Raw genomic sequence first — 43,161 nt, forward strand, 5'->3', positions numbered from 1 at the left:
AAGGCCTATCTGGACAAACACCTCAAAGAGGCTCACTAACAGCAAGGCCGGGCAACCAGGCCCGGCATTCACCCATCTACTAGACAAGCCTCAAACAAAGCCGTCAACACCCGCCCTTAACCGCAGCCCTAAATTACGACGGCAGACAACAGCTCTTAGCAACAGGTGTGGGTGTTAAATTTCTGCCGATAGGCTCTGGGAGAGAGGCTGGTCAACTGAATGAACAGCTTGCGAAAGGAGCTGACATCTTCATAACCGACCCGCTCGACAATCTGCTCCAGGGCCAACTCTGTAGTCTCCAGCAGCCGCTTGGCTTCATCGACCCGTAGGCGTTGCATGTAGCTGGCGGGCGTCTCGTTAAGGGCCTTCTTGAAGCGACGGATCAGGGTGCGTTTACCCAGGGCAAACTTCTGCGCTATCTCATCGAGCAGCCAGTTTTTATCGAGATTGGACTGCATCCACTGCTGAATCTTGCCCACCAGCTCATCTTGATGCTGCTGGGGCGTGATCGCCATGGTCATAAAGGGCTGTTGAGAGCTTCGGTTAGGATCTATGAGCAATATCTTGGCCATCTGCTGCGCCAACGCCTCACCCGCCAGCAAGCCAACCAGATGCAGGGCCAGACTCAAATTGGAGGTGGTCGCCCCGGCGGTGTGAAACTGACCATCGGATACCACCAGGGTATCCATACAAAGGTTGACCCGGGCAAAGTTACGCTCGAACATCTGCGACAGCCACCAGACAGTGGTGGCCCGCCTGTTTTCCAGCAACCCGGAGGCCGCCAGCATCAGGGTACCCGAGCAATAGGCGGCGATGGGCTTGCCCGTCTCGGCATAAACCTTAAGCGGTTCAAGCAGGGGCGCAAAGTCCTGGGAGTATTCCTTAAACTCCGCCTTGTTGGTCACCAAGGAAGAGGCCAGCACCACGGCATCGGCCGCTTGTAGCTGGGCCGCATCGGTGAGTCCCATGGCCGCGAGCTGAAAGCCCTGATTAGTGGTGATCGCCTCACCGTCACTTGAGACGATATGGCAGTGAAACAGATCTTGGGTCGCCTCGGGATGCAACCTGCGATAGAGAGTATTGGTAAAGCTGAACACATCCATCAGCCCCACTATGCCGCCGGCCACCACATTGCCCGCCGCCAGTATCATGATTGTCTTCATCCTTACCCCTTTACCAAAGCTGTCATTTGTCACCCTTATTTTGTCAATAATGACACTTTTTGACCGTTTGTCGAGTTTTTATACTGGCCACACTACAGATTTAAGCTGAAAGATAAGGAGTAAGCAGATGAACGCACGGACACTGCACCTGATGTTGAGCCTGGGTTACTTAGGCGTGAGCTGGACCCTGCTACTGTGGCTGCACTTTACCACCCAGCCCAATCTCTTCGCCCATTTCATTGCCATTCCCAGCCTGTTGCTGTTCAGCGCCTACAGCGCCCATCAGATCATTCGTAAGGGCGTGTGATACTAAGCGCAGACCACGGGCATAAAAAAAGCCCGGCAGAAGCCGGGCTCAGTTACGAAAATACAAATACGTATTGGACTATTTCGCCTTGGGTCTGAAGGGCTTGATCACCGACTCATCACACTCCAGGTAAGGTCCTTCCATCAGATCGATACAGTAAGGGATCGCCGGGAACACGGCATCGAGACACTCGCGGATAGATTTTGGCTTGCCCGGCAGGTTGACGATTAGGCTATCACCACGCAGACCCGCGGTTTGGCGGGACAAGATGGCGGTTGGCACAAACTTGAGCGACTCGGCGCGCATCAGCTCACCAAAGCCCGGCATCATGCGATCGCACACCGCCTCGGTCGCCTCAGGGGTCACGTCGCGCTTGGCCGGCCCTGTGCCACCCGTGGTAACGATGAGGCAGCAATCTTGCTGATCGGCCATCTTAATCAGAGTCTGCTCTATGATTGGCTGCTCATCGGGAATGACTTCATAGACAGGCTCCCACTCCGAGGTGAGGTATTCACCCAAGACCTCGATGATCGCCTTACCGGAAATATCTTCGTACACGCCGGCACTGGCGCGATCACTGACGGTGACTATGCCTATCTTTGCTTTTGCCATTCCATTCTATCCTTTAGGTTTTGGGGTCATGCGCGGCGCCAAGCGCCCCGCCAGGGTTGCGCCCTAAAATAACATATTTTGCCAACGGCTAAAGTGGCCCAAAAGAGATAAAAGTGGGACAGAGATCGAACATTAGCAACTTAAGATGCACCTAGAGCGAAACGGCCACCTGGCTCAATGACAACAGGCCAACGTATCCTCGAGCAGTTCGAGAAAGGCCTCACGACCGGCAAGCACAGCCTGCAGATCGCCTCGGCGAGCATCGGCCTCCACCTGACGGGCGAGCTCCACCAGCGCAATCATGCTGAGATTGCTGGCGGCCCCCTTTATGGCGTGAACGCTGGTGCGTATCGCGTCACAATCTGCCGCCGCTATGCCCTCGATAAAGCCTTGTCTGTGCCTTTGCATCTCCTCGGCGAACACCTGAAGCACCTCGCCGAGCAACGCCTCGTCTCCCGACATGAGCGCCAGGGCGCTATCGCGATCGAATAATGGGTTAGCGGTCTCGGCCGCCGCAGGCGCCTCAATGGGGTCTGGGTCATGTCCCAAGGTCACCTCATAATTTTGCTGGCTCAGTGAGAGCCAACGATAGAGACACTCTTTCAAGTCTCCCAGCACCAAGGGCTTGGTCAGATAATCGTCCATCCCCGCCCGCATGCAGTGTTCTCGGTCGCCCTTCATGGCGTTGGCCGTCAGGGCGATGATTGGCACGGCGCAGAATTGACGCCCCCCCACCCCTTCACGAATGGCCGCCGTCGCATGAAAGCCGTCCATTTCTGGCATCAGACAATCCATCAAGATCAGTTGGTAGGGGTTGCCCTGCTGCGCCGACAATACCTCCAGCGCCTCACGACCATTACCCGCAACATCGGCCTCCACCCCGAGTTGCTGCAACATGCCTAAGGCCACCATCTGATTAACCTTGTTATCTTCTACCACCAGCACCTTGGGCTTATCCGGCAGACCCGTTTTAACTATCGGCTCAATCGCCGACTCGCTCACATCGTCATAGGGCTGATCCGACAGGGCGCGGATCAACTGACGAATGTTCAGTGGCTTCCCCAGATGGGCCACCCTGGCATCGCGCTTCTCAAACTCAATCTGTTGCCAATAGGAGAGCAGGGGCAGGACTTTGGCTTTATGGTGATCGGCGAGCTGGCGCCAGACACTCAGCTCCTCATCGAACGCCTCGTGCTGGGGGGCGAAGCTGTAGATAGTCACATCTGTCTCTGGGATCGCCGCCTCCTCCTTCAGGTAATTCACCCTGGCTCCCCAGCTGCTCAGCAGATCCCCCAGCATACGTTCGAAGGCGCCTTGCTGACCCATGATAGTCACCCGAGCAGGCGACAATCCCTCACGCCAATCGACAAATCTATCCCCGTCGGGCAACTGCTGAGTCAGGGTAAAGCTGAAGATACTGCCCACCTCCTGCTGACTCTTAACCTTAATATCCCCGCGCATCAACTCGCACAGGCGCTTGGCGATGGAGAGCCCCAGCCCGGTACCGCCAAACATACGAGTGGTGGAGCTGTCGACCTGAATGAAGGGATTGAATAGCATGGCGAGCTTCTCTTCGGCTATGCCTATGCCGGTATCTTCCACCTCACAGGAGAGCAGCACCTCACCCGAGGCTGTCAGGCAATTGGAGAGCCTCAGGGTGATCCAACCCTCTTCGGTAAACTTGATGGCATTGCCCACCAGATTGACCAATATCTGACGCAAGCGACTGGGATCGCCGACAACAAAACGAAAGTCCAGCTGAGTTACATCCACGAACAGGGGCAGGTTACGCTCCTCCAGCTTGAGCGACACAGACTGCACGAAGAGATCCAACAGCTCCACCAGGTCAAACTCGATCGCCTCGATCTCAAACTTGCCCGACTCAATCTTTGAGAAGTCCAGAATATCGTTGAGCAGAGACAGTAGGGAGTCGGCGCTTCCCGAGGCCACATCCACATAGCGTTTCTGCATCGGCGACAGCTGGGTCTCACTCAGCAGATCTAAAATCCCTATCACCCCGTTCATGGGGGTGCGGATCTCATGACTCATGCAGGCGAGAAAATCTTCCTTGGTCTTGGCAGCCACCTCGGCCTTCTCCCGCGCTTCCGACAGGGCTAAGTTACTGAACTCCATCTCCTGGGCATAGGATTCTATCTTGCGCTCGTTGATCTTCATTCGGGTCAGATCTTCAACACAGATAAAATAACCCTCAACCATGCCATCGTCACCCACGTCCGGCACATAGGTAACATGGAAAAATCGGGGCGCGCGATCCGAGTCTAAGGTTTCCACCTCAAACACCTGCTTATTACCCGCCAGCACCTCTAACTGATAGGGCTTTATCAGCTGGTAGACATCCCGGGGCAATACCGCCTCGACCTTCTGCTCCAACACCTCTTCTTCCGTCTTGCCTAGCCACTGCAGATAATGTTTGTTGATGAAACGATACCGGCCTTGAGCATCCACATAAGCCAGCTGAATGGGAATCACATTGGTGATGTTGTCGATATAGCGCCGCGACTTCTGTAGCTCAAACTGCTTCTGATTTCTGGCAATAACCGCCTCGTTGTAACTGTTCACCAGCACGCCGAATTCATCTTCGCTGTCTAGGTTGATGGTCTTCTGGCCGCCAAAGGTCTCTATTTGACGCCGGATGCGGCCTATGGGCTCTAGCAACACCCTATGCTGTACATAAAGATTGACCGTAAGCAAGATAGCAAACCCCAACAAGAGAATGCCGACATAGTGGATCAACTCCTCGAAACTATAGGCCTCGATCTCACTGGCATCGTATCTTACATAGAGCACGTATGCCCTGAGCCGCTGTAACTCGGGGGCGATCAGATACACTTGCTGCACCTGATGCACCATACTGCCCTCGCGCCAAACCTCCTTGGAGCTCTGTTTGTCGCTCACATGATTGACCATCTCCGCCAGTTCAGGCTCCAGGCTGCCCATCAGAGGGCTCCCCAGATATTGCCCCAGGTTATCGGCCACTATCTGCTTTTCTCGGGGGTCGAACAGCACCAGGCGCTTGATGCTCCCCTGAGCAGCTAGGCCGTTGATCACCCGGCGCATGTTACTAAAATCTGTGCTCGCCTCCAAGGCGAGCCTTAGCGAGACCGACACCTGGGCGATCTCATAATTCACCTGATGCTCGGTCCGCTCCGTCATCTCCTCATAGTAATAGAGGGCGATAAAAGAGGAGATGATCAGGGCGCACACTAAGGTGGCCAGATTCAGCTTATAGACAATGCCCTGGGCAATCTTATCCCTGTAGTCACGCCACATTGGTTAATTCGCCCGATAGAAAAGTTCATCAACATGACCGCAATCGGATTCGATCGCCTCTATCTTGACCAAGGTTTCACAGACGCTGTAACCCAACTGGGTCAGCTTATCCCCTTGAGCAAACAACTTATTCTGCTCCTCTCGGCTCAGCAGCTTGAGATCCGCCAGGGCTGCCTTAAAGTCTGCCGCCAGCAGGCCCTCGCGCTTAGCCATGATCCCTATTGCATCGTCCGGATGCTGCTGCAGATAATCCATCGCCATCTGCCAGGCCTGATGGATCTGCGCCACCAATTGAGGATGCTCTGCCAGGACACTCGAGGAGATAGACAGGGTATCCAACACCTCCTCGGGGATCTCCTTGGTGGAGAACAGCTCACGATATTCGCCACTCGATTGTATCTCTACCGAATAGGGGGGATAGGTCACTATGGCATCGATCTTACCTATCCCCAGGGCACTTGCCGCCGCCCCCTGTTCGACATTGATCACCCTGACGTCATCAAGCTGCATATCGTGCAGCCTTAGCGCCCGCTCCAGCACGAAGATCCCCAGGGAGCTGACCTCGCAGCCGATAGTCTCGCCCTTGAGCGCCTGCATGCTCTCTATCGAACCGGGCGCTATGATCACGTCGCCACCATCTGAGTAGTCGGCCAGCAAGACAATTTTTATCGGCTTACCTCCCAGAGGCGCCACCTGTATCGCCTCTATCATGGTGCTGGCAAAGCCATCCACATAACCGGTTAAATAGGCGCGCTGGGCATCGGATAGGGTCGACACCTGTACCAGCTCTATGTTGGCCCCTGCCGCCTCAAAGAAACCTTTCTGTTTCGCCAGATAGAGGAGTTCATAGCCGGGCCAAGGGTTTATGGCGATGGTGACAGGCTCTTCGACCTTCTTTTGACCGCAGCCTGCAAATAGCAGAGCCACAAGCAAGCAGATGATTCCCTTAATCATTGACTGTTCTTCCTTAATCATTTTCTACCGTTAGATAGGCACCATCCTGATAACAGACTACGCGATTGCGCCCATCGGCCTTGGCCTTATACACAGCCTCATCGGCCAAGACCAACAGGTGTGACAGATCGGCATTATGATGGTTGGCGGTGACCACACCGAAGCTGCCGGTTACCTCCAACCCCATGGGTTTAAGCCGCGCCAGCTTCATGCGCACGTCTTCGGTTTTTTCTCTGGCGATGGCTAAGCCACACTCCATTAGGATCACAAACTCCTCGCCCCCCATGCGTGCCACCAGATCTTCCTTACGAAAACTCTCCTGTAACAACTTGGCCACAGCTTGCAATACGAGATCGCCGATATGATGGCCGTTGAAGTCGTTAATCTTCTTGAAGTGGTCCAGATCCAGCATCACGATAGAGAGCTCTTTCTGGTGTCGTACCATGGCCGAGAGACTCTGGGCCGCGCGCTCGGCGAGGAAGTGACGATTGTAGAGGCCGGTGAGCTGATCATGCAGGGCCATAAACTTAAGCTTATCACTATGTTGTTTGAGTTGAATATGGGTACTGACCCGAGCGCGCACAATCGCCGGGCGGATTGGCTTGGTAATATAATCCACCGCACCTATCTCCAGCCCCTTCTGCTCATCCTCGTCCGAATCTTTGGCGGTCACGAAGATAATGGGGATCTCGGCCGTCTCTGGGTTGGCCTTTAACTGGCGACACACCTGGTACCCATCCATGCCGGGCATCAGGACATCGAGCAAGATGATGTCTGGTTTCTGCTTGGCCACCTTGAGACACTCTTCCCCGCTTTCGGCAGTCCACACCTGAAACATCTCCTTCAGGCACTGCCGCATGATCAGGACATTTGTCTTAACGTCATCAACCACCAACACTACAGATTGTTCTTCCATGCAATCCCCTAATCAGCAACCAGCAATTAGCCACAATGTTTCAAATGGATAGCGATCTTTTTAAGTGTAGCAGAAAGGATTTTTTCATCCGCAAATCCCACAATTAACATCACAGAAGTTCACGCAGCTGACAACCAAAATATGCAGGCAAGAAAAGCAAAAGGGCCCGTAGGCCCTTTTTGAGATGGTAATAAATTAGAAGCGATAGGTTAAACCGATAACAGACTTGGTTTCCCAATCAGTTGCACCATTGGCATAAGGCACAGCCTGATCCGCCTCTTCACGGCCTAACTTGATGTAGCCTGTCAGGTTATCGATGAAATCATAACCGGCAACGGCAAATACGTTGCGGGTATCAGAATTAATACCTTCGAAACGATCACGTATGTATGAAGCCTCGACACCGGCAAATAAGCCGCTATCAAACTGGTAACCTGTACCCACCTCGGCGCGATACTCTTTAACGGTTGAATCTACAATCACTTCGGCACCATTACCTGTGATGTCCATAGGCGCTGCACCATAGACCTTGATGCGATCTTTACGCATCGCGCGGCCTTCGGCATAGGCATAGAAGTTATCGAAGTTTGTCTCTACACGCAGACCACCACCGAAAGAACCATCGTTGAAACGCTTATCTTCATATTGGGTCTCAACTGACGCAAACGGGATCACAGACACGACTCCGAAGTTGAAATCATAGCCAATTCTGGCTTCCAGGTTAGTCGACTTGTCTTGAGTGGTGTGCTCAGCCTCTACCTTACCGGTAAAGCCGTTTAGCACGTCGGCGTTAGCCGCACCGGCAGATAACGCAAGTAATGTAGCAACAACAATAGCTGACTTTTTCATGTATATTCCCCATATCTATATTTGATGAATGTCTCTCACGAGCATCAAACCTTGGCTCGTCAGATGAAGCTATTATCTTTAAGACTTTCGCAAACATTGAATTAGTAACTATTCGATATTCCAATACATCAATATCTACCAGCTGTTCCACCACACAAGCCACACCAAACAAAAAATAACAGTTTCAAAGCCTTACGATGCAGCACCAATCTTCGATGCAATTTTGAGCAGAGTTCTAGAACGGGTGGGAAAAAATCTTAGGGGGGCGCTCTGTCAGCTTAGGTTCAGGAAACTCACGCCATCAAAGTTCAAATTCGCCCCTATGAGCCTGAAAAACCCCCGCCTTCAACCCACGAATTACCATTAATCAGTGACTCAATGACACCAAAGCTGCTCGCCATCTGACGCTCAGCCTAATTTTTATGGCTAGAAATGAAGGACTTGAGATGTGAAAAGGCCACATAAATAAGCCAAGCAACGGCTAAGCGGAGCGAACTACAAAGATGAGCAGCCTGAGACGGCTAAACAAAGATAACGGCGCGGCAAGCACACGGCAAACAAGGAAGTAAACGGAGAAACAAAGACAGCCGGGGTAAGCACCTAGAGACTTGAGGCGCTCACCCTGCCGCCAGGGGTTATCTTTCACACTCGTCGACACGAGAATGGTAAGGGTCGTCGTCGGCAAGACAGAGCCTATCGGCCTGAAGTTGACCCTGCTTCTGCTCCGCCTGCTTCTGCTCCGCCTGCTCGGCCTTCTTCTGCGCCTCGAACTTAGCCAGGCGCTCGTCGAGCGCACGCTCGATAACATCGTGATTGAGCTCGATGCAGTCATAGTCGCCGGCGGCACATTCCCACTCGGCGCGCACGGGTTGGCTGGCAATAATCGACAGCATAAGCGCAACCATCAGGCTGCCCAACACGCCCACCAGCTTTGAGCGACGCTGCTTGAGTAGCGGCAACTCGGGCAATAGGAATTGCTCTACGCCGCCGACCGGTTCACACACTTTATTTAAATTGGCCATAGGAATTACCTCTTGTGCTAATCAAAAATGACTTACCAGGCCCCACCAACCTGTAAATACAGGGTCCACTCCTCTGGCCCCTTGGCGATATCCATCCCTGTGCGCAGCCCAAGCTGGCGCGCCATCAGGTAACGAAAGCCCACCCCCTGGGTCTTGAGCCAGGGGCTATCGGCAAAACGCTCGTCTGCCATCACCGCCTTACCGGCGCCGGCAAAGCCCAGCAGGGTCCAGCGATCGTCGAGGTCATAACTCACCTCGACCTCTCCCAGGGCGGTGTCATCCCCCTGATAGCGCATCGCCGGCATGCCGCGCATGTCCAGGTAAGGCAAGGCGTAGAAGGGGGCATCGCCCGAGAGAGACTTGGCATCCAGACGCATGTTGACGCCCCACTTGGCATTCAGCCTGTGATAGGCATGCAGGAAGGCGCTGTCGGTGCGATAGTCGAAGTCGCCGCCGAGTCGTTTGTCGTGCTGGGTACTCTTCAGCCTCGCCTTGATACCGCTGCGGGGCGAGAAATGGTTGTCTGTGCTGTCGTAGGTGAGCTTGACCCCCAGGGCGCCATCGCTATCGGCCATGGCACTCTCCTGGTTGAGCGGATGCTCACCGCCTAGGTCGAACTCAGCCTCGGAGCGGGTATAGCTATATTCACCGCCGAGGAAGAAGTTGCTCTCTCCCAGGCGTACATCGATATCTTGAAACAGATGCCAGCCTTGCAGCGAGAAACCCATGGCCGGGGCGTCGATACCCGTGTAGGCCTTGAGCCTGAGATCGGCGGCGAAGATGCCGCCCAGATATCGCACCCTGTCTTCCAGCCAGTTCCCCGAATGAAACAGGCCACCCAGCTTGGTTCCGTTATTGGTGCCGGCGGCCACCACGCCCGTAACGCTCGGCGGGATCTCGGCCACGGCCAAGGGGTCTTCGAGCCGCTTCTGCCGTTGCGACTCGGACTCATGGAAGAACAGCAGGGCGGCGCCGCCGCCCACCCCTACCGCAGGCTCGGTGATCAGAATCGGTACAGGCATGAAGCCGTGGGCGTTGTTAAGGATCCACTGACTGGCATCGACACGGCCATCGGTGGGATCCTTAAACTGATCGGTGAAGCCTGCCTGACTGGCACCGGCTAGCAGGCTCAGGCTGAGTACTAAAAGGCTGGGGTAGCTGGGGGTTGCCATAATCTTCTGCCTCGGGAGTTGGGATGACCTTAGCGAGAAACCCTTTCGTCGCTAAGGTCTATGCGGGAAGCGCATTCTGTTAATAACCGTTGATGATGGCGTCATCTATGATCGCATCTTCGATGTAAGCGTCTTCGATCTCTTGCTCTATGATGGCGTCTTCAATGTCTTCGAGGTCACGCTTGCAGCGCTCGCGTTTCACCTCGCCTTCCACCAGGCCGTCGATCGCGCCAATGGCACCACCGATGGCCGCACCACGCTTAGCGCCTTCACCACCGTCGGCGATGGCACCCGCGGCGGTACCTATGAGGCCACCTTCGATGGCACCGGCCACCACATCGCCCAGGGTGTCGTCACAGTAATCGGCCATGGCGAAACCAGAAGCCACACTCAGGGATAAAGCGAGTAACAAGGGTTTGAATTTCATCTTATGCTCCGAATCATGCTGTTAATGTCGAGGTCATGATAAGAGCAAAAAGCGAATAGCTTTAGTTAGCTATCATTCGATTTTATAATAGGTTGGTAGGGAGGCGCCGAGCGCGAGGCCTTAGCCCCGCGACGCATAGAAAAATTTCTCGTAGAGGTAGGTGTAGCAGTAGTTGAAGACCAGATAGAAGACCACGAAGCCGATATCCAGCCAGAAGGCCTGCCACAGCGAGATGGACAGATAGGCCGCCATGATGGGCACAGAGATAAACAGCAGCCCCAGCTCAAACAACAGGCTGTGCCAGACTCTGTCTGCCATGGATTTCACCATGGTCTACTTGAAGTAGAGCATGGCTCTGTCGAACAGCAGGTTATAGCCATAGTTCCAGGCCGCGGCAATCAGCGACATGCCTATGGCCAGGGCCAACAAGGCACGAGAATCGACCGAGGTCAGCCAGGCACCCAGGGGCACGGCTAACACCATGGCCCCCAGCTCGAACCCTACTAGATACCTGATGCGATCGAATCTCGTCTTATGTTGCATGATAACCCCCTGCGCCAACTTGGCAGCAGAATAAAGTGTTCTCCAACCGGCAACGCCGTCAGCCAAAACATTGATACGCCGGCGGAGAACATAAACCTTAAGCCGTCACTTCAGTCGCCTTGGGTGAGCGTCTTAGCTCACGCAGGCGTTGCAGTGCGATGAAACAGATTGGCACCAGGAGACAGCCGATCACTGTGGCAATCAACATGCCGCCAAAGCTGGCAATACCCAGGGCGTTACGGCTGGCTGAGCCCGCCCCCGAGGCGATAACCAGAGGCAATACCCCAAGGATGAAGGAGAAGGCCGTCATCAATACCGCTCGCAGACGCAGGGCAATCGCCTGCTTTGCCGCCTCCATGATGGAGAGCCCCTTCTCTTCACGCAGCACCTTGGCAAACTCGACAATCAGAATCGCGTTGCGACTCGCCATACCTATGAGCAGTACCAGGCCCACCTGGGTGTAGAGGTTGATACTGCCACCGGCCAGGGCGGTGAAGCCCAGGGCACCAAACAGCGCCGTCGGTACACAGAGGATAATCGCCAGTGGGATCATCCAGCTCTCGTACTGCGCCACCAGGAATAGATAGGTGAACAGCAGCGCCAGGGCGAACAGGATAGGCGCCGAATCGCCCGCCTGTAGCTCCTGATAGGTCATGCCGGTCCACTCGTAGGCGTAGCCCTGTGGCAGGCTGGTGTCGGCAATCTGCTCCATGGCGGCGATGGCCTCACCCGAGCTATAACCGTCGGCCGGAATCGCAATCACCTGCGCCGTGTTGTACAGGTTGTAGCGGGCGGTGTTGTCCGACCCCACCAGCGGCTTGTAGGCGGCGAAGCTAGACAGCTTGACCATCTCACCAGACACGGCGCGTACATAGATCTGCTCCAGGTCTTTCTCTTGCGAGCGGTAAGATTGCTCCGCCTGCAGGTTCACCTGATAGTTCTTACCGAACTTAGTGAAATCATTGACATACATATTGCCCATCATGGCAGACAGCGTGCTGTTCACCTCGTTAAGATCAACCCCCAGCGCCATCGCCTTGGCTCTGTCCACATCCAGATAGAGCTGTGGCACGTTGGCACTATAGGTGGTGAAGGCCATGGCGATCTCGTCGGCATCGTTGAGCGCCGCCAGATAACCATCCAGCGCGGGCGCCATCTGTTCGACGCTGCGACCACTGAGATCTTCAACCTGCAGGGTCAGACCGCCGGCATTACCCAGGCCGGGAATGGCTGGCATAGAAAACGCCATGCCGGTGACATCTTTGTTCTGATCGATAATCGCCTGTACCTGGGCCACCAGCGCAAACTCTGAGGTTTCAGCCGTCTGGCGCTCGCTCCAGTCGTCCAGCACCACGATCATCATGCCAGAGTTAGACGATGAGGCGCCCTTGAGCAGGCTATAACCCTTGGCGGCCACCACATGCTTGACCCCTTCGAGGGCACTGACCTCGCTGATCATCTCATCGACCATCTTGTCGGTTCTGTCCAGCGCCGAGGCTTCCGGTAGGTTCATGTCCACCATGAATGAGCCCTGATCTTCCGCCGGGATGAAGCCCTTAGGCATGTTGTCGCCCAGCAGCATGATGGCGCCCATCAGCAGGGCCAGCAACGCACCCGATAGCATCAGACGCTTACCGAAGAAGCCTACCGACGAGACATAACCATTAGTCAGTCTGTTGATGAATTGATTGAACCAGGCCAGCGGGCCACGTGTCTTAGGCGCCTCATGACGCATCAAGGCGGCGCACAGGGCAGGCGTAAGGGTGAGAGCCACCACGGTCGAGATCACTGTCGATACCGAGATAGTTACCCCGAATTGCTGATACATCTGACCCACAAGACCAGGGGCGAAGGAGACGGGGCCGAATACCGCCAAGAGCACCAATGCTGAGGCAATCAAAGGGGCTGTCACCTCTTTCATCGCCTTGGAGGTCGCGGTCTTGGCGTCGAGATGCTCCTCACTCATCAGGCGTTCGACGTTTTCGATCACCACGATGGCCGCATCCACCACCACACCGATAGCCAAGATCAGGCCGAACATGGAGATGGTGTTGATATCTATCCCCATGGCCGCCATCACCACGAAGGTGCCAATGAGTGACACGGGAATGGCGATCGAGGGGATCAGGGTCGCGCGCCAGCTCTGCAGGAAGAGGAAGGTCACGACAACCACCAGGCCGATGGCGATATAGAGGGTTTCGAACACCTCATCCATAGACACCTCGATAAAGGTGGTGGAGTCGTAGCTGATCACATGCTCCATATCGGCAGGGAAACGCTGACTGAGACGCTCCATCTCGGCGCGTACCCCTTCGGCAACCTCGAGGGCGTTGGCACCCGGTGCCTGATAGATGGCCAGAATAGGGCTCTCATTCTTGCCGTAGGTAGCCATGGCAGAGTACTGCTCCGCCGCCAGCTCGACACGGGCCACATCTTTTAGTGTGATGAAACCGGCCTGGTTGTCGGCGCGCAGTATGATGTTTTCAAACTCCTCGACATCCACCAGACGACCCTGAGTCTGAATCGTGTATTGGAACACCTGGTTACCGGATGAAGGGCGCTCGCCCAGCTTACCGGCGGCAACCGTGGTATTTTGTGCGCTGATGGCAGCGGCCACATCGTTAGCGGTGATCGCCTTGGCGGCCATCTTCTCTGGGTTAAGCCAGACGCGCATCGAGTAGTTCTGCTCACCGATCACCTGCACTTTACCCACACCTTTCACCCTCAGCAGGGCGTCTTTGATGTTGAGCGAGGCATAGTTAGACAGGTAGAGATTGTCGTGGCTGCCGTTGGGCGAGTAAGTGTTGACCGTCATCAAGATGGAGTTAGCCACCTTCTCGACCGTCACCCCCTGACGCTTAACCTCTTCGGGTAACTTGGCCATCGCCTTGTTTACCCGGTTCTGCACCAGCACCTGGGCCTTATCGGGATCTGTGCCGATGGCAAAGGTTACATAGGCCAGGTAGGTGTTATCGTTGTTCGACTTGGACTCGATATAGATCATGTCCTCGACGCCGTTGATCTCCTGTTCGATCACCGAGGCGACCGTGTTACGTATGGTGTTATGGTCGGCACCAGGAAACACGGCAAACACCTCGATAGAGGGCGGCACTATGCTGGGAAATTGCGATACTGGCATTTTTGCCAGACTGAGTAAGCCTGCCAAGGTCAGCACAATCGAGAGTACGATGGCGAACTTGGGGCGATTAATGAAGAAATCGGCCATGAGTTGTTACCCCTTCTTGGCTAGGGCAACAGGCTGTTGCACGTCGACTTCGACGCCGGCACGCACCGACTGAAGGCCACTGAGGATCACGCGCTCACCGGCTTGCAGACCATCCTGCACTATCCAGGAATCCGCCTGACGCAAGCCCAGCTTGACGTAACGGGCCTCGACCACATTGTCTTGGTTAACGGTAAACACATAGCGACCGCCCTGATCTTCCTGCACCACGGCCTGAGGCACCACCAGCTGTTGCTGGGCTACCTGTTGACGCGACGACACAGAGACGAATTGGCCAGGTACCAGCAGGCCTTCTGGGTTAGGGAAGGTGACGCGAAAACGGATAGAACCGCTGCGACTGTCCACATGGTTGTCGATGAAGTCGACCTCACCCTTGTGGTGATACAGGGTGCCGTTGGCCAGGGTCAGCGCCATCTCGGGCGACGCTATCTCCTCGCCCGCCTGCACACGTTGCTGCAGGTCATTGAGATACTGCTTCTCGTCCAGCTTGATATCCACATGCATGGCGCTGCTGCTCACTAGAGTGGTCAGCGGCTCGACATCAGGCCCCACCAAGGCACCGACACTCACTCGGCTGTCGCTCATCACACCGTCAAAGGGGGCAAAGATGCGGGTATTTTCCAGATCCAGCTGGGCATAGTTGAGCGCCGCCTTGGCGCTTTGCACCTCGGCCTTCATGCCGAGAAGCTCGGCTTCGATCTGCTCGACCTCCAGGCTGCTCAGAGCATCTTGCGTCAGCAGGGCCTGGGCCTTCTCATGTTTCTTCGCCTGTAGCATCATCTGCGCCGTTTTCTGCGCCAGGTTGGCCTCCAGGCGGGCGACCTCGGCCTGAAACGGCTTAGGGTCTATCTCAAACAGCAGATCACCCTTCTTAACCTGAGCGCCATCGGTATAAACCTGGCTGATCAGGTAACCGGAGATCTTTGGCAAGATCTCCACCTGGTCGACCGCCAGGGTCTTACCCATGAACTGTTCGGTGAGTTGGATCAGCTGAGGTTGCATAACCTGCACTGTGACCTTGGGTTGTTCGGTGAACTCCCCGTCGACTTCGGCTTGCTGCGAACAGGCAGCGAGTAGAAGTGGGAGGGAAATCGCAATAAGTTTGGCTGACGTACCCATAATGACCTCTTCTCAAGCATCGACACTCATGTGCCACAAACGATTAAATTACGACCACTATACAGAGGAGTTTTTAATACTTTTAACTAGGTATTATTAGGTTATCGAATGGGTTTGGGGCGGGGGTGAGCGGGGATAGATGACACCACATCTATTCGAAATACAGATGGTTATTAATTAACCTAAGCAGGATTGTTAATAGATAATGGCCTCACCAACAGCAAGGTACAATATCGAGGTCATCATGTTTAACAAAAACGCTAACCTGGGCAAAATGGATCAATTCATGTCAGTGATCACCGCCGGCGCCATCATTAGCCTATTTGTGGTTTACGAGTCGTTATTCGGCCAGGATCTGGCCATTCAGCAAGTGGTTATCGAGCTGCTGAGACACTAATAGGCTGTCTCAGCTACCAAGCCTCAGCCGCTCGCGTGAAAAATTAACGCTTGAGTAGGTCGATAAAGAAGCTCTTTGCCGGGCCCTGTTGCGCGGTCGACTTCCACAGCAAATCGACTGTCGTCAAGCCGGCCTCTTTCTCGATGACAGGCTTGAAGGTAGAGAGTGTGCCTATGGCCGCCTTCTCTTCATACATGCTCAAGGGAATGATCCCCCAGCCGATGCCCTGCTCCACCAGACGTATCATGTCATCCAGATCCGACGCCTCCCAGGTTTCCTGAGACACGCGCCCAAGCTTCGCCAGATACTCATTTTGCAACATACTTGAACAGACGATCTGCCGCTCGATGATCAACATCTCGCTGTCTACCGCCTCCAGGTCCGCAAACTTATAGTCGGGGCTACAGATACACACCCACTCGATACGTGCAATACCGACAAAATCGAGATTCTCAGGTACCGCCTCGGACATGATATTAAAGCCGACATCGACCTCATCGGCTTCGATCGCCCGATTAAGGCGGTTGCCGATAAGCTTGACCAGCTTGACCCGGGTGAAGGGAAACTTCTCCGCCATCTTCTCCAACGCCGAATCAAATACAGACATGGGCACCAGAGGATCGGCACCGATAACCAGCTGATCTTCGACCTCTTCGATCACTCCCTTGGCATAACTCTCCATACGAGTCGCCTGGCGCATGAGCACCTTGGCCTGATGATAGAGTCGTTCACCCTGCTCGGTAAGCTGTGGATACTTAGTGCTGCGGTCAAACAGCTCGACCCCGAGATCCAGCTCGAGGTTATTCACCCCTATGCTGACCGAGCTCTGGCTCTTGCCTATGTGTCGGGCGGCGGCCGAAAAGGATCCTTTCTCTACGGCGGCAATAAATGCGTTGAGTTGTTCTAGATTTAACATTTGCGACCTATTCGATTACAAGATACTTACTAACTCTAGTTATTAAAGCTCATCGGAGATACTAACGCCAGTACATTTTACAACCAAGACTAGAGATCAAGACTATGAGCAAATTAATCGCAAAAACCTCAATCATAGCAGTCGCCACCTGTGCCCTGCTGTCACTAAACGCCATGGCCGCCGAGGCGCCAGCCGAAGAGAAAGTCAACTATGGTGATCCAACCGCCAGCTTCAGCACAGTGGGCGTGTCCACCAGCAAAGATGTTGACCAGATCTCCGGCATGATGGGTATTGGCAACAACATGTATCAGTTGGATCTGAACCGCGACAAGAATACCGGCGACTTCAGCGGCCGCGGCCGTTACTTCCATATCACAGACGGCCTGGGTTACTCGGTGGATGTGATTGGCGATGCCGACACTCAGACGCTACTTGGTGGCCTGATGTATAAGTTCCAACTGAGCGACAACGTCTCCATCTTCCCCATGCTGAGCCTGGGTGGTACCCAGACCAAGCGTCCGCTGGAGAACGACAAGTATGACCGCAGTAGCCTGGTGCAGGCCGGTGTCTATGCCATGTATGGTTTCGACGCGGGTCACTGGCTCTACGCCAACCCTAAGAGCACCTACCATGTGAAGAACGAGTCCTTCATCAACCAAGTTGAAGTGGGTGGTGGCTTTATGGTGACCGACAACATCTCTGTCGGTGCCAAGGTGGAATACACCGCCGCCTTCGATACCCCTCAGGGCCGCATGAAGGAAGATACTGTGACCTGGTTACAGGCCAACTACTACTTCTAAGCAGAAGCATGACAGCCACCTAATGAGGTGGCTGTTTTTTTATGCCATGGAAACCCTGCCAACTATGGCTGCTTGAGCCGACTATTGTTGTAGATGGCAGGCATGATCAGCAGCAGAGTGATCAGCAGGAAGATCACCAGCTCGAACAGCACCCACTCCTTGAGCAGCACAGCCGGGGCCAGCGCGGCACCGATAGACTGGGCCGCCACCGCCAGACGAATCGCATGCCCCTCTGGATCAGCCTCGGATATCACCCCCATGAAGAAGGGCAATAGGAAGTTCCACATAAACATGAAACAGCTCACCGCCACAAAATAGACCAGTGGATCCCGGGTCGAAAACAGCAAAACGATGGCGATGCTTTGCCCCAACACCCCAAAGGTGATCACCCGCTGCCGATTGCCATATTTCGCCAACAGCGAGGCGCTCACCGCGCCGAGCAGGCTAAACAGGGTACCGATCGCCAGTATCACCCCCTGATCTATCTCGCTGATGCCGATGCGGGTCGCCACCACGCTCAGCATGGACCAGGCACCGGAATTGGCCAACATGATCATCAAAATGGCAAACAGCGCGGTATAGAGAAACACCTTACCCGTCTTCACCCCTTGAATCACCGGCATCTGCTGCGCCCGGGTATCCACCGGCAGCAACACCATCAACAGGCAGAAGCCAGCCAACAGCACCAGGAGACCATCGAATCCCCCCTGCAGCCTCAGCTGAGGATAGAGGAGAAACAGCAGGCCACTGTAGAGCATCTGCATGGCGATCGCCCGGCCGAAGGCGGCATCGGGCAGCTTGTCACGGGACAGGGTATCGAAGCAGCGGACGATCAAGATGCCGGCGAGGAAACCGGCGGCAAAACGCAAGACAACAAACCACTCCACAGTCGCACAAAGGGCGCTACCCAGATGTGCGAGCGCCAGAGCCAGGAAAACCCCTCGCTCACTGACAAGGTTAATTCGCTGCCAGAAGAAACAGCAGATAGAAGCCAGCGAGAAGCCGATAAGCTCTATGGTGGCCACGTAAGTGAGGGCCAACACAGGTTCGGCAAACTGACGGGAGACCACCTCAAAATAGATGGGCAATAACAGAAAGACGCTAGACGCCACCGACATCTTAATGCCGGCATAAAAGCTATAGCCCCCTCTGGATGTAGACAATACCCACTCTCCTCGATCATCAAAACCAGCGTAACACCTACTTAAGTTTATTCATGAATTCACAAAAAACTTAATAATCAGGTAAGTTAACCCCTGTGAGCCCAAAAGCCCAGCCGATATTTGCGCCAGAGGAGGAGAATGTGAGGGCGCGCGCCGACTTGTGTAGTACCAATAAACTTTGCCCACAAGAAAAAAATGGGACATTAATGTTCGCCCATATACAGACAAAATAAGGTCGAACAAAAATCTTTACAAAGCCTTTGACTTTCCAATCCTTGTGCCCCCCCAAATTTAACACCGTGACATTGAAGTCTTATCAATAGCTATAAGGCACTTAAGCCTGTGACCAAGGGAACGCTAATTGGCTTCATTTAACGCTTTTTTAATCAAAAGAAATCATGAATTCATATTTTCATGAAAACATGAGATAATAAGTCATTATACGAGTTTTATGGCACTAGAAAGAAATGATCGTCAAAGATAAGAGCAACATATCAACAAAAGGCGAAACAGAGATGAAAAAGCCACTCCAGTTTATGGTGGATGAATCATTTCACCGAGAATTCAAAGCGTATGCTGCAAATCAAGGGATCAAAATGTCAGATCTCTTCAAAGAAATGTATGGACTTTATCGGAGCGCCAAGGACTAAACATGGAAATAGTAGAAATGTCTGATGATAAAAGTCTGATGCAAGTCCAAGCTACAAGAGCATATGTAAAAAGTGTCCTTGAGAACTATTGGACTTTAGCAACAATTGGTTACAAGCCAATCCATCCTCTGAGCAATTTTCTCAAAAATACAAACTTGAGACTAGACGAACAAGAAGAAAAAGAAGCACTTAGGCTGGCATCTTCTATTTCTGAGCTATCCATACTTGAAGCTAGCTATAGAGTAGGCGAAATATACACGCAGAGATTACCGAAACAATTAAGAGCTCAACATGGAGTCTACTTCACGCCTCCGGCTTTGAGTAATCGACTTCTCGATAACATTGAGCAAGCAGGTTTTAATTGGACAGAAGGTCGCATTGTAGATCCCGCTTGTGGCGGAGGTGCATTTCTGGCTCCTATAGCCCTTCGAATGAAACAAAATTTAAAAAAGAAAGGTTTTTCCGATCTAGCAATTGTTAAACATATTTCAACAAACCTCCATGGCAAGGAATTAGACCCCTTTTCCGCTTGGATGTCCCAAGTTTTTCTAGAAATAGCGTTATCAAAAGAGTTAGCAGAATCTGATTATGAACTACCAATCGTCATTGAAGTTGGAGATACATTAATTTGCGAGTCAACAGAACGCTATGACTTAGTAGTAGGCAATCCTCCATACTCAAAAATTAAACTAAACAGCGTAACACGTAAGAAATTCTCACGGTCACTATACGGCCACGCAAATCTCTACGGTCTATTCACGGATAAAGCTTTATCTATGTTGAGTGAAACAGGCATACTCGCGTATGTAACACCAACCTCCTTCCTCTCAGGGCAATATTTCAAAGCACTAAGAAGATTACTGTCTATCGAAAGCTCACCTGTCAGTGTTGACTTCATTGACTCCAGAAAAGGGGTCTTTTCGGGTGTACTACAAGAGACGGTTTTAGCAACGTTTTCAAAACGGAAACAACATAATAAAGGTGTATCCTCTACTCTGCGAGTCCTCAATGACTCAGAGGTTCAGGTGGAGCACAATGGTGACTTTACTATCAATGTAGACTGCGACGCTCCCTGGCTCATACCAAGAAGCCCAAGTCACGCACAGTTGCTAGCAGATGCTCAAGAAAATCATTCAACACTATCCCAGTACGGATACAAGGTTAGTACAGGACCTCTTGTGTGGAATAGGCATAAAGAGCAAATAGTTTCGAAGAAAACTAAAACAACATTGCCTCTACTGTGGGGAGAATGTGTCTCTACATGTGGTAAGTTCGAGCACAAATCAGATAAGCGAAATCATGAACCGTGGTTCAGAATTGAAGGTGATATAGACAACTGGTTGGTAGTAAGAGAATCATGCTTGCTATTGCAACGCACGACTGCAAAAGAGCAATCTTCAAGATTAATTGGTGCCATAGTTCCCGACGAATTCATTAAGGCATATGGCGGCGTTGTTATTGAGAATCACCTTAACATGGTAAAACCTATCTCTGGTGCTGACACTATAGTTAGTGTAAATACACTGCAATTCATATTGAAAAGCAAAGTGGTTGATACTCTATTTAGAATGATGAATGGCTCCGTTGCGGTCTCAGCCTATGAACTTGAGGCGTTATTATTACCCCCGTTAGATAAAGCGATTGAAATTCACAGAGCTTTAGTAGATGGTGTAGGGAATGAAATTATCCAAACTATGATAAGGGATTCCTATAGTGGAAGAATTACCAAGGCTGCCTAAATTACACATCGTAGAAGAACGCCTTCCTCTAATATTTCCTGAAGGCACTAAAAACCGACAAAATCACATAAATATTACAGCAGCTAGGACTATTTTTGTATTGCTATATCTTGGTGCTGTAGAAGGAACTGAGGTTTGGCTTAGACCAGATCAAGTTACTAGAATGACCGACTCTCAAGCTGCGATGATTGATAACGACAGTCGATTAGCTTGGCGAAAGACCTCCATGAAGGTAATTCCCAAAGATCAACCAATTTTAGGTCGTTGGTATGAGGTGAATTCAAGGGAGGGTATCCGAGATGACTGTTTAAGATACGCTTTATGTGAAACAGGTGCAGTAATTGTTCGACTAGGTTTAGCTACAACTTCAAGTGCAGGACGCTATGCCCTTGAGAAGGATTTTTCAATGCTATTTGATCCGGCATTATCTGATTTAGAATTCGAAATCGCCGTTGATAGCTGGGCCTCAAAGCATCTCTCTACAAGTGCTATAATGCGAAAACAGCTTGCTCAGCGAGCGGCTTCTCAGAACGAAGGTACTGTAAAAGTTGTTTTCCCTAATAACGAAGTGAGGATGTTAGCTCCTGGACCTAGCTCAGGCATAACCAAGGCGGTCATTGAAGACTTCAGCAAGCACTTTTTAATTCAGCCTGCGGTTGTTTGGATTAGTGAAAGCGCTAATAAAGAAGAACGTAGCGACCGAGAGCTTGCCAATGCAATTGGATTAAATATTGAAGTTGATAAACACTTGCCAGATGTAATCCTAGCGGATATAGGAACACAAGAGCCACTAATTGTTTTTATTGAGGTGGTGGCCAGTGATGGCCCGATCAATGACACCAAAAAAGATGGTTTGATGCTACTTATAAAGAAAAGCACCAAACTTAAAGAATCACAAGCTGTATTTGTAACAGCATACGCAGATAGGGAAGATAGGGCATTTAAGAAGACTTTCTCTGTCTTAGCTTGGCAATCATTTGCCTGGTGCATGTCTGAGCCAGATAAAATAATCGGCCTATATGAGCAAACTGGCACTCGCAAACTAACTGATTTATTAACCGATTAAGGGAAACAAAATAAAAAACCAACATTCAGTTATTTGTAATTTATCGTACTTACTTTATAAACTGCCAGGGGAGAAAATTTTTCAACTGGCTGTTTTCTACCTCATACTTACTCCAACCAACTCTTCTTAAAATACCTAACTCAAACAGTTTTTTCAGCCAAAAACCAACCATTTTTCTGCGATGCTCATAAGCTCGGTCGTCTACAGAAAATCCCAACAAAGACTCCAGCCAAGGATCATCTGCAATTGATCTTGAATCAATTGTGTAACCTTCGTTACCATGGATCTTATAAGTCCAAACAACAGTTCTCCAAACATCCTGTGAGGCATTCCAGCAAAAAATATGCTTTGAAGCTTGCTTCGGGAGTGGCAATCCGAGTTTTTGACAAAGAATTTCCATTTTTTTCTTATCGTCAGCTTCTTTAAAATGACACACAAAAGACGAAACTTTCTGTACTTTTTGCTTCGCTTCTACTTCCTTTTGCATTAACTCGTTATCTGCAATTAATTCTAATTTCCGTTTCCAAGATTCTATATTCAACCAACCTAGATGAAATCGAGAAAAATCTGTATCAGCTCGCTCGTCAAAACTAATTAATAGCGTTGGATTTTCACTGTAAGCTATCCTGTCATGATTACTTACGACAAACAATATTACGTCTACATTCACTTTGCCTTCAACGATACCCCTCCCTTTATAACCATAGGCAAAAGGAAACCACTCGTCATGGAAATGTGTAATCTTAGGAGTCCTAAAAACAGTAAAGGAATTAGAGTTAGATAGTGTCCGAGTAGCTTTCAATGAAGGCCAAGTAAAACTTGGCATATCATGATTATTGCTTAAATACTTTGCCATATCGTATACACTTGTTAAATAACCTTGATCTATCGATTTGACAGCATCATCAACCTGAATCTTTAACTCTCGCTCTAGCTCGTACCTCCTCGAACACTGAAGCCACCTACGATTAGAGTTCTGTAATACCGATCTTTTCAATTCATCACGGCTAACATTCCAAGACAACATACTCAAATCAATTTCAATTGCATCCATTCCAATAGACTTATATTTGTTTTCTCCCAGCTCCCCCTTCGCATTAGTAACAAATATCTCGACTGCTAGCTTTTCATTTTTATCTGATTGACATACAACATCCGCAATTAACTCAATGCTCAACCTTACTTCTTGCTTCGCTTCTACTATCTGAAAACAAGGTGTTTCTGTCCTACATTGCTCTATAATCTCACCAGACATATCCGCACAGGAATAATACCCATGAATTTCAGGTAAAACTAAAGTTGATTGGTCAAGAGCCGATTCTTCTAAGATTTGCTTGGCAGCGAGGTGTAATGCAGACTCTCCTCCACAACCAGTATTGGCTTGATGTGAAAAATAATGAGCTTTTATATCTCCTTTATTAGCAATAAGTGGACTAGAGCAATTTATAGAAGGGCAAATACACCCACATGCCTTCCCTTTCTCTACCTCAGATATATGACGCATAACTCCATCATAACCTAGACCCCAAGCTATTTTCACTCCCGACATATCCATCCTCAACTGCCCATAAGTAAAAAATATTAATTAAAAACAATTTTTGGAACTACGTTACCGAACAGTTTGAAACAAAAACATGACCATAATTGAGTGAAAACAAAATTAAACACACAAAAACTATTCTAACAAATGTTTCCTGTCACAAGTTGTACTTCATCGCTAAATCAATAATACTATACACATTTAAACGCTTATTACCGACAACCTTACTAGCTTTCACATCCAATAGATTAACGTTATGAACTGAACATTTACAAGAGTTATACCACTCGACTTTAAAATAACTCACTCCATAATGGAAAATCTGTTCCCTAAAGCACTCATAACAAAATCTAACTTTACAAGGAAAACCAATACAATTATTAAGAACTACCTCATCATAAAAAAAGGATTCTTCATTAAAAATATTATTGTATATTAAATCAAGATCCAGTTCATTTAGTTTGTAAAAACAACCTATTGCAGGACACCTGTCTGAAATAAATTCTAAAACATCCTCTTTTGAGTAACCAGATAACAAACCATTCCCTTTAATCTTAGGAAAAGTTTTCCAATACCCATCGTAAGAAACGATACCTTTTAGTTCGCTAGACCTCGCTAGCCCTACGCTTAACATCGCATTTCTTATAACTAGACTATGAAGTGTTTCATCGGGAAAAGGGGGAACCATAGTCAAATAAAATTTCTATTATAAACTAGCAGCATACGAGATGGTTAATTACAAAATCACGATTCTATTGAATTTGCATAATTTACATGGCCTAACAATCTTTTTAAATCACCTTCAGACACCTTTCCACTATTTAGCAAATGTTTATAAGCACGCACCTTATTCCTATAACCTTTGGGTAATCTTGGTTTATCACTATTAACCAAAAGACCATGAACTTTTAATCGCTGTCCTTTGCGGGAGTCGGCAAAATACTCTTTTTCTTCATTAAGCTCTAATCCGGCATCTTGAAATATATTACTAATCTGCCCACCCAACCCCTCTGGAAACTCATTTTTACCTGAGAAAACAATATCATCTGCATATCTGGTCACTGATATGTTCAATTCTTCACTTAGCTTTCTCAAATCATCATCAACTTTTATCATTATTAAATTTGAGAGGGTTGGACTTGCTGGGGAACCTTGAGCTAGCACACCATTAAAGCAACACAGAGATGTAATTAATTTACTCCCCATTTCAGAGTACCCTAGCTCTTGAAGTGCTGATTCAACTAGTTCATCTGAAATCGAAGGAAAAAAATCTTTAATATCTATAGAATACACCCAGAGAGCATTGCAATGTTGCTCAGCTGCCATTTTTGCCGAACATCCAGGAATAAAGCCAAATACATGTTCAGGCCGCTGTATCGCTTGACACAGGTGATAGCCTATCCATTTTTGAATCACTTTCAATGCAACTTTTGGTGCTTGGATAGTCCTACGCTTCCTACCTTTATGAATAGTAAAAGTACGGTAAAATTTATGCTGCTGTTTACTCATGGCATGAATAAATTCACGAGAGTAACCAAACAAAATTGCTAAGCAATAGGGTGATACTACAGGAGGTAATTTCGCTTCCGCTAATTTTGATATTTCGTCAGCATAACGGCGCTTTTGAGACTCTGGCAAAGCCTCTATATAGCTTCCTAGCTCGTGAAAAGAAATTAGGAGCGGCGCGGCTTTCATGACACAAATCTCTTTAACATTATTTCTTTCTCAACGATGGACTCACGTCCTGATGAGCGAAGCGAAGATGGACGTGAGTCCATCGATGCTTCTGTGCCTAGCCTTCGCCAGCGGGTATGATTCATACCCTCGCGATAATTCACCGCCGCTCCTAATCCATATTTCACCACTTTCTAACCCCCAAAGCAAGAGCTCTAGAAATATCTGAACTGTATCTATTTTTTGGGTTTGGAACAACCTCTAATCCTTTAGCCGTTAATGAGTAGGATTTAAAATCATGTTCACGTAAGACTAAGCCCTTCTTCAATAATTTATCATACTGCCGATTTAGCCATCTATCAGATATTTCCGGAAACTCCTCTTCAAAATATTTTTGGGCCATTTCTAGTGAAACTGGTTGCAAGCTTTTGGTCGCAACCAAAATATTAAATATTGTAGGTAAACTTGTTTGCGCATCTAGCCACTGAATACTACCAAGCGTAAATGAAGATTCCGAAATCAACTTTTTAAAGACTTTTTCTACATCACTTCTAGACGCATGAGTAAGGTTGTTTGCAAAAATCCACGCAGTAATTTCAAACGCGGAATCACACTTCAAAAATAATTGTTCAACAACATTATCAAACCTAGAATTTAGTAACTCAAATACCCCACGCTCTAAATTTTCTACTTTTCTTGACTTAAGGTATACGATATGAACTTGGGATTGGTACCTTCTCTTAAGATGTCCGACTAACCTCTGAAGTTGTCGATGAGAAACATATCCACTCTTAGATGTATTAGACACCTTGTCTTTAGGAACATACAGTACAATAGAGCCGTCACTAGTACGAACTTGAACGTCTGAAACAAAATATTTTTCAAGCCCAGTTAGGCTCTTTTTAATATCATTTATATCCAACAAGCCCTAACTCCTTCCATGTCCTCAAAATTAACGCACAGTAACGATTAGCCTGATCAGGCCAATTTCTAGCAGACGAAAGTTTATGATGCCCTAATTTTATAACCTTATCTTCCATGACAATCTTTTCTTCAGGCTGATAGTCCGCTATTAACCTAGCGTCATATGCTTCTGTTAATAACTGTGCTAAAGCTGAACCGTTAGTTTTTATCGAGGTTAAAATTCTACTTCTATCACCCAAATCAAGCATCCCAGCCTTAATCATCTTTTGTATTTCACGTTCTGCAGGCTTGCGTAGTGCTTGTCGTAGCAAATTTGGAATCTCGGCATGTGGAGTACCTCTCCAACTGTGCTGTAATGTCCCAAGCATTTCTCTAGTCGACAGGAAAGCTGCGTAGTAGTATCTGTTAAAAGCACTTCTTCCCAATAAGTTAGAATGGCTAAAATTTCCATTACTTATTGCCAATTCCTCAAGTCTTTCTCCAACATACTTCACAAATCATTCATCCTTTATATGTCCATTGTGCTCATCACACATAAACACTAGAAACTGCCGATGCTTAAGATTTCTCAACGAACTAAGCGCCTGATTTGGCTTTTAGCAGCTTACAGGTACTCTGTCACAACAAGGTTGTAATCTCAATAGCCATATGACTTCCACCCAACACTATCGAAGATCGGATTTTTAAGTTAATTTGAAACATTAATCTCAGGCTAAAAGTAGAATTAGACCTATTACACTGCACTAAAAAAACTTTTATTTTTTTGCACTTAAGGCTCTGTAAACCATCATTGTTTTTGGAATTTTAGACTTATACTTTGTCAACCAACCATGCCCTCCAAGCAATAAATCAACTTGCGTTCTTGACAGCTTATTTTGGTACTTTTTCATAATTGAGCAAACTTTCGGAATCAACAGCTTATCTCGCTGCCGCCAATCCACCCTAGGCTTAACAATCGGCTTTTGAGCTATTGGTAGGTGCGCTTCCAACCATTGTTTTTCATGAGCATACAGCCAATAAAACTCCGCACTACATGATGCTTTTACTTGCTGCCTAATAACCGTTGTCCCTTGACTAATAAACTTCATTACTCGGAGTTTGTATTTTCTCCTCCTCGATTCATACTTACATTGCTTTCGCCATTGAACCAAGCTTGGCGATGACGAAATTTGTTGCTCTACACTCCCAACCGATATTCCAACTCGTTTAGCAATTACACTGCGATGAAACCCTTTCCCAGCGAGAAACATAATCCTTTTCTTTACGCTTTCCGTTATCTTCTTAGGTTTGAGGTTCACTGCTATATCAAGCCTTAATGCTAGTGACTTAATGAAGCATCGACTTTTACCTGTAAGGCGACTAATGCTAGCCATTGACTCTCCTTGCTGTAACAACTCAATACACAGTTCTTCGACCGTCCGATTATAAGTATGATCATTTAAGACTGGTTTGCTCTGCTTGAAGTGTACAGCTTGCCTTGATATCCAAAACCCCAGCACTAAATACTTTAGTGGATGTTGAGTTACCTTTCCTGATAGAAGGGAGGAGATATAACGATAATCTTTCCTTGACCGTGGAACCCAATCTAGCGATTCATAACCTAGTTCTTCAGTAAACAAATACAATTCCCTAAGTAAGAGCCTCCTTCGGTAGTAGCCTTTTTCAGTAACATAGCCAAGTTTACTAAGTTTTTTCTTAAAATCATTTAACACAAACGGTTTATTGGTCACGCTTACTTTTTGTAATAGATCATATGAATATCGAGCAAAGTCGCGACTAAGAGCACTACTCTGAATCGGGTGTTCCAACAACGGCGGAAGCAAACTAAGGCGCAATCTGGCATGTCCCTTTAATGGAAAATGAACCAGCTTAACTCGATGACTTGAACATGATTCTATGCCAGGAATTTGATGGCTCCGATGCCAATAGGGCACCCCAAAATTTTCAGCGTCTGCTTTTGCACACGTTGGGCAGTACTTGATTGAAAGCGGTTCCTTTTCACGCGCACAAACTAGCTGGCAAGCCCTTATGGCTTCTGCCGCATTGGTGGATATTAAACCTAGTGAAATAGATGTAGCATGAGACGGCAAAAAATGAATAAATAAAGGAGCCAACGTCTGCTGATTTAGCAGCTCAACTGGCATTTCTTGACTTAACCTACTAATTCTCTCTAGACCCGCCGTTAAATAGGGGTGAATACTCAATTTAGGACTGCCAAGCGTCATGAGCAGGTAGTTGGCAGAAGTAATACCATTTAGAGTAAAGTGCCGAATAATGCGGCTAAACAATATTTCATCAGGAAAAGCAGAAGGGAGTTGCATCCTTTCTCCCCCGACAAACCTAGTTAATCATTGAGTAGATTTTAGACTAATTCTGATATGCTGCAGTTTTTGAAGAGATTATAAAAGCCATTAAGATAACTCTATTCGAGGCTCATAGAACTGTACTTTAGGTGAAATATCCTGATTGGTTAATAGTGATTAGTTAACTATAAGATAATTCTGAGAGTGGATCGTCAAGAACGATATTTTGTACTCTTAGGTAAGTCATTGGCTCCTCTAATCCAGCAACTTGTTGAAATAAATCAGGATCATCAATTCGTCCATTTAGATCAACCGCTTCAACCAACTCGATAAGTCTAGATGTAAACTCAGGATGCTGAGGTTTCGTGATGTCACCAGTTTTATCGACCTTTTTTACCACCGCTTTATCAGTCAATCGAGTGTTACGTTGCTTCCCTTTGGGTAAAGAAACTCGGATGCTTTTAAGCTCATTCACTTCTTCTGTTTGTATTGAAAGTCCACACGCAATCACATTTCCACTTCTTAAAGTAGCAGGAGTAATACGCTCATCATCAGTTCCAATAACTAACCTTTGCGCCTCTCGGTATGTACGGCTCGCCATATCAATATTTCCAACCGAAAGAGTATGGAGAACATCATTAAGTTCTTCGGTAAGCTCGGTATAAACTTTCGTCCATTGGTATTGCCAAAGCTGCTCAACAAAGGCATTCCATGAAACACTGTCTCTCGCTAATACAGACATAGTATGGTGATAACCGCTTTCAGCTCTTCGTGCGGCCTTAAGCTCTTTGACCAAAGATTCTTCAAAAGGAGGATTTGCGACAAAGAAAAGAGGTACCCCCAACTTATTCATCAACCTGTGCAAAAACCTCAATAGGTTGTTTTCCCCGCCCGTTCGCTTGAACTTTAGATTCTGCATTTCATCAATAACAAGCATTCCTAAGAAGCTTGATTTAATGTACTGTTCTAACTGTCTAATTAAAGCCCCTATCGTACCTGCTGGCTTCGTTTTTTCTCTATCAAGAGTTAGATCTAATGTTGAAAGTATCTCTTCACACAGATCTCTTACGCTTGAATTACTAGGGCAATCAACTTTGATCCAAACAACTTGCTTTTTGAGATCCAATACTTGTCCTTGATAGGAATTGTGTTCTATAACATTTGGAAAGTAGCTCAGAACTTGCTCAACCATTGATGTTTTGCCAACCCCACTATCTCCAATGAGAGTCAGTCCATCTCCTTTTGGTTGAAAGAACCCTGTACGAGGCTCTACATCTGGCCGCTCATCAACCAGATAATGTAAATATTGCACTGTTGTTGGGCTAAGTGGGTTCTTCGCAGAGTATCCCTTTTTAATAGCTCTCTCTACGGCTCTAAAACACGCCTGATAATCGGTAAGAGGCTGCCTTATTTCTTCAATACGATTCAGATATTCATCACGAACCAATGGACTTGGATGATCAGCAATTTCCTCTGAATAATCAGGGTAATTACTAAACACTCCCATGACACTTTCCCATGACTTCTTCGCAGGGAGGGCTTCTATAAGCGGATTCCCTTGATGCTCGGGCAAAATTGCATCCTGATAAACAGCAGATTCAACTCTCATATCCCACCTCCATTAGTTTTTCTTTTTCTACCTTTTGGCAACGGAATAACTTTATCACCCGAGGGGAATGAGTCTGAAGCATCATTAGTAATTGAGGCCGCAGACTCAGGTGTAATAATATTTGTTGTAGCTTCCAACTCTTCCTTTCGGCGTAGGCGGGTATTACGTGTCTTATCTTTAAATGAGAGACTTTCAGCATTTTGGCTTCTGCATTTGGCTTGTCGAGTCACATCCTTTCGATGTTTATGATCACCAATTGAAGCTGTTGATATTGGTCTTAGCTCTTTCTTGGAATCGAGCCAGTCTTGAACAAAGCTCGATTCAAACATCGATTTATCACGCAACATTCGGCTTCGAGGTAGAAGATCACACCTAATAAACCGTCCGTTTTTATCCAAGCGAACATAAATGTAATTCGTTGTATTTTCATCAATTCGCGCTTCAAGTCTCCAACGTCCTGATGATCTAGCGACTGATGCTAAATTAAGCGTTTCAACTTCTGAACATGAGTAGTACATACCGTTAAAATATATTCCACTTCGAGTCATGCTTACTTCTGCTGAAGGTAGCAATCGAGCTATAACGTCATCACTATTAGCTGATTGAAGTTCATGCCTATGTTTTGCAAGATGTATCTGCCAATAGTTAAGAGGAGTAGGAGACAAGTCATTTTCAATGAGCAAGGAACTTGTAAAGGCTAGATCATCAAAAATTGAACGATTATGTTCCAGTACCGCTTTTATTATTTCAGCCGTAACTTCTTTGAGCGTATAAACTGCATCTTTTCTAGAGTCTCGGTTACCTCGAACAATCTGCCCCCCTCTAGTAGTACCCAATAATTCATGAATTGCTTCTTTATTGATAATATCAAAGCGTTTCTCTACCACTCCTTTGCAATCAGGCCTATATGGTGGAGTAAATGATAATTGCGTCATTGGCGCCAGTACTTTTTCAGGTTGTAGCCCTATCATTTCACCATTATCACAAACCAACTCTTTAGGTATGTGGGCACAAGGCCACTCTGAATCCTCAATTTCAATGCCAAAGCTTTTACAAAATATAGATTTAGGTAAAAAACTATTAGTTAATGCCTGACGCGCTGCACGCCACGACGCATGATAAAGTGATACATGAACACCAACAATCATTCGGCTTGCTCTGTCTACTACGATATAAATTGTCGGTCGACCTAAAACATACTGAGATACAAGCTCAGATACGATATGCACATCAGCAACTGTCGCATCTATTTCAAAATGAACACCAGGCAAATGGCTTCGATCACTTATGCTGCCTAGTGCCCCCCTTTTATTTCTGAGGTAATCATTTTCAGACGTTCGTTGTTTGATTATCTGTTCTTTACTGAATAACTTTGCACACCAATAACTAAACTGCTTTTTAGTAGGAACGAAAGGCGGTCTGCCACATGCCTCCGCTAAGATAATCTCTTTTGAATAACTATCCTTAAGCAAGTTATTGTAGGTTTTTACAAGCGTCAGCCCAGACTCTTTAAGATAGTACTTCTTTAACGCTTTTTTGAATTTCTTCTTATCGTCAACACTCACAATAAACTTAGCCGCTCTATCAACAGCTATAGTTCTTGGTTGTTTTGGCGCTCCTAGCGGTTTTGTTGTTGGAGTTCGGTCTCTCCCAGAACCTCCACTTTTCGAAAATGCAGGTAACAAAGCCATTTTGTCCTGTCCATTTCGCCAATATAGGGTAAGCAATCTAGCAAGAGACTTACGATCTATACCTGTTTTTCTTGCATACTCAGCAAGTTGTGTGGAACGTTTCTTGGTCGCAAAATCAAAAATAAAGGCTCTGTCGAATACTATACCTTTGATTAAGTCATAGTTTTTATCTCGACGACCAATATGTTCATCTGGAATCTTATCTTCATCAACCAGGAGATAAGTTGGCAATTCATAATGTGTTTTTATTGCTTTTCGGCTAGAAACCAATTCAATAAAACTTTCTAACGTAACGGCTATAGGTCTTACCGTTGTGGAAGTTTCTTCTAGTGAGAACAGAATAACAGATTCAACACCCTGTATGATATCCAACAAACGGTAGAGCCCATCTTCAAACAAACCCGAATTACTCACTCTCCAAACGCTGTTTCTAGGAAGTTCCATACAAAACACCTCCTTGGTGGCCAGCTACATATTTAACATCAATGACCCCTGATTCAGGAATGTTAGTTGATAGATCAACATCAATGAATTTTTCTGCGATAAGGAAGCGAACTAACAATAGAACGTCATCATGAGATGCAATGTTCATTGAAACTAGTTGATTGCAAAGGTCTTCGATAGAATATTGCCTGACAACTAAGACTGATAGAGCACAATTAACTTGGTCATTCGAAAAGCTTGTCGGATTCTCACGAAAAGGGGAAGTGGCCCAGTGAAGATTACTGCTTTGAACTCTTGTTAACTCATTCCCCGTAAAGTAACTGAACTTAACTCCAAGCAACTCCCAGCAGACTCGCTCAATATCTATTTTCTGGAGTACACGTAAATCACCTAAATCATCTTCAGGTTTTATAGAAATTGCATGATATATAACACCTTGAGGGGAATCTATCGTGAGCAACTGATCCGTTGTCATAATAATTGGTTCTTTTGTCTTGGGATGTTTAGGGTGCTCAACACCAAGGATTTTAGAAACTTTCTGAGTGAAATTAAGAGGGAAAAGGGGAAATTGTTCTCTGATATCAATCACACTATTCAAAAACTCAGCGAGGTAAAAATGCTCGCTTTCTATAGAGGACATCATATGGTGATGTCTTTGTGACTTCCGACCATAAATTAGTGAACGCGTACCTTTAGATTTTACATCCTGAACCCTAAGCCAAGGCTTATACTCTGAGCCTTGACCAATTCCATATTTATTCTTTAATGCTCTTTCAAAGTCATCTAAAGATTCTAATTTTCGCCCACGTCCCATACTCAATCCAATAAAGCCGGTCTAAACTCATCATAGTTGCCAGAGCAACTATGGGCAAACTTTATTGTCTCAAAATACTCTTACGGGCAATCTTTACCGCTTGCGGGCAAACTTTATTATCTCTACACACGACTACACCGCCTGACCGACGGCAACGCCGGATGCCCAGGCCCACTGGAAATTGAAGCCGCCGAGCCAGCCGCTGACATCCATCACCTCACCGGCAAAATAGAGTCCGGGCACCTTCTTGCTCTGCATATCCTTGGAAGAGAGCTCGTTGGTATCCACGCCCCCCAGGGTCACCTCTGCAGTGCGATAGCCTTCGGTGCCATTCATCAACAGCTGCCAATTGTGGAGGTTATCCACTATTTGATCACGCTGGGCATGCACCAGCTGATTGAGGGCCATATTGAGTAGCGCCTCGTCGAACAGTACCTCGACCAGACGTTTCGGCAGCCATTGCGACAGGGTGTTGCGCAGGCTCTGCTTAGGATGCGTCTCCTGCGCCTCACTTAATGCCTGAGCGGCGTCGAACTGAGGTAACAGGTTGACTGAGATACTCTCGCCCGGCTGCCAGTAATTGGAGATCTGCAAGATAGCAGGCCCCGAAAGACCTCTGTGGGTAAACAGCAGCGCCTCGCTAAATTGGGTGCCGTCTTTAGCAGTAATGGTGCTGGGCACGGCGATCCCCGAAAGGGGCTCGAACTTCTGTTTCTGCTCGCTATGCCAGGTAAAAGGCACCAAGCCGGCGTGCGTGGGCAACACCTTGAGACCAAACTGCTCGGCGATCTGATAGCCGAAAGGTGAGGCCCCCAGCTTGGGCATGGATAGCCCGCCGGTTGCCACCACCAGCGACTCACAGCTGTATTCGCCCTTGCTGGTATCCAGCCTGAACAGGCCATCATCCTGCTTGATGATGGAGAGAATATCGGTTCTGAGCTGCACCTGGGCGCCCGCCCATTCACATTCAGTCAACAGCATGGTGACTATCTCTTTGGCCGAATCGTTACAGAACAGCTGGCCATGATCTCGCTGGTGATACTCGATACCGTGGCGCTCGACCAACTCGATAAAATCTTGCGACGAGTAGCGTGCCAAAGCAGATTTGACGAAATGAGGGTTGCCGCAAATGAAGTTCCCCGGCTCCACTTTTTGATTGGTGAAGTTACAGCGGCCACCGCCACTGATTAAGATCTTGCGTCCCGCCTGTTTGCCGTTATCTAACACCAGAACGTCTCGGCCACGATAGCCAGCCGTTGCCGCGCACATAAGGCCCGCCGCGCCCGCACCGATAATGATCACGTCATGATGTTTCACTTAAATACCGCCTCAAACAAATTAATAACGACCAAACGCAGTCCTCTTTGTCCGCTGACCTTCACGGATGAAGGAAATGCCATTTGATATCGGGAACATCAAAGGCCTGGACACCGGGGATAAATACTCAAATTTACAAGTACAAATCCCCTCTTTCACCATCCCAGGTGATCGGGGATAAATATGTCCATATACAAAAAGGGCGCTATTTTAGCACCCTTTGTTGTTTTTAGCATGAGTCGCCGATGGCCACTATTCGTTGTCAGTCGTCTCCGACTTTTTATCTCTCGCCAACAGTGCCTTAGCCGCCTCGTGTGGCGTGCCGCCCTGGTAAAGCACCTTATACACCTGTTCGGTGATCGGCATCTCGACACCCAGACGCTTAGCCAAGGTATAGACTTCCTTGGTGTTGCGATAACCCTCGACCACCTGACCAATCTCGGCCTGCGCGGTATCGACATCCTTACCCTGACCCAGTGCCAAACCGAAACGACGGTTACGAGACTGGTTATCGGTACAGGTCAACACCAGGTCACCTAAGCCCGCCATGCCCATAAAGGTAGAAGCTTGTGCGCCAATAGCTTCACCCAGACGTGACAGCTCCACCAAGCCTCGGGTGATCAGTGCGGTGCGGGCGTTGGCACCAAAGCCAATGCCGTCTGACATGCCCGCGCTGATGGCGATAACGTTCTTTACCGCGCCGCCAAGTTGCAGACCGATAAAGTCATCATTGGCGTAGACACGCAGGCGTTTAGGACTATGCAGCAACTCCACCAAATCATTGGTGAAGGTCTCATCGGTACCGGCTACCGAAATAGCTGTGGGTAAGCCTGCCGCCAGCTCTTTAGCGAAGGTCGGGCCCGACAATACCGCCAGCGGGTACTCGTCACCTACAATCTCGCGAGCCACTTCCTGCAGCAGACGACCGGTTTCCGGCTCCAGACCTTTAGTCGCCCAGACGATACGGGCATCCTTACGCAGCAGCGGCTTCGCCTGCTTAAGCACCAGACCAAACACATGGCTAGGCACGACCACCAACACATTGTTGGAGGCGGCCAATGCGGTTGCAAGGTCGGCTTCGGGGATTAAGAGATCCGGCAGCGGGATACCGGGCAAAAACGCCTCATTGGATCGATCCCTTTTCAGGTTCTCGATATGCTCAGGCTCGTGGCCCCAAATCAGGGTTTTGTGTCCGTTACTGGCTAAAGAAATAGCAAGGGCGGTGCCATAAGAGCCCGCCCCCAGTACCGTTATATCGGCAGTGTTGTTCATGCGTAATTAAGCGTTCGCTTCTGCTGCTTCACCGGCAGCTTCTGCCTGCGCCTGACGCTGTTGCACGTATTGCGCGAACAGGGCGTCGAAGTTAACTGGCGCTAGGTTCAGTTGTGGGAAAGTGCCACGAGAAACTAGGCTACCAACCGCTTCACGAGCGTATGGGAAGAGTACGTTAGGGCAGTATGCACCTAGCGAGTGAGCTAGCTGCTGCTCAGTCAGACCAGAGATAGCAAAGATACCCGCTTGCTGAACTTCACATAGGAAAGCAGTTTCTTCACCGTTTTTCGCTGTCACAGTAAGAGACAGGACAACTTCAAATACGTCGTCGGCCAGCTTAGCGCTGCGAGTGTCCAGGTCTAGCTTAACTTCCGGATTCCACTCTTTCTGGAAAACAGCTGGGCTGTTTGGTGTTTCGAAAGAGATATCTTTAGTGTAAACACGTTGAATGTTGAACTGTGGACCCTGTTGTTCGTTATTTACTGCTTCAGCCATAATTTCCTACCTAATCAATTTTGTTCGATTCATCCAGTGAGGAGAATCATCTTCAGGGCCTTTGTTACTCGAGTCCTAATCTAGACCTCAGCCACCATCCCGATTTTAGTATTTCCTTAAATCTCACCAGATGGGCGATTTAAGCCATTTTTTATAAGAGATGACACTCTAATCAAAGATGCTTAATAAAAGCAAACTTTGTATGGGTTATCTTTTGGTTTTGGCAACGGGTAAGTTATTTTGTTGCCATTCGCTCATCCCACCCTTGAGGTTATAGACAGACTCAAAGCCTTCCTTAACCATCAACTGAGCCGCTTGCGACGAGGTCATCCCTGCATTGCATACCAATATAATGGGACTGGCTTTAAACTTTTCAAGGGCAGATGTCTTATTATTTTTAATTTCTGCCAAAGGCACGTTGATTGCGTCAACGATATGGCCTTTCTTAAACTCGTCCTTAGAACGTACATCGACCACCTTGGCGTCTTGCTTGTTAATTAACAAGGTCGCCTGCTGATGATCTACTGTTTTCACTTTTGAGATACTAGACTTAAAAACGCTCACAATAAGCGCTGCAAACAAGCCCACCCAGGCGAGACTCAACATAGGGTTGGCTTTAAAAAATTCGATATATTCTTGCATAGTTTTCGGCCTACTTCTGTGGCTTGAGAGACTGTTTGGGCAGAGAGTATAACCGATTGTTCCGGCAGATTGCAGCATGTTGTTCACCCCTTACAGAGGGCCGATATTGAGAGATCCCTTAAATTGTGACGGGCTCGATGGGGGCTATCGGTGTAAATCACTTTTTGATCGTCCCTGTACGTAGTAATATTTATCCAATTTCAGAATTCTAGTTTTCTTTTTAACGTTAATAGGTACCACCATGACGACACGCAAACGCCCCTTGGCACTGCTGATCCTCGATGGCTGGGGTTACCGTGAAAATACCCACATGAACGCGGTATATCACGCCAACACTCCAGTGCTCGATCGCCTCAACAAAGAATACCCCAACAGCCTGATCTCTGGCTCGGGCCTGGATGTCGGCCTACCCGACGGTCAGATGGGTAACTCGGAAGTTGGCCACATCAACATAGGTTCTGGCCGCGTGGTCTACCAGGAGCTGACCCGTATCGGTAAATCGATTGAAGATGGCGAGTTCGACACCAACCCCGCCTTTGTCGAAGCCGTCGATAAGGCGATCGCCGCTGACGGTGCAGTACACATCATGGGTCTGCTATCACCCGGTGGTGTACACAGCCATGAAAGCCATATCCAGGCCATGTGTAAGATGGCGGTTAAGCGCGGCGCCAAGCAAGTTTACCTGCACGCCTTCCTCGATGGCCGTGACACGCCACCAAGAAGCGCCAAGGGCAGCCTGCAAGCCTTCAACGAGCTGTTCGCCGAGCTTGGCACAGGCCGTATCGCATCCTTAATTGGTCGCTACTACGCCATGGACAGAGACAACCGCTGGGATCGCGTCTCACAAGCCTATGAGCTAATCACCCAGGGCAAGGCGCAGCACCAGTATCGAGATGCAGTAGAGGCGCTCGAAGCCGCCTATGGCCGTGATGAGAACGATGAGTTCGTGGCCAGCTCGGCCATCACAGACGCCGACGGTCAGGTCGCTACCCTCAATAACGACGACGCACTGATCTTCATGAACTTCCGCGCCGACCGTGCCCGCCAGATCACCCGCAGCTTCGTCGACCCTGCATTCGACGGCTTCGAGCGTGCGGTAACGCCTAAGATCAACTTCGTCATGCTGACCGAGTATGCCGCCGACATTAAGGCGCCGATTGCCTATCCATCGGTAGATCTGGTCAACACTCTAGGCGAAGTGCTGCAAAACAGCGGCAAGACACAGCTGCGTATCTCGGAAACCGAGAAATACGCTCACGTCACCTTCTTCTTCAACGGCGGCAAAGAGGAGCCGTTCGAAGGCGAAGACAGAATCCTCATTCAATCGCCAAAGGTCGCCACCTACGACCTACAGCCAGAGATGAGCTCGGCAGAGCTGACCGACAAGCTGGTAGAAGCGATCGAGTCGACTCAATATGACGTGATCATCTGTAACTACCCTAACGGTGACATGGTGGGACATACCGGCAACTTCGATGCTGCCGTCAAGGCCTGTGAGGCGGTCGATGCCAGTATCGGTCGTGTCGTCGAGGCGCTAGCCAAGGTAGACGGCGAGTGTTTGATAACCGCCGACCATGGTAACGCCGAGCAGATGACCGACGAGCAAACTGGCCAGGCCCATACCGCCCACACCAGCGAACTCGTCCCCCTCATCTATGTAGGACGCAAGGGTGAGATCGCACCTAACGGAAGATTAAGTGATTTAGCGCCAACCATGTTAACCTTGATGGGACAAACTGTGCCGTCAGAGATGAGTGGGCACTCAATCATTACCCTAAGCGAGTAACGACTCTTTGCTTAAACGTTCCGGTTTCTATAAAGCCAGCATACTTGCTGGCTTTATCATGCTCTCTTGCACTGCACAGGCGTCTGGCCTGAAGCAGCGTCAATCCGAGCTCGAAGCCATTCAGAAACAGATAAGCAACCAGCAGTCGGCACTGAAAGACACCAACCGCCAACACGAGAAACTGATTAACCTGCTGAAAAAAGATGAGCAGGCGATCGCCGCGGCGGCAAAGAAAGTGACCAATACCAAGGCGTCACTGGCAAAAACCGACAAGAAACTGGCCGAACTAGACGGCCGCAAGGCAGAGCTTGATTCTCTAAAGCAGAAACAACAGAAGACACTGTCTAACCAGCTAGCCAGCGCCTACCTGGCAGGCAACCACGATTACACTAAGATGCTGCTTAATCAGCAGAGTCCAGCCACTATAGAGCGCCTGCTCGCCTATTATCAGTTCCTCAACAAGGCGAGAACGGACGCCATCAAACAACTGCAGCAGACCATGACCGAACTGACGGCCATCGAGTCAGAGCAGAAGGCTCAGCAAACCAAGCTCAACGAGTTGATCCTCAACCAGGAAAAGCAGGCCAAGGCCCTCACTCAAGAACAGCACCAACGCCAACTAACCCTGAAGCAGATAAAGCGCACCCTCAGCTCACATGGCGCCAAGTTAGAACAACTACAGATTGAGGAAGCCAGCTTGAAGCGGGTGGTCGAACAGGCGCTAAGGGCCATGAAAGACAACCCCAGTATGGAAGGCCTCTCCAGCCGCCAGAAACTTAGCTGGCCGACCAAGGGGCGCATTCGAGTCGGTTTCGGAAGTCGCCGCTCGGGCGAGGTAAAATGGAAAGGCGTGATGATGGCCGCCCCGGAGGGACAATCCATCAATGCCATCGCCTCAGGTAAGGTGATCTATGCCGACTGGCTCAGGGGCTTTGGTATGGTGATGGTGGTCGATCACGGCAAGGGCTACATGAGCCTGTATGGCCATGCCCAGACCCTACTCAAGGATGCTGGCGACAGCGTCAATAAGGGCGAAACCATAGCTCTGGTCGGACGCTCGGGTGGACAGACAGAACCTGGCCTATACTTTGAGGTAAGGCATAAGGGGCAAGCGGTCGATCCTGCGAGATACTGTAGACGATAACGCGACAACGACCCCGAGTAATGGGGAGGTTGTCCATGTCTCAATTGATCCGCTATTTCACCTGTGTCGCCTTTGGCCTGACCCTAGGCCTCTCAATTACACTCTTTGGTCATGAGAATGCCAAGGAATACCAACCCAAGGTCAGCTATCCACTCCTTATCGACATCATCAGCACGGTAGAAACCTACTATGTAGATAAGATTTCCCAGGAAGAGTTGATCCAGGCCGCCATAGAAGGGGTATTCAGCAAGCTGGATCCTTACTCAAACTTCCTCGACAGCCAAGCCTTCTCCGATATCAAGGATGCCAACAAGGGGGAATATTTTGGCTTCGGCATAGAGATAGCCACAGAGCAAAACCAGGTCACTATCATCAGCCCCTTCCCTCATTCACCGGCCGCCAATGCGGGCATCCAGCCGGGAGATCGCATCGTCAAAGTCAACAATGAGACGGTAACCGCCAAACAACTCGACAATGTGCTGGAAGAGATTAAGTTTCACAGCAAACACAATCTGGCCATCAATCTGTCATTGAGCCGCGCCAACTCGGAGGCACTTTTTGACGTAACACTCACCCCGAGTCTTATCGATGTAAATTCGGTCGAGGCAGAGCTTCTCGCCAACGGCATAGGCTACATCAAGCTCTCCAGTTTTCAGGATGACACCACTGAAGATCTCATCAAACAGCTCACCCAGTGGCAAAATGAGCCCATGACAGGCCTGATCCTGGATCTGCGCAACAACCCTGGCGGCCTGTTGGATCAGGCGATCAAGATAGCCGATATCTTCCTCGCCAAGGGGCGCATCGTCTCCACCCGAGGACGTTTCTTCGATGCCAACTCAGACTACTTCGCCTCGCCGCAAACCATCTTCTCTAAGCTGCCGCTAACCGTACTGATCAACAAGGGGTCCGCCTCGGCCTCAGAGGTGCTGGCGGCGGCGCTACAGGAGAACCAACGCGCAACACTGATCGGCGAAAAGAGCTTTGGCAAAGGTACGGTACAGAGCCTGATCCCCACCCTTATCGAGGGTAATGCCATCAAGCTGACCATAGCCCACTACACCACACCGAAAGGCAGGGACATACACGCCATCGGCATTAAGCCGGACATAAATATCACCGGGGAGACTATGACTGCCGAACAAAGTATGCCTATAATCGATGAGCAACCGCCCCATGATGGTGCCGCCCACGATAGGGCTATCGAATCGGCAATCTCATGGATAAAAACAAATAGTTAATGAATAACAAATACAGTGCGCTTATTACTCCTATTAGCTGTCTTATTTACCACACAAAATAGTCTCGCCGCCCAGGTCTCCATCATCATAGACGATATAGGTTATCGTCAGACCGACGAGGCGGTGTTGGCACTACCCAGTGACATCACCCTCTCTGTACTGCCCCATACGCCACTAGGTGAAAAGCTCGCCGCCATCGCCCATGACAAGGGGCACGAGATCATGCTGCATCTGCCCATGCAGGCGCTCAACGGTAAAGAGATGGGTCCAGGTGGGCTCACCAACCAGATGAGCGAACAGGCGCTCAAACAGGCGGTCAATGATGCTTTTAAGAGCGTGCCCTACGCCAGGGGGGTGAATAATCATATGGGCAGCCTGCTCACTCAGCTAGAAGGCCCCATGATCTGGCTAATGGAGAGTCTGAAACAGCAGGATAACTACTTTGTCGATAGTATGACCACCCGGTACAGCAAGGCCAGCGCCGCGGCGAATAAGTTAGGCATTCCGCTATTGAGAAGACAGCTGTTCTTAGATAACGATGTGTCCCCCCAGGCGCTGGAGAGACAATTCAATCAACTGATCCAACTCGCGAATAGAGAGGGACAACTCATAGTGATCGCCCATCCCTATCCAGAGACCATCAGCTTCTTAAAGGCGAACCTGCCTAGGCTTTCTGAAGAAGGAATCACCTTAGTCAACGCTTCCAGGCTATTGACCTATCGCATCGCGCAGAAGGAACCAGCGGCCAGCGACAAGGCCCACCTAAGATAGGCACACTTAATATAAGAGAAGTTAAAGCTCTAGGACTGGGATGCTGAGGTCCGGTAGCAAGGCCTTCAACTCATCACGATTACTGACGACATCGGCCAATGAGTATTTATCTAGCACAGCCAGATAGGCGTCAACCGCTTCGGCGAGCACGCCCTTAAGCTGACAGGCTGGAGAGAAACGACAATAAGGTTTGCTGCAATCTATAGGGGCCAGCGAATTTTCCAGCGTGCGTACCAATACCCCGATATTGATCTGATCAGCCGGTTTTCCTAACTTAAATCCACCCGACTTACCACGTACCGTCTGCAGATAACCTTCCTTACCAAGATGGTGTACTATCTTCGACACGTGGTTTGCCGACAGGTCAAATACCTCGGTTATCTCGGCGATTCGAAATAACGTCTCTCTCTCTGGCGACAGGGCCAGGTACATTAACGTACGAATACCAAAATCTGTATAACGAGTTAACTGCATAACCAACCTTCTAAGACTGCGTCGCCGCTTCTAAAGATGTAATCAACCAAAGTGCCTCTTCCGCCGTCGAGCCGCAGACTTCCGGCTCGGCGATGAAACGATCACACAGCGCAGGGCGCTCTGGGTGACCGAAGATCTTACAAAGATTCTTCTCATCTAGCTGGATGCAACGCACCCCGGCAGGTTTACCTTGCGGCATACCAGGAATAGGGCTGGTGATAGACGGCGCTATACAACAAGCACCACAACCTAGACGACAATTCATACGCCATTATACCTATATTTGTATAGCTTGTTAGTCATTAAGATCACAGCCTCAATCTGAGATCACATAAAGTTTAGCGCCACCTAATAGTAAAAGAGATAAAAACGCTAAGATCCTATAGGGATAGTCATACAGATAATTAAGCTATCGTTAGATATAAGACAACTCTCAGTTGCATCTATCTAGCGAACTTAAGTGTATTGATTCACGTTATGGCACAGGCTCGCCTTAAGGATTAAAACACAGCACTTTCTCCGCCCTCACGTGGGGGCGTAAGACATCCGATTAGAACTGAACACAGGAAATAAACATTCCAGCTACTTTGTCAAAAGCAAAAAACCGTAGCAGCTGGAAATGACCTACTCGGTTCGCGCAGCGAACACATGGGGGTGAAAGTGAGGCTCT

The 43,161-nt window shown here is 48.9% G+C and carries 41 protein-coding genes (1 of these 41 running past the window's edge); 11 read left to right on the forward strand and 30 right to left on the reverse strand.

What is annotated here, in order from left to right; genetic code table 11:
- A protein-coding gene (locus GNT65_RS16580; RefSeq protein WP_160798227.1) for a hypothetical protein crosses the window boundary here: on the forward strand, window positions 1-39 show its final stretch. The gene continues 207 nt to the left of window position 1, outside the view; only the last 39 of its 246 coding nucleotides appear in the window; its start codon lies off the left edge, out of view; the stop codon is at window positions 37-39.
- 116 nt (window positions 40-155) lie between these two features.
- Here the strand turns inward: GNT65_RS16580 and GNT65_RS16585 are convergent, their stop codons facing one another.
- Window positions 156-1,163: a GlxA family transcriptional regulator gene (locus GNT65_RS16585; protein WP_160798229.1), complete on the reverse strand. Its 1,008-nt coding sequence runs from the start codon at window positions 1,161-1,163 to the stop codon at window positions 156-158.
- 127 nt (window positions 1,164-1,290) lie between these two features.
- Between GNT65_RS16585 and GNT65_RS16590 the strand changes: the two genes are divergently transcribed.
- Window positions 1,291-1,470 (forward strand): hypothetical protein, encoded by a 180-nt coding sequence (locus tag GNT65_RS16590; protein ID WP_160798231.1) that lies wholly within the window; start codon window positions 1,291-1,293, stop codon window positions 1,468-1,470.
- A 78-nt stretch (window positions 1,471-1,548) separates the two neighbouring features.
- Here GNT65_RS16590 and mog read toward each other — a convergent pair whose 3' ends face one another.
- The 12 genes from mog to GNT65_RS16650 all read right to left on the reverse strand — a co-directional run bounded on the left by mog (window position 1,549) and on the right by GNT65_RS16650 (window position 15,619).
- Window positions 1,549-2,082: a molybdopterin adenylyltransferase gene (gene mog / locus GNT65_RS16595; RefSeq protein ID WP_033540824.1), complete on the reverse strand. Its 534-nt coding sequence runs from the start codon at window positions 2,080-2,082 to the stop codon at window positions 1,549-1,551.
- 174 nt (window positions 2,083-2,256) lie between these two features.
- Complete coding sequence (locus GNT65_RS16600) at window positions 2,257-5,373, reverse strand: hybrid sensor histidine kinase/response regulator (RefSeq protein WP_160798233.1); 3,117 nt, start codon at window positions 5,371-5,373, stop codon at window positions 2,257-2,259.
- Window positions 5,374-5,376: 3 nt separating this feature from the next.
- On the reverse strand, window positions 5,377-6,327 hold the full coding sequence (locus tag GNT65_RS16605) for an ABC transporter substrate-binding protein (RefSeq protein ID WP_244952212.1): 951 nt from the start codon (window positions 6,325-6,327) through the stop codon (window positions 5,377-5,379).
- Between the two features lie 13 nt (window positions 6,328-6,340).
- Window positions 6,341-7,243 (reverse strand): diguanylate cyclase, encoded by a 903-nt coding sequence (locus tag GNT65_RS16610; protein ID WP_160798237.1) that lies wholly within the window; start codon window positions 7,241-7,243, stop codon window positions 6,341-6,343.
- Between the two features lie 195 nt (window positions 7,244-7,438).
- The gene (locus GNT65_RS16615) at window positions 7,439-8,092 is read right to left on the reverse strand and encodes a porin family protein (RefSeq protein ID WP_160798239.1); all 654 of its coding nucleotides are present in this window, start codon (window positions 8,090-8,092) and stop codon (window positions 7,439-7,441) included.
- Window positions 8,093-8,727: 635 nt separating this feature from the next.
- Window positions 8,728-9,114 carry a hypothetical protein gene (locus GNT65_RS16620; RefSeq protein ID WP_160798240.1) on the reverse strand — a complete coding sequence of 129 codons (387 nt, stop codon included), beginning with the start codon at window positions 9,112-9,114 and terminating at the stop codon, window positions 8,728-8,730.
- A gap of 32 nt (window positions 9,115-9,146) precedes the next feature.
- Entirely contained in the window at window positions 9,147-10,286 is a 1,140-nt protein-coding gene (locus tag GNT65_RS16625) for a BamA/TamA family outer membrane protein (protein WP_160798242.1), read from the reverse strand.
- A 79-nt stretch (window positions 10,287-10,365) separates the two neighbouring features.
- A complete protein-coding gene (locus tag GNT65_RS16630; protein WP_160798244.1) occupies window positions 10,366-10,713 on the reverse strand; it encodes a hypothetical protein in 348 nt (115 codons plus the stop codon).
- Between the two features lie 120 nt (window positions 10,714-10,833).
- On the reverse strand, window positions 10,834-11,031 hold the full coding sequence (locus GNT65_RS16635) for a chlorhexidine efflux transporter (RefSeq protein WP_160798246.1): 198 nt from the start codon (window positions 11,029-11,031) through the stop codon (window positions 10,834-10,836).
- A 15-nt stretch (window positions 11,032-11,046) separates the two neighbouring features.
- Complete coding sequence (locus tag GNT65_RS16640) at window positions 11,047-11,256, reverse strand: chlorhexidine efflux transporter (protein WP_160798248.1); 210 nt, start codon at window positions 11,254-11,256, stop codon at window positions 11,047-11,049.
- 97 nt (window positions 11,257-11,353) lie between these two features.
- A complete protein-coding gene (locus GNT65_RS16645; RefSeq protein WP_160798250.1) occupies window positions 11,354-14,482 on the reverse strand; it encodes an efflux RND transporter permease subunit in 3,129 nt (1,042 codons plus the stop codon).
- A 6-nt stretch (window positions 14,483-14,488) separates the two neighbouring features.
- Window positions 14,489-15,619: an efflux RND transporter periplasmic adaptor subunit gene (locus tag GNT65_RS16650; RefSeq protein ID WP_160798252.1), complete on the reverse strand. Its 1,131-nt coding sequence runs from the start codon at window positions 15,617-15,619 to the stop codon at window positions 14,489-14,491.
- Window positions 15,620-15,863: 244 nt separating this feature from the next.
- Here GNT65_RS16650 and GNT65_RS16655 point away from each other — a divergent pair, with 244 nt between their 5' ends.
- Complete coding sequence (locus GNT65_RS16655; protein WP_160798254.1) at window positions 15,864-16,016, forward strand: hypothetical protein; 153 nt, start codon at window positions 15,864-15,866, stop codon at window positions 16,014-16,016.
- A 43-nt stretch (window positions 16,017-16,059) separates the two neighbouring features.
- On the opposite strand, the gene GNT65_RS16660 is transcribed toward GNT65_RS16655, so the two are convergent.
- Window positions 16,060-16,932 carry a LysR family transcriptional regulator gene (locus GNT65_RS16660; protein ID WP_144204095.1) on the reverse strand — a complete coding sequence of 291 codons (873 nt, stop codon included), beginning with the start codon at window positions 16,930-16,932 and terminating at the stop codon, window positions 16,060-16,062.
- A gap of 104 nt (window positions 16,933-17,036) precedes the next feature.
- Here GNT65_RS16660 and GNT65_RS16665 point away from each other — a divergent pair, with 104 nt between their 5' ends.
- A complete protein-coding gene (locus GNT65_RS16665; protein WP_160798256.1) occupies window positions 17,037-17,732 on the forward strand; it encodes a hypothetical protein in 696 nt (231 codons plus the stop codon).
- A 62-nt stretch (window positions 17,733-17,794) separates the two neighbouring features.
- On the opposite strand, the gene GNT65_RS16670 is transcribed toward GNT65_RS16665, so the two are convergent.
- On the reverse strand, window positions 17,795-18,895 hold the full coding sequence (locus GNT65_RS16670; RefSeq protein WP_160798258.1) for an MFS transporter: 1,101 nt from the start codon (window positions 18,893-18,895) through the stop codon (window positions 17,795-17,797).
- A 515-nt stretch (window positions 18,896-19,410) separates the two neighbouring features.
- Between GNT65_RS16670 and GNT65_RS20710 the strand changes: the two genes are divergently transcribed.
- The 3 genes from GNT65_RS20710 to GNT65_RS16680 are packed head-to-tail and all read left to right on the forward strand — an operon-like array spanning window position 19,411 to window position 22,350.
- Window positions 19,411-19,545, forward strand: a complete 135-nt coding sequence (locus GNT65_RS20710) for a hypothetical protein (protein ID WP_276508673.1) — start codon at window positions 19,411-19,413, stop codon at window positions 19,543-19,545.
- Between the two features lie 2 nt (window positions 19,546-19,547).
- Window positions 19,548-21,284: an HsdM family class I SAM-dependent methyltransferase gene (locus GNT65_RS16675; protein ID WP_160798260.1), complete on the forward strand. Its 1,737-nt coding sequence runs from the start codon at window positions 19,548-19,550 to the stop codon at window positions 21,282-21,284.
- Window positions 21,259-22,350, forward strand: coding sequence for a BsuBI/PstI family type II restriction endonuclease (locus GNT65_RS16680; RefSeq protein WP_219822475.1), 1,092 nt, complete (start codon window positions 21,259-21,261; stop codon window positions 22,348-22,350). The genes GNT65_RS16675 and GNT65_RS16680 overlap by 26 nt, the downstream gene beginning before the upstream one ends.
- Before the next feature lie 49 nt (window positions 22,351-22,399).
- Here GNT65_RS16680 and GNT65_RS16685 read toward each other — a convergent pair whose 3' ends face one another.
- From GNT65_RS16685 to GNT65_RS16745, 13 genes are all read right to left on the reverse strand, one after another.
- Window positions 22,400-23,899: a competence protein CoiA family protein gene (locus GNT65_RS16685; RefSeq protein WP_160798262.1), complete on the reverse strand. Its 1,500-nt coding sequence runs from the start codon at window positions 23,897-23,899 to the stop codon at window positions 22,400-22,402.
- Between the two features lie 148 nt (window positions 23,900-24,047).
- A complete protein-coding gene (locus GNT65_RS16690; RefSeq protein ID WP_160798264.1) occupies window positions 24,048-24,524 on the reverse strand; it encodes a hypothetical protein in 477 nt (158 codons plus the stop codon).
- Between the two features lie 110 nt (window positions 24,525-24,634).
- A complete protein-coding gene (locus GNT65_RS16695) occupies window positions 24,635-25,585 on the reverse strand; it encodes a reverse transcriptase family protein (RefSeq protein WP_160798266.1) in 951 nt (316 codons plus the stop codon).
- 163 nt (window positions 25,586-25,748) lie between these two features.
- Window positions 25,749-26,486, reverse strand: a complete 738-nt coding sequence (locus GNT65_RS16700) for a hypothetical protein (RefSeq protein WP_160798268.1) — start codon at window positions 26,484-26,486, stop codon at window positions 25,749-25,751.
- Window positions 26,473-26,982 (reverse strand): hypothetical protein, encoded by a 510-nt coding sequence (locus GNT65_RS16705; RefSeq protein WP_160798270.1) that lies wholly within the window; start codon window positions 26,980-26,982, stop codon window positions 26,473-26,475. The genes GNT65_RS16700 and GNT65_RS16705 overlap by 14 nt, the downstream gene beginning before the upstream one ends.
- A gap of 261 nt (window positions 26,983-27,243) precedes the next feature.
- Complete coding sequence (locus tag GNT65_RS16710) at window positions 27,244-28,809, reverse strand: TnsD family Tn7-like transposition protein (protein ID WP_160798272.1); 1,566 nt, start codon at window positions 28,807-28,809, stop codon at window positions 27,244-27,246.
- Between the two features lie 163 nt (window positions 28,810-28,972).
- Window positions 28,973-30,400, reverse strand: a complete 1,428-nt coding sequence (locus GNT65_RS16715) for an ATP-binding protein (protein WP_160798274.1) — start codon at window positions 30,398-30,400, stop codon at window positions 28,973-28,975.
- Window positions 30,397-32,535 (reverse strand): DDE-type integrase/transposase/recombinase, encoded by a 2,139-nt coding sequence (locus GNT65_RS16720; RefSeq protein WP_160798276.1) that lies wholly within the window; start codon window positions 32,533-32,535, stop codon window positions 30,397-30,399. Before GNT65_RS16720 ends, GNT65_RS16715 begins: the two co-directional genes overlap by 4 nt.
- A complete protein-coding gene (locus GNT65_RS16725; protein WP_160798278.1) occupies window positions 32,522-33,349 on the reverse strand; it encodes a TnsA endonuclease N-terminal domain-containing protein in 828 nt (275 codons plus the stop codon). The genes GNT65_RS16720 and GNT65_RS16725 overlap by 14 nt, the downstream gene beginning before the upstream one ends.
- A gap of 132 nt (window positions 33,350-33,481) precedes the next feature.
- Complete coding sequence (locus GNT65_RS16730) at window positions 33,482-34,666, reverse strand: aminoacetone oxidase family FAD-binding enzyme (protein WP_160798280.1); 1,185 nt, start codon at window positions 34,664-34,666, stop codon at window positions 33,482-33,484.
- 252 nt (window positions 34,667-34,918) lie between these two features.
- Window positions 34,919-35,938 (reverse strand): NAD(P)H-dependent glycerol-3-phosphate dehydrogenase, encoded by a 1,020-nt coding sequence (gene gpsA, locus GNT65_RS16735; RefSeq protein ID WP_160798282.1) that lies wholly within the window; start codon window positions 35,936-35,938, stop codon window positions 34,919-34,921.
- 6 nt (window positions 35,939-35,944) lie between these two features.
- Window positions 35,945-36,433: a protein-export chaperone SecB gene (gene secB / locus GNT65_RS16740; protein WP_160798284.1), complete on the reverse strand. Its 489-nt coding sequence runs from the start codon at window positions 36,431-36,433 to the stop codon at window positions 35,945-35,947.
- A gap of 207 nt (window positions 36,434-36,640) precedes the next feature.
- Window positions 36,641-37,075, reverse strand: a complete 435-nt coding sequence (locus GNT65_RS16745) for a rhodanese-like domain-containing protein (protein ID WP_160798286.1) — start codon at window positions 37,073-37,075, stop codon at window positions 36,641-36,643.
- Between the two features lie 241 nt (window positions 37,076-37,316).
- Here GNT65_RS16745 and gpmM point away from each other — a divergent pair, with 241 nt between their 5' ends.
- Genes gpmM through GNT65_RS16765 form a run of 4 tightly spaced genes read left to right on the forward strand, consistent with a single transcriptional unit; the run spans window position 37,317 to window position 42,017 of the window.
- Window positions 37,317-38,861 carry a 2,3-bisphosphoglycerate-independent phosphoglycerate mutase gene (gene gpmM, locus GNT65_RS16750; protein WP_160798288.1) on the forward strand — a complete coding sequence of 515 codons (1,545 nt, stop codon included), beginning with the start codon at window positions 37,317-37,319 and terminating at the stop codon, window positions 38,859-38,861.
- A gap of 58 nt (window positions 38,862-38,919) precedes the next feature.
- Entirely contained in the window at window positions 38,920-40,005 is a 1,086-nt protein-coding gene (locus GNT65_RS16755) for a murein hydrolase activator EnvC family protein (RefSeq protein WP_160798308.1), read from the forward strand.
- A gap of 35 nt (window positions 40,006-40,040) precedes the next feature.
- Window positions 40,041-41,246, forward strand: a complete 1,206-nt coding sequence (locus GNT65_RS16760; RefSeq protein ID WP_160798290.1) for a S41 family peptidase — start codon at window positions 40,041-40,043, stop codon at window positions 41,244-41,246.
- 15 nt (window positions 41,247-41,261) lie between these two features.
- Window positions 41,262-42,017 (forward strand): divergent polysaccharide deacetylase family protein, encoded by a 756-nt coding sequence (locus tag GNT65_RS16765; RefSeq protein ID WP_160798292.1) that lies wholly within the window; start codon window positions 41,262-41,264, stop codon window positions 42,015-42,017.
- A 21-nt stretch (window positions 42,018-42,038) separates the two neighbouring features.
- On the opposite strand, the gene GNT65_RS16770 is transcribed toward GNT65_RS16765, so the two are convergent.
- Together GNT65_RS16770 and GNT65_RS16775 are read right to left on the reverse strand one after the other, a co-directional pair.
- On the reverse strand, window positions 42,039-42,491 hold the full coding sequence (locus tag GNT65_RS16770; protein ID WP_160798294.1) for an Rrf2 family transcriptional regulator: 453 nt from the start codon (window positions 42,489-42,491) through the stop codon (window positions 42,039-42,041).
- 10 nt (window positions 42,492-42,501) lie between these two features.
- A complete protein-coding gene (locus GNT65_RS16775; protein WP_160798296.1) occupies window positions 42,502-42,756 on the reverse strand; it encodes a YkgJ family cysteine cluster protein in 255 nt (84 codons plus the stop codon).
- Window positions 42,757-43,161 lie beyond the last annotated feature (405 nt).

This window comes from Shewanella insulae (assembly GCF_009831655.1).
Taxonomy (GTDB): domain Bacteria; phylum Pseudomonadota; class Gammaproteobacteria; order Enterobacterales; family Shewanellaceae; genus Shewanella; species Shewanella insulae.

What these genes read in the sequence shown, in the direction of transcription:
- GNT65_RS16630 (WP_160798244.1), bottom strand. Translation starts at nt 10,713, where the DNA reads ATGAAATTCAAACCCTTGTTACTCGCTTTATCCCTGAGTGTGGCTTCT.
- GNT65_RS16590 (WP_160798231.1), top strand. Translation starts at nt 1,291, where the DNA reads ATGAACGCACGGACACTGCACCTGATGTTGAGCCTGGGTTACTTAGGC.
- GNT65_RS16665 (WP_160798256.1), top strand. Translation starts at nt 17,037, where the DNA reads ATGAGCAAATTAATCGCAAAAACCTCAATCATAGCAGTCGCCACCTGT.
- GNT65_RS16660 (WP_144204095.1), bottom strand. Translation starts at nt 16,932, where the DNA reads ATGTTAAATCTAGAACAACTCAACGCATTTATTGCCGCCGTAGAGAAA.
- GNT65_RS16690 (WP_160798264.1), bottom strand. Translation starts at nt 24,524, where the DNA reads ATGTTAAGCGTAGGGCTAGCGAGGTCTAGCGAACTAAAAGGTATCGTT.
- GNT65_RS16645 (WP_160798250.1), bottom strand. Translation starts at nt 14,482, where the DNA reads ATGGCCGATTTCTTCATTAATCGCCCCAAGTTCGCCATCGTACTCTCG.
- GNT65_RS16615 (WP_160798239.1), bottom strand. Translation starts at nt 8,092, where the DNA reads ATGAAAAAGTCAGCTATTGTTGTTGCTACATTACTTGCGTTATCTGCC.
- GNT65_RS16770 (WP_160798294.1), bottom strand. Translation starts at nt 42,491, where the DNA reads ATGCAGTTAACTCGTTATACAGATTTTGGTATTCGTACGTTAATGTAC.
- GNT65_RS16695 (WP_160798266.1), bottom strand. Translation starts at nt 25,585, where the DNA reads ATGAAAGCCGCGCCGCTCCTAATTTCTTTTCACGAGCTAGGAAGCTAT.
- gpmM (WP_160798288.1), top strand. Translation starts at nt 37,317, where the DNA reads ATGACGACACGCAAACGCCCCTTGGCACTGCTGATCCTCGATGGCTGG.
- GNT65_RS20710 (WP_276508673.1), top strand. Translation starts at nt 19,411, where the DNA reads ATGAAAAAGCCACTCCAGTTTATGGTGGATGAATCATTTCACCGAGAA.
- gpsA (WP_160798282.1), bottom strand. Translation starts at nt 35,938, where the DNA reads ATGAACAACACTGCCGATATAACGGTACTGGGGGCGGGCTCTTATGGC.
- GNT65_RS16635 (WP_160798246.1), bottom strand. Translation starts at nt 11,031, where the DNA reads ATGGCAGACAGAGTCTGGCACAGCCTGTTGTTTGAGCTGGGGCTGCTG.
- GNT65_RS16585 (WP_160798229.1), bottom strand. Translation starts at nt 1,163, where the DNA reads ATGAAGACAATCATGATACTGGCGGCGGGCAATGTGGTGGCCGGCGGC.
- GNT65_RS16640 (WP_160798248.1), bottom strand. Translation starts at nt 11,256, where the DNA reads ATGCAACATAAGACGAGATTCGATCGCATCAGGTATCTAGTAGGGTTC.
- GNT65_RS16715 (WP_160798274.1), bottom strand. Translation starts at nt 30,400, where the DNA reads ATGAGAGTTGAATCTGCTGTTTATCAGGATGCAATTTTGCCCGAGCAT.
- GNT65_RS16605 (WP_244952212.1), bottom strand. Translation starts at nt 6,327, where the DNA reads ATGATTAAGGGAATCATCTGCTTGCTTGTGGCTCTGCTATTTGCAGGC.
- GNT65_RS16725 (WP_160798278.1), bottom strand. Translation starts at nt 33,349, where the DNA reads ATGGGACGTGGGCGAAAATTAGAATCTTTAGATGACTTTGAAAGAGCA.
- GNT65_RS16610 (WP_160798237.1), bottom strand. Translation starts at nt 7,243, where the DNA reads ATGGAAGAACAATCTGTAGTGTTGGTGGTTGATGACGTTAAGACAAAT.
- GNT65_RS16685 (WP_160798262.1), bottom strand. Translation starts at nt 23,899, where the DNA reads ATGTCGGGAGTGAAAATAGCTTGGGGTCTAGGTTATGATGGAGTTATG.
- GNT65_RS16650 (WP_160798252.1), bottom strand. Translation starts at nt 15,619, where the DNA reads ATGGGTACGTCAGCCAAACTTATTGCGATTTCCCTCCCACTTCTACTC.
- mog (WP_033540824.1), bottom strand. Translation starts at nt 2,082, where the DNA reads ATGGCAAAAGCAAAGATAGGCATAGTCACCGTCAGTGATCGCGCCAGT.
- GNT65_RS16720 (WP_160798276.1), bottom strand. Translation starts at nt 32,535, where the DNA reads ATGGAACTTCCTAGAAACAGCGTTTGGAGAGTGAGTAATTCGGGTTTG.
- GNT65_RS16745 (WP_160798286.1), bottom strand. Translation starts at nt 37,075, where the DNA reads ATGCAAGAATATATCGAATTTTTTAAAGCCAACCCTATGTTGAGTCTC.
- secB (WP_160798284.1), bottom strand. Translation starts at nt 36,433, where the DNA reads ATGGCTGAAGCAGTAAATAACGAACAACAGGGTCCACAGTTCAACATT.
- GNT65_RS16760 (WP_160798290.1), top strand. Translation starts at nt 40,041, where the DNA reads ATGTCTCAATTGATCCGCTATTTCACCTGTGTCGCCTTTGGCCTGACC.
- GNT65_RS16755 (WP_160798308.1), top strand. Translation starts at nt 38,920, where the DNA reads ATGCTCTCTTGCACTGCACAGGCGTCTGGCCTGAAGCAGCGTCAATCC.
- GNT65_RS16710 (WP_160798272.1), bottom strand. Translation starts at nt 28,809, where the DNA reads ATGCAACTCCCTTCTGCTTTTCCTGATGAAATATTGTTTAGCCGCATT.
- GNT65_RS16675 (WP_160798260.1), top strand. Translation starts at nt 19,548, where the DNA reads ATGGAAATAGTAGAAATGTCTGATGATAAAAGTCTGATGCAAGTCCAA.
- GNT65_RS16625 (WP_160798242.1), bottom strand. Translation starts at nt 10,286, where the DNA reads ATGGCAACCCCCAGCTACCCCAGCCTTTTAGTACTCAGCCTGAGCCTG.
- GNT65_RS16655 (WP_160798254.1), top strand. Translation starts at nt 15,864, where the DNA reads ATGTTTAACAAAAACGCTAACCTGGGCAAAATGGATCAATTCATGTCA.
- GNT65_RS16775 (WP_160798296.1), bottom strand. Translation starts at nt 42,756, where the DNA reads ATGAATTGTCGTCTAGGTTGTGGTGCTTGTTGTATAGCGCCGTCTATC.
- GNT65_RS16600 (WP_160798233.1), bottom strand. Translation starts at nt 5,373, where the DNA reads ATGTGGCGTGACTACAGGGATAAGATTGCCCAGGGCATTGTCTATAAG.
- GNT65_RS16620 (WP_160798240.1), bottom strand. Translation starts at nt 9,114, where the DNA reads ATGGCCAATTTAAATAAAGTGTGTGAACCGGTCGGCGGCGTAGAGCAA.